The sequence below is a fragment of the Rossellomorea sp. NRS-1567 genome, assembly GCF_050467885.1.
In the GTDB taxonomy this organism is placed as follows: domain Bacteria; phylum Bacillota; class Bacilli; order Bacillales; family Bacillaceae_B; genus Rossellomorea; species Rossellomorea aquimaris_C.
Window position 1 is genome coordinate 170,596 of record NZ_JBITPL010000019.1, and the last position, 57,133, is coordinate 227,728.

General features: G+C 43.7%; 47 protein-coding genes, 1 pseudogene and 3 riboswitches (1 of these 51 cut by a window edge). Of the genes and pseudogenes, 12 read left to right on the plus strand and 36 right to left on the minus strand.

Going from position 1 to position 57,133, the window contains the following annotated elements; all coding sequences use genetic code 11:
* Positions 1-1,595 carry the 5' portion of a beta-glucosidase BglX gene (bglX, locus tag ACIFOD_RS15895; protein WP_430315435.1) on the minus strand. It extends 571 nt beyond the left edge of the window, so only the first 1,595 of its 2,166 coding nucleotides appear in the window; it begins with the start codon at positions 1,593-1,595; its stop codon lies off the left edge, out of view.
* Between the two features lie 374 nt (positions 1,596-1,969).
* Here bglX and ACIFOD_RS15900 point away from each other — a divergent pair, with 374 nt between their 5' ends.
* From ACIFOD_RS15900 to ACIFOD_RS15925, 6 genes are all read left to right on the plus strand, one after another.
* Positions 1,970-3,202, plus strand: a complete 1,233-nt coding sequence (locus tag ACIFOD_RS15900) for an extracellular solute-binding protein (RefSeq protein WP_430315436.1) — start codon at positions 1,970-1,972, stop codon at positions 3,200-3,202.
* A gap of 161 nt (positions 3,203-3,363) precedes the next feature.
* Complete coding sequence (locus ACIFOD_RS15905; RefSeq protein ID WP_113971085.1) at positions 3,364-4,263, plus strand: carbohydrate ABC transporter permease; 900 nt, start codon at positions 3,364-3,366, stop codon at positions 4,261-4,263.
* 33 nt (positions 4,264-4,296) lie between these two features.
* Complete coding sequence (locus ACIFOD_RS15910; RefSeq protein WP_113971086.1) at positions 4,297-5,127, plus strand: carbohydrate ABC transporter permease; 831 nt, start codon at positions 4,297-4,299, stop codon at positions 5,125-5,127.
* A 122-nt stretch (positions 5,128-5,249) separates the two neighbouring features.
* On the plus strand, positions 5,250-6,242 hold the full coding sequence (locus tag ACIFOD_RS15915; protein WP_430315437.1) for a LacI family DNA-binding transcriptional regulator: 993 nt from the start codon (positions 5,250-5,252) through the stop codon (positions 6,240-6,242).
* Positions 6,243-6,491: 249 nt separating this feature from the next.
* A complete protein-coding gene (locus ACIFOD_RS15920; protein ID WP_430315438.1) occupies positions 6,492-7,067 on the plus strand; it encodes a TetR/AcrR family transcriptional regulator in 576 nt (191 codons plus the stop codon).
* A 77-nt stretch (positions 7,068-7,144) separates the two neighbouring features.
* Positions 7,145-10,312, plus strand: a complete 3,168-nt coding sequence (locus ACIFOD_RS15925; protein ID WP_430315439.1) for a bifunctional cytochrome P450/NADPH--P450 reductase — start codon at positions 7,145-7,147, stop codon at positions 10,310-10,312.
* Positions 10,313-10,879: 567 nt separating this feature from the next.
* On the opposite strand, the gene ACIFOD_RS15930 is transcribed toward ACIFOD_RS15925, so the two are convergent.
* The 7 genes from ACIFOD_RS15930 to ACIFOD_RS15960 all read right to left on the minus strand — a co-directional run bounded on the left by ACIFOD_RS15930 (position 10,880) and on the right by ACIFOD_RS15960 (position 20,007).
* On the minus strand, positions 10,880-11,710 hold the full coding sequence (locus ACIFOD_RS15930; protein ID WP_282137132.1) for a carbohydrate ABC transporter permease: 831 nt from the start codon (positions 11,708-11,710) through the stop codon (positions 10,880-10,882).
* Between the two features lie 13 nt (positions 11,711-11,723).
* A complete protein-coding gene (locus tag ACIFOD_RS15935) occupies positions 11,724-12,623 on the minus strand; it encodes a carbohydrate ABC transporter permease (RefSeq protein WP_044339849.1) in 900 nt (299 codons plus the stop codon).
* Between the two features lie 151 nt (positions 12,624-12,774).
* Positions 12,775-14,025: an ABC transporter substrate-binding protein gene (locus ACIFOD_RS15940; protein ID WP_430315440.1), complete on the minus strand. Its 1,251-nt coding sequence runs from the start codon at positions 14,023-14,025 to the stop codon at positions 12,775-12,777.
* A gap of 56 nt (positions 14,026-14,081) precedes the next feature.
* Positions 14,082-16,190, minus strand: a complete 2,109-nt coding sequence (locus tag ACIFOD_RS15945) for an amylo-alpha-1,6-glucosidase (protein WP_430315441.1) — start codon at positions 16,188-16,190, stop codon at positions 14,082-14,084.
* 172 nt (positions 16,191-16,362) lie between these two features.
* Positions 16,363-17,379, minus strand: coding sequence for a LacI family DNA-binding transcriptional regulator (locus ACIFOD_RS15950; protein ID WP_430315442.1), 1,017 nt, complete (start codon positions 17,377-17,379; stop codon positions 16,363-16,365).
* A gap of 547 nt (positions 17,380-17,926) precedes the next feature.
* Positions 17,927-19,372: a DEAD/DEAH box helicase gene (locus tag ACIFOD_RS15955; RefSeq protein WP_430315443.1), complete on the minus strand. Its 1,446-nt coding sequence runs from the start codon at positions 19,370-19,372 to the stop codon at positions 17,927-17,929.
* 434 nt (positions 19,373-19,806) lie between these two features.
* Positions 19,807-20,007, minus strand: coding sequence for a cold-shock protein (locus tag ACIFOD_RS15960; protein WP_064094055.1), 201 nt, complete (start codon positions 20,005-20,007; stop codon positions 19,807-19,809).
* 286 nt (positions 20,008-20,293) lie between these two features.
* On the opposite strand from ACIFOD_RS15960, the gene ACIFOD_RS15965 reads away from it, so the two are divergent.
* Positions 20,294-20,539, plus strand: a complete 246-nt coding sequence (locus tag ACIFOD_RS15965) for a hypothetical protein (RefSeq protein ID WP_430315444.1) — start codon at positions 20,294-20,296, stop codon at positions 20,537-20,539.
* Positions 20,540-20,633: 94 nt separating this feature from the next.
* Here the strand turns inward: ACIFOD_RS15965 and ACIFOD_RS15970 are convergent, their stop codons facing one another.
* The 3 genes from ACIFOD_RS15970 to ACIFOD_RS15980 form a co-directional block, all read right to left on the minus strand.
* Positions 20,634-20,834, minus strand: coding sequence for a cold-shock protein (locus ACIFOD_RS15970; protein ID WP_060671790.1), 201 nt, complete (start codon positions 20,832-20,834; stop codon positions 20,634-20,636).
* A gap of 250 nt (positions 20,835-21,084) precedes the next feature.
* Complete coding sequence (locus ACIFOD_RS15975) at positions 21,085-21,234, minus strand: DUF3934 family protein (protein ID WP_430315445.1); 150 nt, start codon at positions 21,232-21,234, stop codon at positions 21,085-21,087.
* Positions 21,235-21,319: 85 nt separating this feature from the next.
* The gene (locus ACIFOD_RS15980) at positions 21,320-22,093 is read right to left on the minus strand and encodes a MerR family transcriptional regulator (RefSeq protein WP_430315446.1); all 774 of its coding nucleotides are present in this window, start codon (positions 22,091-22,093) and stop codon (positions 21,320-21,322) included.
* Positions 22,094-22,290: 197 nt separating this feature from the next.
* On the opposite strand from ACIFOD_RS15980, the gene rluF reads away from it, so the two are divergent.
* Positions 22,291-22,998, plus strand: a complete 708-nt coding sequence (gene rluF / locus ACIFOD_RS15985) for a 23S rRNA pseudouridine(2604) synthase RluF (RefSeq protein ID WP_430315447.1) — start codon at positions 22,291-22,293, stop codon at positions 22,996-22,998.
* A gap of 60 nt (positions 22,999-23,058) precedes the next feature.
* Here the strand turns inward: rluF and ACIFOD_RS15990 are convergent, their stop codons facing one another.
* From ACIFOD_RS15990 to ACIFOD_RS16020, 7 genes are all read right to left on the minus strand, one after another.
* On the minus strand, positions 23,059-23,475 hold the full coding sequence (locus ACIFOD_RS15990; protein ID WP_430315448.1) for a DUF1761 domain-containing protein: 417 nt from the start codon (positions 23,473-23,475) through the stop codon (positions 23,059-23,061).
* Positions 23,476-23,563: 88 nt separating this feature from the next.
* Complete coding sequence (locus tag ACIFOD_RS15995) at positions 23,564-23,935, minus strand: helix-turn-helix domain-containing protein (RefSeq protein WP_430315449.1); 372 nt, start codon at positions 23,933-23,935, stop codon at positions 23,564-23,566.
* Between the two features lie 38 nt (positions 23,936-23,973).
* The gene (locus ACIFOD_RS16000) at positions 23,974-24,363 is read right to left on the minus strand and encodes a DUF6597 domain-containing transcriptional factor (RefSeq protein WP_430315450.1); all 390 of its coding nucleotides are present in this window, start codon (positions 24,361-24,363) and stop codon (positions 23,974-23,976) included.
* Between the two features lie 195 nt (positions 24,364-24,558).
* Complete coding sequence (locus ACIFOD_RS16005; RefSeq protein ID WP_430315451.1) at positions 24,559-25,050, minus strand: response regulator; 492 nt, start codon at positions 25,048-25,050, stop codon at positions 24,559-24,561.
* A 79-nt stretch (positions 25,051-25,129) separates the two neighbouring features.
* A complete protein-coding gene (locus tag ACIFOD_RS16010; RefSeq protein ID WP_430315452.1) occupies positions 25,130-26,161 on the minus strand; it encodes a fatty acid desaturase in 1,032 nt (343 codons plus the stop codon).
* 304 nt (positions 26,162-26,465) lie between these two features.
* Entirely contained in the window at positions 26,466-27,227 is a 762-nt protein-coding gene (locus ACIFOD_RS16015) for a TRM11 family SAM-dependent methyltransferase (protein ID WP_430315453.1), read from the minus strand.
* Between the two features lie 287 nt (positions 27,228-27,514).
* On the minus strand, positions 27,515-28,384 hold the full coding sequence (locus ACIFOD_RS16020; RefSeq protein WP_430315454.1) for a 5'-methylthioadenosine/S-adenosylhomocysteine nucleosidase: 870 nt from the start codon (positions 28,382-28,384) through the stop codon (positions 27,515-27,517).
* Positions 28,385-28,553: 169 nt separating this feature from the next.
* Positions 28,554-28,657: riboswitch (purine riboswitch) on the minus strand.
* Between the two features lie 194 nt (positions 28,658-28,851).
* Here ACIFOD_RS16020 and ACIFOD_RS16025 point away from each other — a divergent pair.
* Complete coding sequence (locus ACIFOD_RS16025) at positions 28,852-29,751, plus strand: Gfo/Idh/MocA family protein (protein WP_430315455.1); 900 nt, start codon at positions 28,852-28,854, stop codon at positions 29,749-29,751.
* A gap of 56 nt (positions 29,752-29,807) precedes the next feature.
* On the opposite strand, the gene ACIFOD_RS16030 is transcribed toward ACIFOD_RS16025, so the two are convergent.
* Positions 29,808-31,301: an amidase family protein gene (locus ACIFOD_RS16030; RefSeq protein ID WP_430315456.1), complete on the minus strand. Its 1,494-nt coding sequence runs from the start codon at positions 31,299-31,301 to the stop codon at positions 29,808-29,810.
* A 315-nt stretch (positions 31,302-31,616) separates the two neighbouring features.
* Here ACIFOD_RS16030 and ACIFOD_RS16035 point away from each other — a divergent pair, with 315 nt between their 5' ends.
* Positions 31,617-32,969 (plus strand): glucoamylase family protein, encoded by a 1,353-nt coding sequence (locus ACIFOD_RS16035; protein ID WP_430315457.1) that lies wholly within the window; start codon positions 31,617-31,619, stop codon positions 32,967-32,969.
* Positions 32,970-33,038: 69 nt separating this feature from the next.
* Here ACIFOD_RS16035 and mmuM read toward each other — a convergent pair whose 3' ends face one another.
* Entirely contained in the window at positions 33,039-33,989 is a 951-nt protein-coding gene (gene mmuM / locus ACIFOD_RS16040; protein ID WP_430315458.1) for a homocysteine S-methyltransferase, read from the minus strand.
* Entirely contained in the window at positions 33,958-35,370 is a 1,413-nt protein-coding gene (mmuP, locus tag ACIFOD_RS16045) for an S-methylmethionine permease (protein ID WP_430315459.1), read from the minus strand. The genes mmuM and mmuP overlap by 32 nt, the downstream gene beginning before the upstream one ends.
* A gap of 92 nt (positions 35,371-35,462) precedes the next feature.
* A riboswitch (SAM riboswitch) is annotated at positions 35,463-35,569 on the minus strand.
* Between the two features lie 138 nt (positions 35,570-35,707).
* Between mmuP and nei the strand changes: the two genes are divergently transcribed.
* Positions 35,708-36,535: an endonuclease VIII gene (gene nei, locus ACIFOD_RS16050; protein ID WP_430315460.1), complete on the plus strand. Its 828-nt coding sequence runs from the start codon at positions 35,708-35,710 to the stop codon at positions 36,533-36,535.
* 99 nt (positions 36,536-36,634) lie between these two features.
* On the opposite strand, the gene thiE is transcribed toward nei, so the two are convergent.
* From thiE to htpX, 8 genes and pseudogenes are all read right to left on the minus strand, one after another.
* Positions 36,635-37,291 (minus strand): thiamine phosphate synthase, encoded by a 657-nt coding sequence (thiE, locus tag ACIFOD_RS16055; RefSeq protein WP_430315461.1) that lies wholly within the window; start codon positions 37,289-37,291, stop codon positions 36,635-36,637.
* Positions 37,288-38,100: pseudogene (thiD, locus tag ACIFOD_RS16060) on the minus strand (bifunctional hydroxymethylpyrimidine kinase/phosphomethylpyrimidine kinase). Before thiD ends, thiE begins: the two are co-directional and overlap by 4 nt.
* Before the next feature lie 20 nt (positions 38,101-38,120).
* Positions 38,121-38,909, minus strand: coding sequence for a hydroxyethylthiazole kinase (gene thiM, locus ACIFOD_RS16065; RefSeq protein ID WP_430315462.1), 789 nt, complete (start codon positions 38,907-38,909; stop codon positions 38,121-38,123).
* Between the two features lie 166 nt (positions 38,910-39,075).
* Complete coding sequence (locus tag ACIFOD_RS16070) at positions 39,076-39,648, minus strand: isochorismatase family protein (protein ID WP_430315463.1); 573 nt, start codon at positions 39,646-39,648, stop codon at positions 39,076-39,078.
* Between the two features lie 129 nt (positions 39,649-39,777).
* Positions 39,778-41,238 (minus strand): protein adenylyltransferase SelO, encoded by a 1,461-nt coding sequence (locus ACIFOD_RS16075; RefSeq protein ID WP_430315464.1) that lies wholly within the window; start codon positions 41,236-41,238, stop codon positions 39,778-39,780.
* A 202-nt stretch (positions 41,239-41,440) separates the two neighbouring features.
* The gene (gene rlmD / locus ACIFOD_RS16080; RefSeq protein WP_430315481.1) at positions 41,441-42,805 is read right to left on the minus strand and encodes a 23S rRNA (uracil(1939)-C(5))-methyltransferase RlmD; all 1,365 of its coding nucleotides are present in this window, start codon (positions 42,803-42,805) and stop codon (positions 41,441-41,443) included.
* A 195-nt stretch (positions 42,806-43,000) separates the two neighbouring features.
* Entirely contained in the window at positions 43,001-44,167 is a 1,167-nt protein-coding gene (locus ACIFOD_RS16085; protein WP_430315465.1) for an N-acetylmuramoyl-L-alanine amidase family protein, read from the minus strand.
* Positions 44,168-44,428: 261 nt separating this feature from the next.
* Complete coding sequence (gene htpX, locus ACIFOD_RS16090) at positions 44,429-45,310, minus strand: protease HtpX (protein ID WP_430315466.1); 882 nt, start codon at positions 45,308-45,310, stop codon at positions 44,429-44,431.
* A gap of 158 nt (positions 45,311-45,468) precedes the next feature.
* Between htpX and ACIFOD_RS16095 the strand changes: the two genes are divergently transcribed.
* Positions 45,469-46,179: a DUF1836 domain-containing protein gene (locus tag ACIFOD_RS16095; RefSeq protein ID WP_430315467.1), complete on the plus strand. Its 711-nt coding sequence runs from the start codon at positions 45,469-45,471 to the stop codon at positions 46,177-46,179.
* 117 nt (positions 46,180-46,296) lie between these two features.
* Here ACIFOD_RS16095 and ACIFOD_RS16100 read toward each other — a convergent pair whose 3' ends face one another.
* The 7 genes from ACIFOD_RS16100 to ACIFOD_RS16130 form a co-directional block, all read right to left on the minus strand.
* Positions 46,297-46,557 carry a hypothetical protein gene (locus ACIFOD_RS16100; protein WP_430315468.1) on the minus strand — a complete coding sequence of 87 codons (261 nt, stop codon included), beginning with the start codon at positions 46,555-46,557 and terminating at the stop codon, positions 46,297-46,299.
* Positions 46,558-46,933: 376 nt separating this feature from the next.
* On the minus strand, positions 46,934-50,659 hold the full coding sequence (locus tag ACIFOD_RS16105; RefSeq protein ID WP_430315469.1) for a S8 family peptidase: 3,726 nt from the start codon (positions 50,657-50,659) through the stop codon (positions 46,934-46,936).
* Between the two features lie 606 nt (positions 50,660-51,265).
* The gene (locus ACIFOD_RS16110; RefSeq protein WP_430315470.1) at positions 51,266-52,291 is read right to left on the minus strand and encodes an ABC transporter permease subunit; all 1,026 of its coding nucleotides are present in this window, start codon (positions 52,289-52,291) and stop codon (positions 51,266-51,268) included.
* Entirely contained in the window at positions 52,291-53,160 is an 870-nt protein-coding gene (locus tag ACIFOD_RS16115) for an ABC transporter permease subunit (protein ID WP_430315471.1), read from the minus strand. Before ACIFOD_RS16115 ends, ACIFOD_RS16110 begins: the two co-directional genes overlap by 1 nt.
* 98 nt (positions 53,161-53,258) lie before the next feature.
* The gene (gene lysA, locus ACIFOD_RS16120; RefSeq protein WP_430315472.1) at positions 53,259-54,545 is read right to left on the minus strand and encodes a diaminopimelate decarboxylase; all 1,287 of its coding nucleotides are present in this window, start codon (positions 54,543-54,545) and stop codon (positions 53,259-53,261) included.
* A gap of 112 nt (positions 54,546-54,657) precedes the next feature.
* Positions 54,658-54,834, minus strand: a riboswitch (Lysine riboswitch).
* A 104-nt stretch (positions 54,835-54,938) separates the two neighbouring features.
* The gene (locus tag ACIFOD_RS16125) at positions 54,939-56,339 is read right to left on the minus strand and encodes a DUF4179 domain-containing protein (RefSeq protein ID WP_430315473.1); all 1,401 of its coding nucleotides are present in this window, start codon (positions 56,337-56,339) and stop codon (positions 54,939-54,941) included.
* Positions 56,320-56,856 (minus strand): sigma-70 family RNA polymerase sigma factor, encoded by a 537-nt coding sequence (locus ACIFOD_RS16130; protein ID WP_430315474.1) that lies wholly within the window; start codon positions 56,854-56,856, stop codon positions 56,320-56,322. The genes ACIFOD_RS16125 and ACIFOD_RS16130 overlap by 20 nt, the downstream gene beginning before the upstream one ends.
* Between the last annotated feature and the right edge of the window lie 277 nt (positions 56,857-57,133).

Sequence of the window (57,133 nt, forward strand, 5' to 3'; positions counted from 1 at the left end):
CCGCCTTCCGTTCCAGGGTACCAGGCTTCAAGGACCGCATCGGTCTGGTCTATTACCCCATGTAAATCCAGTGGTCTGCCATTAAATAGAATGGCCACCATCGGTTTATTTAATTTCTTCAATCTCGAAACAAGTTCAAGCTGGGCATCCGGCAGTTTGATATTCGCTCTACAGCCTGCCTCCCCGCTCATTTCAGAATCCTCACCAAGTGCAAGAACGATGATATCTCCTTCTTCCGCCACTCTCTCTGCCTCAAGCAATTGCTCTTCAGAAACCGTTTCGATTTCAGATCCTTTAGCAATCGTAAGGTGAGAAGATTCCACTTTCATCTTCATTCCCTCCGTTAATGTCACGGCATCTTCTTTTGATCCTAACCATGACCAAGGCCCCAGGATGTCACCATTTTGAGCAAAAGGTCCAATAAGTGAAATTTTCTGTTTGCGTTTTAAAGGTAAAACGCTCTCATTTTTTAGTAGAACACAAGACTTTGCTGCTAGTTTACGAGCTGCCGTGCGGTGTTCTGAGCTCAACACCACTTCTTGTTCAAGCTTTTCATCTGCACCGCGGTAAGGATTCTCGAATAATCCCAACTTTTGTTTAAGCTCTAATATACGCAGTACACCTTCGTCGATGATGGATTCATCAACTGCTTTTTCTTCCACCAGCGTCTTCAAGTACTTCACATACGTCGAGGTCATCATTTCGATATCAACACCGGCTGTGATCGCTTTAAGGGCGGCTTCTTTTTCATCCTCTGCCACACCATGAGGGATCATCTCTTTCACTGCTCCCCAATCCGATATAAGAATGCCGTCGAATCCCATTTCCTCTCGAAGTATGGATCTCATAAGCTTCTTATTTCCTGTAGCAGGAATCCCAAACACCGTATTAAAGGCGGTCATGACCATTTCACAGCCTTCATCAAGTGCCGCTTTGTATGCTGGTAGATAGGTTTCCCTGAGTTCCCGCTCCGACATATCAACCGTGTTATAATCACGGCCTCCTTCAGCTGCACCATAGGCGGCAAAGTGTTTGACACAAGCTGCCACACGATTATGATCATGAGTTAGATCCTTCCCTTGAAACCCTCTCACAAACGCTCTGCCAAATTGACTGTTTAAAAAGGAATCTTCTCCTGTAGACTCCATTACTCTTCCCCAGCGAGGATCGCGAACGAGATCAACCATCGGGGCAAACGTCACATGGACTCCTGATACTGATGCTTCTTTTGCAGCAATTTCCGCACTCTTTTCCGCTAATTCCAGGTCCCATGAACATCCGATCCCAAGTGGTACCGGGAAGATTGTTTTGAAACCGTGTACAATATCAGACATGACTAATAAAGGAATGCCCAGTCTGTTTTCTTCCATATGAGTGCGTTGAATGTTAATAACGTTCCTTGCACCAGAAGCTCCCAATACGGATCCACTATTTCGGACATCTTCCTCGTCGATCCCCATGTCGACCATCGGGCCGGTAATTTCACCTTGATCGCTTGCCCCTTTGAAAAAAGGCGTAGCAAGCTGGGTAAGCTGTGCAATTTTTTCATCCAACGTCATTTGGTTAAGTAATGCAGTCAGTTTATTTTCATTCATTGGTAGAACCTCCAAATTGTATTTTATTTTGGTTCTTTAATTTATTGAAACGTTTCGATTAACAATTGAAGAAAAGTATAAAGGTAAATGGTTGGTCAGTCAACTATGGAATCCCACTCTACTATACTTCTTGAAACCTTGTTATAACAACAAATAACATAATATATATATAGGTATAATATGGAATGAAACTTAAAATTCTAGTATTTTTCAGAAAAGTATTGAAAGCGGATACACCTTTGATTATAATATAGTTATCGAAACGTTTCAATAACACCTGGTAAGATATTTTCCCTAATATGAAAATAACTCTTACCACCTCTGATTCAATTTTTTTAATAGGGTTTCAAACTAATAGAAATGGAGATGAAGATATGAAAAAGAAAACATGGTCTTTCTTAATGATTTGTGTGCTGGCGCTATCTACTGTATTAGCAGGCTGCGGTGGCAGCGAGTCAGAAGATGGAAAGAAAACGATTACTGTCTGGGCAATGGGTGAAGAAGGTAAGAAGCTTAGTAAACTTGCTGAAGAGTTTGAAAAAGAAAACACAGATATCAAAGTAGAGGTACAAGCGATTCCTTGGGAAACAGCTCATGACAAGCTATTGACAGCAGTTGCTTCAAAAAATGGACCTGATGTTCTTCAACTGGGAACAACCTGGGTTCCGGAGTTTGCAGATGCAGGAGCGTTACTCGATTTAACTCCATATTTAGAAGATTACCCGGATTTCAAACCTGAGAACTATTTCGCGGGTTCTGCTGACTCTATGACCTATGATGATCAAGTTGTTGGGATCCCTTGGTATATCGATACTCGTGTTTTATACTACCGAACTGACCTGTTAAAAGAAGCAGGATACGATCAAGCTCCTGCTACTTGGGATGAAATGAAAGATGCAGCGAAGAAATTAAACGACAGAGGCGATGACGTTTACGGCCTTGATATCGACCGCAACGACCAAATCACACCGTTTATCTTTGCTTGGCAAAATGGGTATGAATTTGAAGGAAAAGATAAGATGAATTTCGATAGTCCGGAATTTAAAGAAGCGATGGAATACTATACAAGCTACTTTAAAGAAGGAATCAGCCCTACTACTGAAGGAATGGATATTGTTCAAGCGTTTAAAGATGGCGTGAAACCGATGTTCTTCAGTGGTCCATGGATGATCAATATCATTAATGACCAAGCTCCGGACCTTAAGGATAAATGGTCAGTGGCTGTTATGCCGAAGAAAGAAAAGAATACATCAAGCATGGGTGGCGCAAACTTCTCTATCTTCCATAATTCAGAGAATGTAGACGAGTCCCTTAAATTCATCTCCTATGTGAATGAAGTGGATACACAAATGGAATGGCTGGAAATGTCCAATACTCTTCCATCAAGAAAAGAAGCATGGGAAGAGCCTAAATTAAAAGACGATCCACTATTATCCGTGTTCGGGGAACAGCTGAAATCGACTAAAGCTTCTCCACAAATCAAAGAGTTTGAAAAGATCGCACAGGAATTCCTTTCAACAATTGAGAGAGTTACCGTTGGCGACGCTGACTTAGACAAAGAATTAGAACAGTTTAATAAAAAAGCAGAAGAAATGGTAGAAGAGTAAATCGAGTCATTTAAGACGAAAATAAATGAAACAAACGCTTCTATTACGAAGTCATAGTAAGGTACATTTGGAGTTACAGGCATATGGATCACACCTTTGCCTGAACTCCATTTTTAGCAAGCTGGCCTTTACGAAGCGTAGTTTTAGTTAGGTGGGATATCATGGGCAATGGATTCAAATTCAGTAAAAACAATAAACATCCATATGTGTTTATAGCTCCTGCGGTTATCATATTGACTGTCTTTAGTATCATTCCGATCATTGTAGCGTTCTTTATTAGCTTTACAGACCTTGACTTAAAAGGCTTAGCCGATTGGTCCAATATCAGTTTCATCGGTCTTGAGAATTATTCCAAATTGATAACGGATGATTTATTTCATAAGTCGATCATTAATACGTTGTTTTATGTTGTCATCGGCGTTCCCCTTGTCATTATATTCTCATTGGGAATCGCCTTATTGCTAAACTACGGAACAAGCTCATTGTTCAAAGTGTTTCGTGGTGTATACTACATGCCATCCATCACAAATATCATTGCCGTCGCAGTAATTTGGGGATTTTTATACAACACTGAGTACGGTTTGTTTAACTACCTATTATCACTATTGGATGTGGATAAAATTCCTTGGTTAGGAGAGCCAACGATTGCGAAACTATCGTTGATTGTTTTAGCCGTATGGAAGGGAATCGGAATCAATATGATCATCTTCCTTGCTGCCTTACAAGGAATACCGAAGTCCTACTACGAAGCTGCTGAGATGGATGGAGCCAATCGATTGCAGGTACTGTTCAATGTCACGATTCCATTATTGAGGTATGCTACGTTCTTCGTGACGATCACCACCCTGATTGGCTGGTTGCAATTCTTCGAAGAACCTTTTGTCATGACTAATGGCGGTCCATTGGATGGTACGATCTCCATGGCATTATTCATCTACAAAAAAGGCTTCCAATTCAGTGAATTTGGTTATGCCGCAGCAGGTTCCTTTATTCTATTTATCTTTATCATCATGATTACGCTATTCCAATTCAAGCTTAGAAAATCTGATACAGAATATTAAGTCTGAAAATTTATTAGTATCGGGGCTGAAACAATGAAAGCAAATACAATGAAACGAAAAACCGAAAAAACGCTGGTAGCCTTACTCATGATTCTTGGTGGAATCCTTGTTTCCATCCCTTTCATTTGGATGATTTCAAGCTCATTCAAACCTGAAAGTGAAGTACTGCAAATTCCACCTACCCTGTTTCCAGAGAATCCTACATTGGAAAACTATCTTAACTTATTTGAAAGCATGAACTTTGGTGTGTACTTAAGAAATACACTTGTCATCGTCTTATTTTCCTTTTTAGGATTATTCTTTAATGCCATGGCTGGTTATGGATTTGCAAAGTTTCATTTTAAAGGGAAAGAAAAAATCTTTTATATAGTCCTTGCAACTATGATGATTCCTGCACAAGTAACGATGATTCCCGTTTACCTAATTTTAAATGAGATGGGCTTGACCAATACGATGGCCGGGATCATCCTCCCCGGTCTTGCAGCAGCATTCAGTATCTTCCTATTTAGACAGTTTATGACGACGATTCCAACTGATTTGCTTGAAGCAGCCCGCCTTGATGGGGCTGGAGAATTCTATATCTTCTTTAAATTAATCGTTCCCATTGCGAAGCCGATATTTGCTGTACAGGGAATTCTGACGTTTATCGGAGCATGGAACAGCTTCCTATGGCCATTAATCATTGCCAATGATGAAAGCCTCTACACCTTGTCAGTAGGACTATCCCTGCTTCAAGGGCAGTATGCGAATAACTTTGGTCTTCAAATGGCTGGCGCAGCATTCATGGTCGTACCGATTATCATCATCTTCTCTTTCTTCCAAAAATATATCGTCGAAGGCTTTACGATGTCGGGGATTAAATAGTAAGGGGAAAACATCACCTCTACTAGTCGAGAGTGTGAATGACTATACTATAAAGGTATAATGGATTTAACAATTTAGATGAAACAACCGCTATTCATATAGCAATCATAGGATGTGAATAAATGGCAACAATCAAAGATGTGGCAAAGCTTTCAGGAGTAGCCGTTTCAACGGCCTCCTACGCTTTAAATAACAGTACCAAGGTAAGCGAAGAAACAAGAAAGAAAGTATTGGATGCAGCAAAACAATTGAACTACCAAAAGAACGGACTGGCATCCGATTTAAAACGGACCAACACGAATACCATCGCCTTGATTCTAAGCGATTTATCAGGTCCTTATTATTCTGAATTAATTAAAGGCGTTCAGGATGTGACATCTACCAATGGGTATGATCTCATAGCCTGCAGTTCAATTGGCGGTGCCCAATCTACAGCCATTAAATTTTTGAAAGAAAAACGAGTCGACGGAGTCATCATTCTAGCCCATAACATCACAGACGAAACGATATTGGAATCCACTCGCGAAGGATTCCCTATCGTCGTGCTGGACCGGGATATTAAACATGACTATGTTCTCCAGGTGGAAGTCGATAATGTCGAAGGTGGATTTCAGGCTACAGAACATCTGATTAAGAAAGGTCACCGGAATATTGCTTATATTAGCGGACCTTATAACTCCCATGACAATGAACTCCGCTTCCAGGGCTTTAAGCAAGCCTTGGAGAAACATGATATTCCTTATCGCTCTAAATGGAAAACATCAGGCGGATTCACACGTGAAGGCGGATATAAAGCAACGAAAATGCTCATTGCCCAACAAGATATCCCCCAGGCAATCTTTTACGCCAACGATGAAATGGCCATTGGCGGATTACAAGCTCTATCCGAGAAAAATATCAGGGTGCCGGAAGATATCTCGATTATCGGATTCGATGATATTCAACTGGCAGAGTACGTATCTCCCCCATTGACCACCATGAGGCAGCCGAAATACGAAGCCGGCGCACTCGCTGTTCACCTTATCTTTCAGAAGCTTGCTAAAGAGGAAGTGGATCCTTATTATAAGTTGACGACTGAATTGGTGGAACGAAAATCGGTGAAGGACAATAAGTAGACTTGAGAGAAGCAAACCCGTGAAGATGGGTTTGCTTTTTTCGTCCCCTTCGTGAAACACCTCTAAAAGCTTACGTATCCCTCTTATTGCAATTAACACTTCCACTCTTACTAGAACCACCCCCACATCCGTTAACAAAACCTTCACAAATATTGGGTACATTGTGTGATTGAGATGGAATTTTACTGGGTATACAATGGATAGGAATGAATATTCATTCCGTATTTAACCATGAAAGGCTGAATCCTTATGGCAACTGCAGTAAATAAACGAGACAGCATTATATCAAGCGCGTTGGTTCTTTTTGCTGAGCGTGGATATGACGCAACTACGATTCCAATGATTGCGACATCGGCAGGAGTTGGAGCCGGTACCATCTATCGTTACTTTGAAAATAAAGAAGTGCTTGGGAACAAACTTTTTCAAGAGTATGTAAGGATATTTACGGAAACTCTTGAAAATGGATTCCCTTATGATGAAACCATTCGCGATCAATTTCATCATATATTTCAAGCCATGATTCTATTCACGACAAAACAAAGCCAGGCACTTTATTTTATAAAAACGCATAGCAGTGCCCACTTTTTAGACAAAGCAAGTCATGATAGCTTTCAAGGACTCCTGGATATTCTAAAAAATTTCTTTGATTCAGGAAAAGAGGAAAAAGAAATTAAGGAGCTTCCATCCTCCGCTTTGATTGCCATCGTTTATGGAGCGTTTCTTGAGCTTCAACGATTGGTACGTATCGGGGAGCTGGACCCGGAAGCAAAACTATTAGAAGATGTAGAAGAAAGTATTTGGGACGCTGTACGGTTACATGCATGAGAAATGATTTGTTTCTCATTCACCAAACGGAATGAACGTTCATTCCGCTATAAATCTTTAAAAAGAGGTGCTACTAAATGACAAATTCAAACCAACTACCGCAGCCAAAGACGTATGGACCCCTTGGCAGTTTACCGGTCATCAATAAAGACAAACCTCTTCAATCCTATATGAAGCTAGCAAGAGAGCTCGGCCCGATCTTTCAGTTTCAATTTCCGGGACGGATCAGTACGTTTGTATCGAGCGCCTCCCTCGCTGAAGAAATTTGCGACGAAACACGATTTGATAAAAGAGTTGGCCCTGCCCTGCAAAAAGTAAGAGCATTTGGCGGCGACGGACTTTTCACGAGCGAAACGACGGAAAACAATTGGAAAAAGGCGCATAATATCCTGCTTCCAAGCTTCAGCCAGCAGGCAATGAAAGGCTATCATGCTAAAATGGTCGATCTCGCCACCCAACTTATTCAGAAGTGGGCTCGTTTAAATCCGGCTGATGAAATCGATGTTCCTGAAGATATGACTCGCTTAACCTTGGATACGATCGGTCTCTGCGGTTTTAATTTCCGCTTTAACAGCTTTTACCGGGAAAACGCACACCCATTTGTCGACAGTATGGTTCGGGCAATGGACGAAGCCATGAGTCAAACCCAGCGACTTGGTGTTCAAGATAAATTGATGGTCAAATCTAAAAAACAATTCAAGGAAGACATTCAATACATGTTCAATCTGGTAGATGAATTGATTGCGGAACGGAAACAAAATGGTGATCAGGGTGAGGATGACCTGCTCTCTCATATGTTAAAAGGGATTGATCCGGAAACGGGTGAAGCGTTGGATGATGAAAACATCCGTTTTCAAATCATTACGTTCTTAATTGCAGGACACGAAACAACGAGTGGTCTACTGTCCTTTGCCATTTACTATCTCATGAATAATCCGGAAAAATTGAAGAAAGCACAGCAAGAAGTGGATGAAGTGCTGGGTGATGACGTTCCAGATTATAAACAGGTCAAGAAATTGAAATATGTTCGTATGGTGCTTAATGAAGCTCTACGTCTATGGCCCACCGCACCGGCATTTTCCGTATACGCAAAGGAAGACACGACACTAAACGCGAAATACAAAGTTAAAAAAGATGATGTATTCACCCTTATCATTCCTGAGCTTCACCGTGATCCATCCGTTTGGGGAGATGACGTGGAATCGTTTAGACCAGAGCGTTTTGAGGACCCGTCTTCGATCCCCTATCACGCATATAAACCTTTCGGAAACGGGCAACGCGCCTGCATCGGACAGCAGTTTTCCCTTCACGAAGCGACTCTTGTTCTTGGCATGGTTTTGCAGCACTTTGACCTGATTGATCATAGTGACTATCAATTGGTTGTTAAAGAAACCTTGACCCTCAAGCCAGATGATTTAAAGATGCGCGTGTCTCCTCGGAAACCGGAAATGTCCTTTACGACTGCATCTTCTGAGGAAGTGAAATCCGAAAAAAAAGCAGCACCAGCTTCTATAGAGTCGTCTCATGGTACACCCCTCTATATTCTGTTTGGTTCAAACATGGGGACAGCTGAAGGAATCGCCCGCGATCTTGCTGAAACAGGTCGTCAACAAGGTTTCATTACCGAGGTTGCTCCTTTAAATGATTATACAGGTGGACTCCCTACAGAAGGGGCGGTTCTCATTGTCTCTGCTTCCTATAACGGAAATCCGCCGGACAATGCGGACGAATTCGTTTCTTGGCTAAAAGAAACCGAGGAAGGAACACTGAACGATGTTCGCTATGCGGTATTTGGATGTGGCGATCACAACTGGGCCACTACGTACCAACGCATCCCTACCTTCATTGATGAGCAGATGGAACAAAAAGGGGCTCAGCGTCTGTCGAAAATCGGGCATGGAGATGCAAGTGAAGATTTTGAAGGAGATTACGAGAAATGGTCGGAAGCACTTTGGCCAAACCTGGCGAAAGAATTGAACATTGAACTTCAACAAAACGGAGAAGAAAGCAGCTCGATGACGATGAAGTTTGTCAGTGATGTCAGTGACACACCACTGGCTCGCACCCACCACGCCTTTACATCGGTGGTAAGTAGAAATATTGAATTGCAGCACGTGGAAAGCGGAAGGAATACAAGACATATTGAGTTGACTCTTCCAGAGGGTGTTGATTATCAGGAAGGAGACCATCTTGGGGTGCTTCCACGGAATCCGAGCGCTCTTGTTGAGCGAGTGCTCAGTCGATTCAACCTGGACGGTGAGGACTATGTACAACTTACTGGAGATACGGGAAAAGCAGTCCACCTTCCCACAGAGAAGCCAGTGAATCTTAAGGAATTACTCTCTAATTATGTGGAATTCCAAGAACCCGCCACCCGTTCGCAAATCCGGGCACTGGCTGCTCACACGGTATGCCCTCCCCATGTAATAGAACTTGAAGAGCTATTGGAGGATGAAACGTATAAGAGGGAAATTCTCGGTAAACGGATTACCATGCTGGACCTGGTCGAAAAGTACCTTGCCTGTGAAATTCCGTTTGAAGGGTTCCTGCTTTTACTCCCGGCACTAAAAGCAAGGTACTATTCTATTTCAAGCTCTCCCCTCTACAAGGAAGGAGAAGCGAGCATCACGGTCAGCATCGTTCGTGGAGCTGCATGGAGCGGAAATGGAGAATACAAAGGAATTGCATCAAACTATCTGGCGGAACGTTCCGAAGGCGATAAGATAGCGTGCTTTATCTCTACACCTCAATCGAACTTCCAGCTTCCGGACGTAACCGAAACACCAATCGTCATGATCGGACCCGGAACAGGAATTGCACCATTCAGAGGATTTATCCAGGCACGCCGCATTCTTAAAGAAAAAGGAGAAACGCTGGGTGCAGCACATCTTTACTTCGGATGCCGCAATCCTGAACATGATTTCTTATATCAAGAGGAATTGGAGAAGGCCGAACAAGATGGAATCGTAACTCTTCACACCGCTTTCTCAAGATGCCCTGGTCAAGAAAAGACGTACGTCCAACACCGATTGGCGGAAAACGCTGAAGACATCCTTCCCTTGCTGAAAGATGGCGGCCGCTTATACATCTGTGGAGACGGTGGTAAAATGGCACCCGATGTGGAACGCACATTAGTAGAATGCTATATGCTTTTCTATCAAACAACGAAAGAAGAAGCTGACGCATGGCTGGGATCACTTGAAGAAGATGGTCGATATGCCAAGGATGTTTGGGCAGGAGCGTAATGAAAAGGAGAGCAGCGGACCTTTAATGGGTTCGCTGCTTTGTTTTGTGAGGCTGCAGGAAATCCCGAGATCATTTAGAGATGCTATTGAATCCTTAGGTGCCTGGCACTAATTTTTTTTAGAACCTAGTACTTCCCCTCTTATACCTCATTCAGTGTCACGTTCGCCGTTATAATTGATATTTCGCCGTTAAATCCTGGATTTCGCCGTTATATTGAAAATTTCGCCGTTATAATCAGAATTTCGCCGATAAATGGATTTCTGCTCCAATAGCGAGGCTGGGACAAGCAACAATTTCCGCTTGGTGCCACCTCTTGACTACTATCATTCGCTGATATATTTGAGATTTCGCTGATAAAATCAATATTTCGCTGATAATTCTATCTCTGACGACAAAATGCCCCCGCACACCCCACCAATCTGACTCGCAACACCATAAACTACAACCAAATCAGCAAAAATTCGCAATAAACCCATAAAGATCCTGCTTCCCCCTCTATTTTCACATCCCCTTCACTACTTTACTCCAAAAAAAGAGAGCTCCCAAAATGAGAAGCCCTCCCTTCACTATTTCCCGCCTGTGAATGAAATTCCTTTAATAAAGTAGCGATTAAAGAATGCATACAGAAGAAGTACCGGCAGAGTAAAGACCATGGATGCCGCCATGATGTAGTTCCAGTAGCTGACGTATTGGCCTTTAAAGGTGTTCAATCCTAATGGCAGTGTATACATTTCTGTATCGGTCATGACAATCAATGGGGTCATGAAGTTGTTCCAGAATCCCATGAAGACAAAGATTGCTTGTGCGGCCAAGGCTGGTTTTGCTAATGGTAAAACCACCTTGAAGAAGATTCCGAAACGGCTTAGACCATCGATTTGAGCAGCCTCTTCCAGCTCCTTCGGGAAGTTGATGAAGAACTGTCTCATCATGAAAATGAAGGTTGCATTGATCATGGCCGGTACGATCATCCCTTGATACGAGTTAAGCCAGCCGATTTCTTTTAAAATTAAATAGTTCGGGATCATCGTGACTTGAGCCGGAATCATCAGGACTGCGAGAATCATGATGAATAATGCCTTTTTCCCTGGAAAGCTTAAGCGCGCCAAGGCATATCCAGACATGGAATTAAAGATGATATTCAATGCTGTCCCGACTACTGCGATGAATAAACTATTGAATAACCATCGTGGAAATAGCTCCTGTTCAATGAAAATCTGTTTATAATTATCCAAAGTGAAATTCTTCGGTATGAAATTCATCGTTCCACTAATGATTTCTTCTAATGTTTTAAAAGAAGAGGAGAGTGCCCATAAGAATGGAATCAGAGTTGTGATCGCATAACCTATCAGGACAATGTATAGAAGACGCTTACTGAACGTCTTTTTCTTCGAATTCATGCTTCCATCCTCCTTAATAGAGTGATTCTTCTTTAGAGAATTTACGTTGAATCAAGGTCGCCACCAGGATGATAAGAGCGAGCGCGAAGGCAAGTGCGGCTGCATATCCCATGGTTCCCAATGATTTAAAGGCATATTGATAGATTAGGAGGACCACTGTTAGCGTTGAGTTATTCGGTCCACCGGATCCACCTGAGAAAATATACGATTGATCAAACAGCTGGAACGTTCCGATAACCCCCATGATCACGACAAATGACGTAACTGGTCGCAGAAACGGAACGGTCACATAGAAGAACTTCTGGATCGCATTCGCTCCGTCCAGTTCAGCCGCTTCGTATAATGAGTCCGGAATATCCTGAAGAGCTGCAAGATAGATGACCATGAAAAACGGTGCCGTTGCCCAGATGTTCATCAACATAATCGCATTCAGGGCAATATCAGGATCACCTAAAAAGTTATAAGTCGGCAAGCCCACTTTTTCTAAAAGGTTGTTGATCAGCCCTTCTTTGTTATACATCCACATAAAGATCAGTGTTAATACGGCTGAAGACGTTAGGGTTGGTAAGAAATAGACAATCCTGAAAAGCTTCTCACCCTTTAATCCTGCGTTTAACGTTGCAGCCAGAACCAATGCCAGAAAGGTCTGTGTCGGCACCACAATCAGTACGTACTTTGCCGTGTTTTTCAATGCGATAATAGCCCGGTTGTCTTCCATGATCCTTGCAAAGTTTTCAAAAGCAACAAATTCAAAACTCATATCTCCCAGGAGTTGAACCTTATGAAAGGATAAAAAGATGGCATAAAGAATCGGTCCAATAATAAACACCGCTAATACAAATAGCGTGGGAGACATAAATAAGTATCCTTGTCCTGCATCCTGTAATCTCTTCTTAGAAGATTGTTTGTTCATTCTCATCCCTACCTTCTATCTGTCTTAAATCTTCAGCTATTACCTGTATTCTTTCCGCCCAGGTCCGCATCGAAGACCTCAAAAGAAAGAATACAGTCAATGGTAAAGCTGTACCTGACACAACCATGAGTGTCAGGTACCATTAATAAGATTATTGAATTTCGCTATTCGCTTGTTCTTCTGCTTCTTTCAGTGCTTCATCCAGAGGTCGGTCACCCAGGAAGGCAGCGATAAATTGGTTGTTAAAGTTGTTCATGATGATCGGCAGGTTCTTTCCTTCTGCCCAAACCGTCGCATATGGTGCTCCGGCTACAAGTGCTCCGCGTAATTCATCCTTGTCATACCCTAATTTTTCAGCTACTGACTTACGTGTCGGAAGGGCAAACCCTTTGGACGTCCATGTTTCCATCCCTTCTTTACCAGTAAGATACGAGATCAGCTCCCATGAAGCTTCCTTCTTTTCCGATGCCGCATTCATCACATATCCAACCGTGTAGGCCATTGTCCCATTTTCTCCATTGATTGTCGGTAATTCAGCCGTTCCGTATTCAACATCCGGGAACGTATCCGCTAAGAATGGAATCGCCCAGTTTCCTTCGATGACCATGGCTGCTTTCCCTTGCCCGAACATTTCCCCTCCCCAGTTCGCTCCAACTTCTGAAGCCTGTGCAGAGGTTTTGTCTTCGTTATGCTGGTCGATAATCGGCTGAAGAGCATTGACCACTTTATCTGAAGCAAAGTTCGCTTGATCATCCTTCACGACTTCCCCACCGGTTGCCTGAGCAATGTGATAAAGACGGGCGAGTTCCGGAGCTACTCCAAATCCATAAACGCCATCTTTCGTCAGAGTTTTTGATACTTCGCGGAGTTCATCCCATGTTTTCGGAACTTCCACTCCTGCTTCTTCAAACATCTTTTTATTGTAAAAGAGAGCCAGAGTCGAATAGTCTTTCGGAAAACCATATGTCTTTCCATCAACTTGGAACGCTTCAAGCATCGGTTTCTCGAAATCTTTCACATCGAAATCTTCTGTTACGTAATCATCCAGCGGCTCAACAACCCCTGTTTCAATCAGGGCAGGAGCTTCCAGAGCATCCAAATAGAAAACGTCAGGACCTTCTCCACCAATCAAACGTGTTTTCAATACATCCATATACTGTTCAGAAATGACTTCGTGCTTTACATCAATATTCGGATGTTTTTCTTCAAAGTCAGCGATCGTTTGGGTCAAAAGCTTCTGTTCAGAAGGATTTCCTCCCCAGCCCGCAAGAGTGATTTCGACTTTCTCACCATCATCCCCATTTGAACTCGTCTTCTCGTCTGATCCACTGCACCCTGCCAGAACCGTCCCCACTAACATCGTCGTAATACCTAGACTCGCGATCCATTTCTTCTTCGCCATTTTCATAACCCCTTTTTTTGATTTATTTAAAATAGGATTGTTATTCCTGGATGTGATTACACTGTCTGTTTTTCTTTCACAATGTCGTAGCCTGTTGTGTTTTCTAAAATGGTGGTTTCTACTTTGTCTCCTTTTCGCGTTAAGGAAACAGACAGCACTCCATCACCAATCGTAATATCGTGAACCGTCAATATGTTCATTTCATCAAGTATAACCGGATTGAGATGTATTACTTTTGTTAAGCTGTTTGGAAACAACCCTAATAGTGATTGAATAAATACAAGTGGTGTCCCCGCTGCCCACGCCTGTGGAGAACAAGCAACCGGATACTTTACAGCCTTCCCAAATGCAGATTCATATCCGCAGAACAACTCCGGCAGTCGATCATATTCGAAGTGGCGGGATGCATCAATCAGTCCACTCATCACCTTCTTCGATTCGTCAGTAAATCCTAATTTACTTAATCCCAGCAAAGTCATGCTGTTATCATGGGGCCAAATGCTTCCATCGTGATAGCTCATCGGGTTATATCCAGCTTCGCCTTTCCCCATGGTACGAATTCCGTACCCTGAAAACATTTTGTCATTCGTTATCGTTTGACTTACTTTTGCAGCGCGGTTCCCTGACATCATTTCCGAATATAAAACATGTCCTGGATTGGAAGTGATCGTACCTACCTTTTCTTTGTTTTGATCAAGGGCGATGGCGTAGAATTCCTGGTCATCCATCCAAAACTCCTGTTCAAATCGTTCTTGCAGGTTTTTCGCTTCTGCTTTTAATCTAGAAGCTTTTTCATTATTCTCAAGTGCTTCATAAACAGCAGCCAATCCCCGTTTCGCCTGGTACACATAACCTTGAACCTCTACTAAGGCAATAGGCGTATCAGCGTATTCCCCGTTTCGATGAACGATGGAGTCCCCGGAATCCTTCCAGCCTTGGTTGGCGATTCCCTTGGATGATTCCTGATGGTACTCTACGAATAAATCTCCATCACGATCTCCATATTGATCGATCCACTCAAGCGCTCTCCTCACATTGCCTTCCAGCTTATGGAATGTATCGAAGTCACCCGTCCATTTCACATACTCTGTTAAAAGAACAAGGAATAACGGTGTTGCATCAATCGTTCCGTAATAAGGCGTGAATGGAATTTGGTTCGTATTCGCAAGCTCTCCGTAGCGAATTTCATGCATGATCTTTCCTGGCTGTTCGTCTCTCCAAGGATCAACCTTTGTCCCTTGCTCACCGGCCATCGTGAACAGGGTGCCTTTTGCAACCTGGGGTTGGAACGCAATCATTTGAAGGGCCGCAATCAGACTGTCTCTTCCGAATGGAACCCCGAACCAAGGCAGGCCAGCTACAGGAAACTTTCCGTATCCAGTGTCAGTCAATAACACTCTAAGATCAGATAACCCTCTGTCCACAAGGCGTTGAAGCGGCTGGTAATCCGTTTCTACTTTCGTTAACTGAGCAGACCATTCTTTATAAGAGACTTTTAATTTTTGAAGAGCCTCTTCGACAGGTAAAATGTCATCTCTGGTTTCTACATTTTCCAGTGGAACGATCATAAATGTAATGGACTGTTCTTCCTCATGCTGAAGCTCTACCTGGAAGGTAATCTCCCCATTTTCCTTAACGTTTTTCGCTTTGGCATCCCACTGAATCTTTGTCGCACGATTGATATCGTCTGCTCCTTCATATTGGAAGGTGAGGGATTGATCCTCAACGTTCTGGCCTGTCCTCTTTCCTACGTTTCCAGTTTGAAATCCGCGTACGATAAACATATCGTTGAAGTCCACGTCTACTTCAACATTCAACTCAAACGATACAGGCTTTGGATAATAGTTTTTCGTCGTAATCGTTTCATATAACACATCATCATAAATAAAGCGCTTACGTTCGATTTCTACTGATTCCCTCCAGAGAATAAGATTTCCATCCTCCTCTTGGTGGGGGTTCGTCGATAGAATCGTAGACATATAGTTTTCGGATCCATCCGAATGTAATAGAATCGGTTTTTCATTATTAATTTTCACATTCAACTTGCTTAGGTACCTCGTATCATTCTTGTATAAACCAAGTCCATAACTATGATCTGAAACGATATCTCCCTGCTCATCTGTAAGAAGAAATAAGTTGTTTTCTTTAATCACTCTGTAGTTCATATTGGTTCCTCCTACTTTCAAAACACTTTTGTTTGTGAATCTCTTTATTGTTTCCCGAAACGTTTTGGAAACAAGGTAAAAAATAATATCCGTTGTCCAAAACGTTTCGGATTACCCCCTAAATAAAAGTTGGCTTTTACTCCTCTTCATTTAAGAAGGCTTTCACCAACATTTATTCATTTCTATGATTCGAACTTTCTCTTTTGATTAACTTTGTCTCCAACACCATTCGGTGGGTCTTAGACTGATTTGATAACAAATCCAGCAATAACCTTGCCCCTTCATACCCGAGCTGAAACTTATTTTGTTGGATGGTTGTAAGCTTGGGACTAACATATGAAGCTAACAAAATATCATCATACCCTACAACCGAAAGTTTTTCCGGCACTTGTAACTTCAACTCTTTCGCTGCACTCATCGCACCGATGGCCATTAAATCACTTGCACAAAATAATGCTGTTATTTCAGGGTGTGAGGTTAATAATGCGTTAGCCGCTTTCTTTCCACTTTCTTCTGTGAACTCTCCATTTACAACGTAATTGGTATTGAGTTCCACCTGTGCTCCTTGTAAAGCATTTTTATACCCTTCCAATCGCTGCTGACTAACAAACGCGAACTCATGTCCATTAATCATCCCAATGTTCTTGTGTCCATTGTCGAGTAAATGCTGAACGGCTTTTTCAGCCCCTAATACATTATCCGTCGTCACATGACTCACATTCCCGGACTCAAGGGGAATATCAATTAATACGCAAGGAATATCACTTTCGACGACTTCATGTAAATAAGGATCATCGGTTCGAATCCCCTGGATAATGACCCCGTCCACTCTTCTTTCTCTGCAAAGTTGAGTATACGTCTTTTCACGTTGCTTCGAAGAATTGGTGTTGAATAAAACAAGATCGTAGTCAGCACCTGAAACAAACTCATTAATCCCCGCCAGCACTTCCACGATGAAATTATCCTTTACACTTTCCTTCGTAAATCCGGAAACGAGTAAACCAATCGTCTTTGACTTCTTCATGACCAGACTTCGGGCAATCGAATTCGGACTATAATTTAACTCCTTCGCAACTTCTGCAATTTTCCTTCTCGTGTCTTCGTTGACATCAGAATATCCATTTAACGCTCTTGAAACAGTCGTTACGGATACCCCTGCTACTCTGGCAATATCTTTAATCGTAGTCACTTGCACATCTCCCAAAACGTTTCGGATTTCCTTTAACTGAATAATACAACAGCTTGAAAACGATTACAACATTATTTTTCTATAACGTTGTTTTGGTGAGACGTGGGGACAGGCACCCTGCTGGTTGGTCCTTGGTACTCGCTCCTCTTTTCAATGCTTCGTTCGCCGTTATATTTTGGATTTCGCCGTTAAATCATGGATTTCGCCGTTATATTGAAAATTCCGCCGTTAAAATCAGAATTTCGCCGTTAAATGGTTTTCTGCTCAAAATGCGAAGCGGAGACAAGCAACAACTTCCGCTTGGTGCCTACTCTTGATTACCATCGTTCGCTGATAAATTTGAGTTTTCGCTGATATAATCCGGATTTCGCTGATATATCAGTCATCCTTAAAAAATGTCCCCCTCTTTTAACACCCAAAGGACTATCCCCTCACCTTTTTTCGCTGATTCACTCATGAATTATGTACCGGAACATAAAAAAAACAGCGAATGTCACTACATTCGCTGTATGTCTTGGCCTCCTCTTTAGAGAAGGAACACCAATATTTATTTTCTCGCTTCATGAACCTTCAGCATCTTACCTTTGACCGTGGTTTTCTTCATCGCATGCAATACCAGTGGCCCTTTACCATTCAAAATCTCCACATACGAAAGGTTTTCCTGAATGGTTATGATGCCGATGTCGTCTGCGGTGACTCCATCGATTTTTGCAATGGTTCCGACGAAATCGACAGCCCTGATTTTCTTTTTCTTTCCGCCATTGAAATAGAGCTTCATGATGTCTCTGTTCAACTGCTCACTCTTGTCTGATTTAAAATCAGGTTCGGTGTCTAATTTTCGTTCAAAATCCGTCTTTGCTTTTGCCACTGTGTCCTGTGACGGCGGCTGCAGCTTTGGAATCGTAAACCCGATATAATCTTCAATCTCGGCAAGGAATTTATCTTCATACGGCGTGCAGAAGGTGATCGCTTTTCCTGCTAGACCAGCGCGGCCTGTTCTCCCCGTACGGTGAACATAGCTTTCTTTCTCCATGGGGATATCATAATTGATGACGTGGGTAATATTTTCGATATCGATTCCACGCGCCGCCACATCGGTAGCGATGAGATACCTGAATTCCCCTCTTTTAAAATCATCCATCACTTCAAAACGGGCTTCCTGAATCATACCGCCATGGATTTTATCCACAGGGTACCCTGAGCGGTCCAACTCTTCACACAATGTATCCACATTTTCTTTTGTTCGGCAAAAAATAATGCAGCTATCTGGATTCTCAACGGTTGTGACGTTTTTCAGAAGAGTTAGCTTATCGTTTTCTTTCACTTCGATCAAAGAGTGATCGATTTTATCTGTCGTAATGCCCTTTGCTTTGATTTCAATATGAACAGGTTTCTTCATATATTTATGGCAGAGTGCTTCGACATCCTCTGGTAATGTAGCAGAGAATGTCAACGTAACCCGGTCTGTTGGCAGCTCCTGAATAATCGATTCCACCTGTTCGATAAACCCCATGTTCAGCATTTCATCGGCTTCGTCGATCACAAGGTACGCAAGCTTTTCCAGTGGGAATGTCCCTTTTTCAATATGATCGAGTACACGACCGGGGGTTCCGACTACGACATGATTTTTCTGCTTAAGCTCAAGCTTTTGTCTATGAAAAGGAGATTTTCCGTACACTGCAGCCGCTTTGATTCGCTTATATCTTCCGATGTTCGTGATGTCTTCTTTTACTTGAACCGCGAGTTCTCGGGTTGGCGTCAACACAAGAGCTTGAGGCTTATTTTCCCCCCATTCTACCATCTCACAAATAGGAATCCCGAAAGAGGCTGTCTTACCGCTTCCTGTTTGGGAACGCACAACAAGATCCTCCTTCTCCAGGGCCAATGGAAGCACCTTGGACTGAACCTCGGTTGGAGCTTGATAGCCTAAATCGGTTAGTGCCCTTACAATATCATCACTAAGCTTATAATCCTTAAATTGTTCTATACTCATTTCAATACCTCATTTATTCCTTCATTTAGTCTTATTCTCATAGGAAATTGCCGATTCTATTCAATGGAAAAATACCCTTTGCAAATTCTTTTCAAATATCTTTAGGTATTCCATCGATAGTGTGTTATGCTTTACCTAACCATTTTTAACTTGTAACATGTTGTCTCCGGGACCGACGAACGCTGTCGGTCCCTTTTTATATTCTAAAGCGGAGGCGGCTCGACCAGAGGCGACAAGCATAAGGCGAACATGCCGGAAAGGCGCTCTTTGCCTTTTTGGCATGTTTGACTTATGACCTCGAGCCTCTAGCCGCCGGAGCTGGATGTCACCAAAAGCCGAGGCGGATCGTTCAGCCTCCCTAATAATCCCCACTAATATCTATTCCCCAACAATAAAAAAAGGACCCTCCGAGAGAGTCCCTTCATAAAAAGCTATTACGCTTTGTTTACGTTAGTCGCTTGAAGTCCACGTTGACCTTGCTCAGTGTCAAATGTAACTTTTTGACCTTCGTCTAAAGATTTAAATCCTTCGCCTTGGATAGCTGAGAAATGTACGAATACATCTTCTCCACCTTCGATTTCGATGAAACCGAAACCTTTTTCTGCGTTAAACCATTTCACTGTACCTTGTTGCATAATTGTTTCCTCCTGTGTGGATTTGAATCCACGATTTATTACTATCGTTGCTCAATTAGATATCAAAGGCGAAAAGTTTAAATACTTTCTTTCCTTACAGACCGAACAAAAATAATTCTTCCTTAGAATAACAGATAATCTGAGAAAAAGCAAATCTATTCCTATATTCTTTACAAACCAATATCATCTCCCCTTGATTCATCTATTAACTCAGGCGGCTCATTTTGAAATAACCTTTGAATATTTACATTTAAACTCTCTATCAGTAAAGGAGAAACCCATCCTTGTGTCGAAAGTAAAAGATAAAGGGGATGACCCAATGAATAAAATTGGATTATTAAAAAGTTTAAATCAAGCCAGCCGTGGAAACTTCTTTTCAATTGACATTCCTATGACGTCAAAAGAAGAAGCGCAAACCATTGAAAATCTGGCACATGAGTTAGAAAAAGAAGGAAAAATCAAAATCAGGGAATGTGATCAGAATGAAACATCTGTTTACATTCAAGGAATCATCAAGTATGCGTTAACATAATTGTGAAGGGTTGCCTGCAACTTGTACGACAGGCACCTCTTTTTTTTGACAAATAAAAAAGGACTCTACGAGAGAGTCCTTTATCATAAAGCTATTACGCTTTGTTTACGTTAGTCGCTTGAAGTCCACGTTGACCTTGCTCAGTGTCAAATGTAACTTTTTGACCTTCGTCTAAAGATTTAAATCCTTCGCCTTGGATAGCTGAGAAATGTACGAATACATCTTCTCCACCTTCGATTTCGATGAAACCGAAACCTTTTTCTGCGTTAAACCATTTTACTGTACCTTCTTGCATGTGTGTATCCTCCTGTGTGGACTTTGCATCCACGATTTATTACTATTATTGCTCAATTAGATATCAAAGGCGAAAAGTTTAAATACTTTCATTCCTTACAGACCGAACAAAAATAATTCTTCCTTAGAATAACAGGAAATCGTAAAAAAAGCAAATGCTTTTTATAAGTTTCTTTAAGATGCACTATGAAATCCTTTAACTTCCTATATAAAAAGTCCACTTCCCCGAAAGGAAATGGACTTTCATATAACTACTTATCTTCCTGCTTACTCCCATGCTTCACGCCTTTACTTGTATAAGGCTTGTTGCTCTTCTTCTTATTGGCCCCGGACTGCCAGCGATTCCAGCCTTTCTTTCCTGTGCCTTGGCCAGTTCCGCTCTTTTTCTTTGGTTTACTCATTTTTTCACTCCGTTATGATAAGGTTCGTTCTTTCACGTTCATCTCCATATCATAACACTTATTGGGGTTGTAGAGTACTTCTTGTTTATTCCACTTCTTTTTTCTGTCCTGTATAGATGTGAATCGCATCCCGCAAAAACTCGGCCATTCCCTCTTGTTCAGCGTCATAATAAGCCTTGAACCGTTCATCGTCCACATACATTTGAGCAAGGCCGGCATGGGCTTCCTTGCTGTAATGCCCCCAATAGAACGAAATCCATTGCTTATGGAGGTCAGCCGCTTTCTGGGCAGCATCGCTTGCAGGATCACCGGTTTGAAATGCTTCCCCTAAGGATTGTTTAATTTCCTTTTCCAGTTGTGTGACCTTTTCATGGTCTTCCTGAGACATGTTCATGACTCTCGCGTTGGATTCGTCCACTGCTTTGTCACCGTATTTTCCCCTCACTTCTTTTCCGTACTTTTTCTCATTATCTTCCACCATTTTCTCCTTGAATCCTTCAAACTTTTCTTTATCCGACATGGTGATTCTCCCTTCCTTTACCCGTAATGTTTTATCTACATTCGCAATCAGTCGATCAAGCTGCTCTCGTCTGGCCAACAATTCCCCTCGATGTTCCATCAAGGCATGTGTTGCGTCAAAGCCAGGATCATCCAGAATATCCTTGATCTCATCCAGTCCAACACCCAGTTCTTTGTAAAAGAGGATCTGCTGCAGGCGGTCGACTTCCTTCTGCCCGTATATACGGTATCCTGACGAATTGGTCCTGGCCGGCTTCAGAAGCTCAATTTCATCATAATAGCGCAGGGTCCTCGTGCTCACACCAGCAATCTCTCCAAGTTTTTTGACGGTATATTCCATGATGTCACCTCCTGACAATTCTTACTTTACAGGTTGACGCTGCGTAAATGTAAAGGGGGTATTGGAAAAAAGTTCGCGTTTTTTTCTTTCATAGGATAGCCCGACTGCACGGGGTCTATTTAGGGGAATCCCTTGAAAATAAAGTGCCAGTCCGATATTCTTAGATTATTAATTATCAGTTTAAGGTTGTGTTGAGCATGCGTATCAATAAGTATATAAGCGAAGCTGGAAAGGCATCCAGACGCGGTGCAGATAAATTGATTACGGAAGGAAGGGTGACCATCAACGGGAAGATCGCGAAGATTGGCGATCAAGTGAATCCCGGCGATGATGTGAAGGTTAGCGGAGCTCCTGTCAGGGTAGCAAGAAATAATGTGTATATTGCATTAAATAAACCTGTTGGGATTACGAGTACAACTGAAAAGGGCGTCAAGGGGAATATTGTGGATCTCGTCAATCATCCGCTACGAATTTTCAATATTGGACGACTGGACAAAGATTCAGATGGCTTGATTCTTCTGACGAACGATGGGGATATCGTCAATGAAATCCTCCGTGCGGAAAATCAGCATGAGAAAGAATATATCGTCACTGTTGACCGCCCGATTTCAGAGGATTTCTTAAAGCAGATGTCAGAGGGCGTTAAGATTCTTGGAACGAAAACCCTGCCTTGTAAAGTGGAGCAGGTGTCAAAATACGTGTTCCAAATCACGCTGACCCAAGGATTGAACCGACAGATCCGCCGCATGTGTGAAGCCCTTGGATATGAGGTCTACAGACTGCAGCGCACGCGCATCATGAATATTCAACTGGGGAATCTGCCTGTTGGACAATGGCGCGACCTTTCTAAGAAAGAGAAGGCGCGACTGTTTCAAGATTTGGATTACGAACCGAAGGAATGGTAATCATTCAACCGGACCCACCATACGTTACGTATGGTGGGTCCGGTTTTTACTTGTGTAAACCTATCTCCATACCCCTAATATGAAACCCATCAACGTAAAGGTCACAACATTATACCCGGCATTAATGAAGAAAAGTTTAATTGATTTCCTTTCAAATAAATACGTGATACCCATCGCGGTCGCCACCCAGAAAAGCCCTGCTGTGAACCCTGCAGAAGCTCCGATCATCCCGTTTCTGTCAGGACCTAAAAACAGTACCAATACAATCGAAATAATAAGTGAAAGGGTAAATGCACCGCCGAAGATTTTCCCCATGTGACCGTTCTTCAGGTCTTCTTCGTCAATATTGTTTTCCACCATCCAAGCTTTCCCGAATAGAAGGGAATACCATAAGCCTCCTATTACAAAAGAAGATAGTGCTGCCACAATTACCGCTAAGTAATTAATGGATACAGCTGATTGAGCTATCATATTCATTTTCCTCTTCCTTCCTGCACATTATGTATGATCTTCATCCATTATAAGTACATGACAAGGAAAGGTATTGTAAAAAATGGACATGCTTTTATGAAAGAAAATTATCAGATCCGGATGCCCTTCTCTTATATTCTCCAGGAGACATTCCCGAGAACCGTTTAAACTCTTTATTGAAATGAGACTGATCATAATATCCCAACTGGGAACTCAAATCTGCCAAATCGTTATGAGACTGGGAATAGAGAGATGAATAGGCTTTTTCAAACCTGAACACTTGAGCAAGCCGCTTCGGATTCACACCTGTGTGATCATGAAAGATCCTCGTAAGGTGTCTTTGAGTAAAACCTAAGGAAGCTGCCAATGTTGGAATCGATTGATTGGGATTCAATTTCAGCAGATTTACTATACCTGTGATGACTTTATATTGTTTTGTTTTCTTTTCGGATATTTTTCTAATCAAGAACTGATCTAAAAGGGGATATATCTCTGCGTTTTCTTTTACCATGCAAAGGGCTTCATACATTTCCTCCTGAAAAACTCCCCAAATGGAATGGGGGGATCTACCTGGTTGACCGTTTCACCAATGGGGATCTCTAAAAAAGGAAAAATCCCGTGTGGATAAAAACGTATGCCAATTAAGTTTGATTTCCCCCGGTAATTGATTTCTAAAGGTTCATAGTGACACCCCGACAACCAAGATTGGTTTACGCTGCGGGTTCTCCGATTCATCACTTTATAGTTTCCTTCAAGTGCAAAAATCATTTCAATCTTTCCGTTGGGCAGGATTAATTCAGTCTTGTCTTCCGTCCCCGTGTTCAACTCTACATTCCAGTAGCATTCAACCCACGGTCTCAAATCCATATCAGGCTTTCTAACCTCAAATTTCATAACGTATCTCACCTTTATATGTACAGGATTACCTCTTGCTTTAGTAAAAACGTATGGCTCTCCTTTCCTTTAACAAAAAGAGCCCTATTGCTCACACCAATTATTTCAAAAGCTGTGATTTAACTCAAGTATGAAAATCGAAAAAGGGGTCTGCCCCCCGATGCATTAACTGCATGGGAGGCAGACCCCTCAAATTCACCCTGCCGGTGACTTCATCTTATTCATGATCATTGTAAAATAGTTCTTCACCTGGCCTGGTGGGTGGGAAATGTGGAATGAACCAGACTCCTGAGACTCCTTATCCTCTTCGATTAATTTCGGAGAATAGACCCGTGTCCCTTCCACTATGCTGCGAATCGAGGAAGTCAGCTCTTCACTTGGACTGTCCTTTAGTAAATACCCACCTGCATCGAATTGTTGAGCCCGCTCTAAATATCCCTTCTTCGGGAATGTCGTCAATACAAGCAGATGACAACCGACTGTCTTCACAGATTCCAGAGGTCCGTCCCTCTCAAGCATTTCAATATCCATGATAAAGAGGTCTGGTTTCAATTGGTGGACAAGGGCGAGTGCTTCTTGCCCATCCTTTACCTGGCCGACTACTTCCATGTCTTCTTCCAGGTTGAGGATGGAGGTCAGGGTTCCACGCAATAATTCCTGATCCTCTGCAATGACGATTCGAATCATGTAGGTTCACTCCTTTTAAAGGCCTTATCAAGTAAAGACTCCCCTTATATGAAACGTTCATAAGGAGAGTCGGTCAGGATTATAATTCAGGTTTGGCTTCAGTTGAAATTCTTGATTTTGACTTATCCAGAGACTTAACACCTCTAAAACTTACAAATGTTTTGTTTTCTTCATCCCAAAGCTTGAAACGTAGTGATTTTAAGCTTGTTAAAAGTGAGATGGTTGGTACTTTTTGTAATGGCTCTGAATTTTTATGTGCTTCTTCGAGTTTGTAGTTCGGTACTCTCGGACTTAGATGGTGAATATGGTGATAGCCGATGTTACCTGTAAGGAACTGCATGAATTTTGGAAGCTTGTAGAAGGAGCTTCCTTCAACAGCTGCCAACACATATTGCCATTCTTTGTCTTCTTCGAAATACGAGTCTTCAAACGTATGCTGAACGTAGAACAACCAAATACCGATCGACCCTGAAACCATAAAGATGGATCCTTGTACAAGGAGGAATTCCTGCCAGCCCAGTGTTACACATAGGAGTGCGATAAGGGCAACGATGATTACGTTCACTAAATACGTGTTGTTACGTTCTTTCTTACGTGCATTTTTACGGTTAAATCTATTTTTCAGAAGGAATACATAAATCGGTCCTAATACAAACATAACGAACGGATTGCGATAAAAGCGATACGCTAAACGAATCTTAAGAGGTGCTGCTAAATACTCATCAATCGTCAGCGTCCAGATATCACCTGTTCCACGCTTATCCAGATTCCCGCTTGTCGCGTGATGGACAGCATGCTCATGTCCCCACTGATCGAACGGGAATAGCGTCAATACACCCATAGCGGTTCCGACGATTCGATTTACGCGACGGCTTTTAAAGAAAGAGAAATGGGTACAATCATGAAAGATGATGAAGATTCGTGTCAGGAACCCTGCAGCGATCACGATTGGAACGAGTGCCAGCCAGTACGATACTGAAAGGCTTTGATACGCAAGAAACCATAATAGAAAGAATGGCCCCAGCGTGTTGATGATCTGCCATACACTTTCCTTTGTTGTTGACTTTTCATAAGGAGCAACTTCTTTTTTCAACGTTTTTATATTTGTCATGTCATAATTCCCTTCATTTAAGGCGTTGAATTCATTATAAGATAAGCGATATCATCGTGTTAGTAGTAGGTGTCATATGCTGGGCATGACAAATGTCATAAGGGAGAAATTGTCATAAGCCCATCTAAGCTCTTTCCCTTGATATTACTGGATTCCCCACGATAGCAGGACGTTTCCAATTGGTTATATTATTTTTTGAGATTAGAAAAATATTCTTGTTTGGGTGATTTTTTATAGAGGTTTTATAAAAAAGAGCTTCAAAATAACAGAAAGAGCCTGGATTCATCCAGACTCTCTTTCCTGATCATTCGCAAACCAGCACCTGCCGGACAAATCTTCCTTTACTCACTTCACAGCGATCGACGATCTTAAAGCCCGCTTTTTCAATATTCGCGTCCACATCTTCCAAGGTAACAATCACGACCTTCTCTGCAAATCGTCTCGCACTGCGGAGCATGTCAAGCTGCTCGTCATTTGTAATCACTGAACAAAGATTGTAAGGTAGATCGATCACAGCTACATCATAATTGTCGGTTACGTCGTTAATATCCTTTAAAGAGACATCCCCTTTGTATCCAAAATGAGCGATATTCTCTTTCACTCCATCGAGGATCAAAGGATTACGGTCACTCCCGACGATATCTATCCCCATGGATAGTGCCTCCACAAGGACCGTCCCTATTCCGCAGCACGGGTCGATCATTTTGATTCCTTCAGGGTTCGGTGCTGCGATATTCACGACGGCCCTTGCCACACGAGTGCTGAGTGCCGTCGAATAGCTGTGCGGCTTTTTCACATGGTGTAGCCAAACCGCTTCGTTTCTCACATACTTTCCGAACACCCAGCGCTCATTGGTCTTCATCACCCCGAACCAAATGTCTGGATCGACTAACTCCGCTTCACCTTTTAGATGCATTCCTACTTCTTTTTCAATCTTGCGAAGCTTTTTGAAGCCTACTCTTTCCGCATCAAGATTTTGAACAAAAACGACTTTGAACCCATCAAGTGCTTCTAATTCTTCTATTTCTTCAAGTAGTTCTCCAAACTCATTACCCTCGCAGATCATTTCGATTCTCTCCCGAATAAAAGGACTTCTACTGGGATCTATTTTCACTGAACTTTCCAGAACGCTAGATTTAGGGCTCTTTCCAAATAACACTCTTCTTTCCAAGGCACATAGGGATTCCTCGTTCGGCTCCCATGAATAATGATAGATATATTTTTTCGTTTCTATTATGATCAACTCCGTGTGATGATAAAAATGTTGTGTTGCATTAGACCATTGTAACATAAAAAAAGACCCGACCCCGGGCATGCTTAGCATTCATGCACCGTGGGTCAGGACCCGTAACATTATCTATTTTCCATCATTGAAATATATTCTTTCACCACTTCATAGACATACTCCTGATTCGCCGATGCGGTTTCCGGGTTGTATGCTCCACCATTTGTCTTGTTATTGGACAGTACACGGATGCCCAGGAACGCTACATCATAAGCACCTGCAATCTGTGCTGCTGCAGCCCCTTCCATTTCCTCTACAGAAGTACCGTATTTCTCATGGAACCATTGAATGCGGTCCACTTCATTATTCCACACGTCGGCAGAACCGATGGTACCTTCGACGATCTTTCCATCGGTGTATGTATCCTTTACTGCTTTGGCAGCTTGGAGTAAGTCCTCGTCTCCATCGTAATAACGAATCTTTTCAGCATTTGGATCTTCACCTGCACTGCCTTCAGAAGCCATTAAGTCCATCGGCTTCCAGACGGTTGGATCAATTCCTTCGTTATCAGCTTTGTCAGCTGTTTTCAATGAACCCAGGTTAACGGTTCTTTCTCCTAATACGATATCAAATACATGCAGTTCAGGGTCATGTCCACCTGATGTTCCTTGGTTGATGATGGCGATCGGATCGTATTTCTCAACCGCTACCGCAGTAGCCGCTGCCGTGTTTTCCATCCCTTTACCGGTTTTGGCAACGATGACAGGATAATCATCAAGCGTCCCTATGTAAAAAACAAATGATCCCGATTTTTCTTCTTTCACATTTTCTAATTTCCCTGCAAACTTTTCAGCTTCAATCGGCATTGGACCTTGAATCATAATCGGTCTCTCTGCCTCTTCTTCCTTAGCTGCAGTCTGTGAAGTGGAACTGCATCCAGTAAATAAGGATAATGCGAGTACGGATAATGATACAAATAAAGCCAGTTTCTTTTTCATCAAATCTCTCCTTTTTCGTTTTTTCTTGATGGTGATATCTCGCTGTTCTGCCCAAAAGAAAAAGATCTAGAACATGTAGAGTGGTTTCTACTTTCCAGACCTTCGAAGTTAAAGTATACGTGATATGACGTGAATGCCCATCACAAAATGGCAACGGCAAAAAACCGCAAAACCGAATACTTCAACTCGTAGTCCAGTTCTTATAATGGGAACCAGGTAGAAACACTCAGACCATATTACCGAGGATATACGAGTAACGATATGTAATTAGTACAGTGTTAATATAACAAACTCCCCTTCAACAATCAACAAAAATACGAATTTTATTTAAATTTTACATTTTAATGTTCGTGTTTTAGTGAAACTATCCCAACTCACCCGCATCTTGATCACTCTTAGATTTGATATATAAATAGAGAATAATATAATGAAAGAATGATACACAAAAAAACAACGGGGTGAAAAACATGAAAATCGGACTTATTGGACTGGGAGACATCGCCAAGAAAGCCTACCTGCCAGTTCTCTCTGAAAAAGAAGGCATCGAGCTGGTGCTTTGTACAAGAAATGCTGAAACTCTAAATGTTCTGGCACATAAATATCGCATCCAGGAAAAGGTTCAGAATGTGGAAGAACTGATGGCAACCAACATTGACGCGGCATTTGTGAGTACCGCTACCGAAGCCCACTTTGAAATAACGGAGAAACTACTACAGAACGGCATCAACGTATACATAGACAAGCCGATTTCCTTGAACTTTCACGAAACCGAAAGAATCGTTCAGCTTGCAAAAGAAAGTGGAAAAATCGCCATGGTCGGTTTCAACAGACGATTCATTCCAAAAGTGAGAGAGCTAAGGGAGCATGGCAACCCGAGCTTCCTTCTTATGCAAAAAAACAGATACGCCCTACCTGATTACACCAGAAGGTTCGTTGTAGAAGATTTCATCCATGTCGTCGATACTCTGCGATTCTTAATGGATACAGAGGTCCAGGATGTAAAGGTTCAGTATCTAAAAAAGGATGACATGCTCCACCACTTAGTCGTCCAGCTTATCGGCGAGGAATGCACCGCAATCGGGATCATGAACCGTGACGGCGGTGTGACGGAAGAAATCATCGAGTACTCGGCAGGCCATCATAAATATGTTGTCAACAGTCTCGTTGAAACGACTCATTATCATAATAAAGAAGTCAGCCTTTCTTCATTTGGAGATTGGGAGCCTACTTTGTATAAGCGAGGGTTTTATGATTTAGTGGATCATTTCTTAGACTGTGTGGAAAATGGGACAACCCCTGACCCATCGATTGAGGATTCGCTGGTTACCCATGAGATTTGTGAGAGGATCGTCGGGATGATTGAATAGGAGGACAGACAGAAGGGGGGGAGGGGACATGGGATGCCCCTCTCCCCCTCCCCCTTTTAAAACAAAGGGTTTTTCTCTATTTGCAACCAATGCTCAGAGTTCTCAATCTCTCCAGCCAACTGCAACAGCAGATCCTCTCTGCCTTTTGCTGCCATCACCTGAACTCCGATGGGCAGCCCTTCAGAAGTTTGATGTATCGGAAGTGACATGGCTGGCTGTCCTGTTAAGTTGGCCAACTGGGTAAAAGGGGTACGCATCAGATTCTTCTGTGCGATTTGATCAACGATCCCAATCTTTTTCAATAGTCTTCTGAGTCCCAATTTCCCTACTGAACTGATCAAGAATTTCTCTGATTGGGTCGGCTCCAGCTCTCCTATCTTGGCTGGAGGAAAAGCTGTTGTAGGAGTAAGGTAGAAATCATACGTTTCATGAAATATTTCCATTTGATAGGCTGCTTTGTCCCACTCCCTAATACTCAGGATGAATTCTTCAGCAGGGGTGGCCTTTCCGATCAAACCCAGGAGCCAGGTGGAAGGTTCCACATCAGCGTAAGTAGCTTTTCTTCCCAGCACTTCTTCCAACGAAGTTAACAATGCAGCGGTTTCCCCAAAATACATGGTTAAGAAACTTCTCGCAATCTTATGTCCATCCACAGGCACCTCCTTTTCTTCCACATCATGACCCATGGACTCTAGTACTTTAGCAGCTTTCACAACAGCCTTTTCGCATTCGGGATGTACTTCAGTTCCTATGGGAGAAGCTGTGGAATAGGCAATCTTTAATTTCTTGACTAATGGGGTTTGTGATGCTTCCAAGTACCTCCCTTCAAATGGTGGAGCATAAAAAGCAGCAGACTTTTCATACGTTCGTAATTCATCCAGCATGGCAGCACTATCCCTGACTGATCGTGTTAAAACATGCTCAACAGAGGCACCTTGCCACGTTCTTCCGTAGGTGGGACCAACAGGTGTTCTTCCCCTGGTTGGCTTCAAACCAAATAACCCGCAATAGGCGGCAGGGATTCTGATAGATCCCCCACCATCGTTGGCACCCGCGATCGGAACAATGCCGGATGCTACCGCTGCTGCTGAACCTCCACTAGAACCTCCGGGTGTATAATCCAGGTTCCACGGATTTCTTGTCGCACCGTAATGTGAAGGCTCGGTAACAGCCACTAAAGCAAATTCAGGTACATTCGTCTGCCCCAGAATGACCACGCCGGCTTCCCGCAATCTCCTGGTATACTCTGAATCTGTCTTTGCACGGTAGCTTCGAAGAGATCTTGAACCTGCTGTCATGGGCTCCCCTTCCATCTCTTGAGTGATATTTTTCAATAGCATCGGTACACCGGCGAAGGCCCCAGTAAGCTTTTTGTCTGCAACCTCCCTCGCCTGTTCATACATTTTATGAATCACTGCGTTCAACTTCGGGTTGTGGGCTTCTGTTATTTTAATGGCCTCTTCAACCAATTCTCTAGGATGAACTTCTTTTTTCTTCACTAATTCTGCGAGCCCTAAACCGTCGTAGTTTTTATAATGAAAACCCTGCATCCTGCTCACCCCTATTGACTATGTATCTATGACTTTCTACATAATAGGAGAATTTCCTTTTTTTAATAGAAATCAATCACACTGTAGCCTAAAAAAGATGGTAGTCCCCCAATATAGTAGCACCTATGATTGAGGGCAGTGTCTGGATCCAGCGGTTACTTTCCGGTGGATACTGGTATAAAAGACTCAAAAAAGAGGTCATATACCTACAGTTTATTTTCAGATAATTGTTACTATTGAGTGATATACGTCCTTTGATCACTCTTGTATACTTTTAATCGAAACGTTTCACCAAATTGAAAGGAAGTGTCCTATTTGAAGAAATATTTTTCATTGCTGTTAGTTTTATTGCTAATCGTCAGCGCTACGCTCCCAGCTGCGGCTTCTGCAAAGCACACAAACAAAGGAAAAGAGATCGCTTTATCCAAACAATTGAAAGCGATTTCAAAAAATACCTATCGATACTTCGAAGATTTTACAGATAAGAAAACGGGACTCACTTTTGATGCCGTCCGAATGGATAACGGGGAGATCAATGCCCAGAAATTCACTTCTCCTACGAACATTGCCATGTATATGATGAGTACGATTTCAGCGGAGGAAGTCGGCCTGATCTCACGTGAAGAAGCCGTGACCAACATCGAAAAAACGTTGAATTCATTAAAAGATATGGAAAAATGGAACGGATTATTTTACAACTGGTACTATACAGAAGATGCAACGCTCATGACGGATTGGGGTCAATTCATCTCAACTGTAGATAATGGATGGCTGTCTGCAGGACTCGTTGTAGTGGGACAAGCGTATCCGGAACTCTATGAAGAGACCCACGCATTAGTTGAGGACATGGATTATTCCACTCTTTACACACCTGAAGTAGGACAAATGCGGGGCGGATATGATGTAGCAACCGAGAGCTATACTTCTCACCATTACGGTGCCTTCTATACGGAACCACGCGTAGCAAGCTACATCGCAATCGGGAAAGAAGATGTACCGGAAGAACATTGGTGGAGAATGTTCCGCACCATGCCTGAAAGCTGGGATTGGCAGGCTCAAATTCCAGAAGGATATACAGAAACTTATGATGGTGTAGATGTCTTCGAAGGACATTACAGTTACAAGGGCACTAAATATGTACCAAGCTGGGGAGGAAGCATGTTTGAAGCATTGATGCCACAGCTTGTACTAAAGGAAAAAGAACTTGGGAAGAACGCACTTGGCTTGAACAATAAGCGTCATGTAGACATCCAGATTCAATATGCTAAAGAGCAAGGATATTCAGCCTGGGGCATGTCACCAGCAGCCACACCAGATAATTATTCAGAATTTGCCGCTACACCTCTGGGTATGGACGGCTATAAGTCAGACGGTACTGTTACTCCACATGCCACTTTCCTGGCACTGGAATATGCACCAATGGAAGCGTTCAATAACATCCAGGCGTTGAAACGTTTCGATATGTACGGGAAATACGGGTTCCTTGATTCAGTCAATGTAGAGACAGGAGAAGTGACTCAAGCCTACCTCGCTTTAGATCAAGGTATGACAATGGTCTCAATCGTCAACTATTTAAAAGATGGAGTCATCAGAGATTACTTCCATCAAGATCAAATCGGGAAATCTCCAGAGGACCTACTGATAAAAGAGACGTTTTCTATTAAATAATAGAAGCGATAATGATGTAAGAGCCCAAGTGGTTGTATCACTTGGGCTTTTGCATTTAAGTGTCATTGCCTATCTCCACCTCTTCGCCAAGGCTTCTATATGACCAGGATCCGTCCGGCAGCAACCACCAATGATACGGGCACCTGCCTCGTACCAAATTCCTGATTGTTCATCAAACGCCGAACACGCTTCCTCCCCATGCCACGTTTTAGTCTCAGCATTGTAAGTCTCACCTGAGTTCGGGTACACGATGATTGGTTTGTCAGTGTTTCTGCTTAATACGCTTATCGCCTCCTTGGCCGCAATAATCGGTGCACAATTCACACCAATCGCAGCGATTTGTTCATCGTTATTGAACACACGCGTGCACTCTTCAATCCCCGTTCCATCACTTATCGTCTCTCCATCCTTTAAAGAAAAAGACAGCCAGGCACAGGTATCCGGAAATTCTTTCAAAAGTGACGCGAGTACTCTTGCTTCCTGCAAGGACGGGATGGTCTCAAACGCCAACAAATCAGCACCCGCCTCCACTAGTGCCTGGATTCGGGGAAAATGGAAATCTGCTAAATGTTGATCGCTTACTCCATAGTTCCCAACGTATTCAGAGCCGTCAGCAAGGTATGCCCCGTATGGTCCTACAGAACCTGCAACGATTGGTTTCGGCCGATTCGAATTTCCCTTATCTTCCTTCCAAAATTCATCCCGAGCCTGTTTGGCAAGAGTAACCGTTTTTTTGATTAATTCCAGCGTTTCTGGTTTCTCTATTCCGCGCTTTCGAAAACCATCCACCGTTGCCTGGTAGCTGGCTGTAATCGCACAATCGGCTCCTGCACGGAAATAATCAGCATGAACTTTCTCAATCGCTTCCGGTTTTTCAAGGAGTACACGGGCAGACCAAAGGGGATCGTTTAAATCACAGCCATGGGTTTCCAGCTCTGTGGCTAACGCTCCATCTAAAATAAGTGGGGAATGTTTTTGTAAAATAGCATCAATGGGATTCAGCTTCAGTTGATTCGACATAACCTGTTCCTCTTTTCTTTACGTATTGTGTTAGATGATAGCTTCCATAGCAAAGGGCGATAAACGGGATTCCGCAATAAAGGGCTATCCTCTGAGTGGGATCAAAGGCAATGCCGATACAGGAAGCGAGACAAAGCAGAAATGCCGCAATGGGAACGAGTGGATAGAGCGGCGTCCGATAAGCCAGGTCTTTCACATCGTTTCCTTCCCTTATGTACTGTCTTCGAAATAGAAACTGGGCAGCACTAATGCTCATCCACACGATCACCACCGCAAGACCTGAGACCGAAACCAATACGATGTAGACCGTCCCCGGTGCAATGATGCTTGAAAGCAAGGCTAGCCCCCCTCCAAGCATGCTGCATACAATCGCATTGAGAGGGACTCCCTTTTCAGTCAATTTGGCGAAAATCGGTGAGATCGTTTGCTTATCTGAAAGCGACCATAGCATTCTGGAAGAAGCATACAGACCTGAGTTTGCCGCTGATAAAATGGCCGTTATGATCACAAAATTCATAATATCGGCGGCATACGGGATTCCAATCCGACCAAGTACCGCTACGAAAGGACTTTCCAATACACCGGCTGACTGGCTCGGTATTAGAGCAGATAATACGACAATCGTCCCTACATAAAAGATGATCAATCTCACAAGCGTGGTACGGATGGCTTTAGGAATCGATTTTGATGGATTCTCTGTTTCTCCCGCCGCAACCCCGATCAATTCTGTACCTGAAAAGGCAAAATTCACGGCAAGCATGGTCATCAAGATGGCAAATGCCCCGTTCGGAAACAATCCAAAACTTGTGATATTCGTGAAAAGCGGAGCGGGCTCTGAATGACTGAGGGGGATGAAACCGACGATCGCCCCTGTCCCAATCACAATAAACGCAACAATCGCAATCACTTTTACTAAAGAAAACCAAAATTCAGATTCAGCAAAAAACCGCACTGACAACGCATTAAGGACAAAAATCAACGCAGCAAAGACCGCGCTCCAAATCCATACACTAATCGAAGGAAACCAGCGCTGCATCATCAAGCCAGCCGCCGTAAACTCCGACCCCAATGCCACTGTCCATGTCAGCCAATATAACCAGCCCACCGTATAACCGGTCCCAGGACCAATGAATTTTGTAGCATAACTATGAAAGGATCCCGTCTCCGGCATATGGACAGAAAGCTCGCCTAAACAAAGCATCACAAGATACACCACCAGCGCCCCAATCAAATAAGCAAGGATCGTCCCAAACGGTCCAGCCTGATGGATCGTGTACCCCGAACTCAAGAAAAGCCCGGTTCCGATCACCCCTCCAAGAGACAGCATCACCAAATGCCGCGTCTTCATCTTCCTTTTAAAACTCTGTCCTGCCTTTTCCATACAAACACCCTTCCTTCTAAATGTATTGAAGAATGGGTGAACAAACAAAAAACGCACCCTAAACGAGTGCGTCACCGACAAATAAAAGATTGCTCCTATCTATCAGGGTTTGAATCACCCGCTGGAATTAGCACAGTATCTTCACAGACCTGTTGCTGAGGCTTCAAAGGGCCAGTCCCTCCACCTCTCTGGATAAGAAAATATTTAGATTTTTTAAAACTTTATCAATATATTGGAATAATGTCAAGACCATGAAATAGATTAGTAGCCCAGCCTATCCGAATGTTACATTAAGGATTAAAAAGGGAATAACTATACTAAAAAAGGAGAAACCGCCATGCCAGAAGGTCCGGAAATCAGAAGAGCGGCTGATGGAGTCGAGCGCGCTCTTAAGAATAAAACCGTACAAGATGTATACTTTGCCTTCCCTCATTTGGAAGATTACGAAGACCTATTAAAAGGATCGATCGTGAAGAGAGTGGACACGAAAGGAAAAGCCATGCTCATCCGCTTTGACAACGGATACACCATTTACTCTCACAATCAACTTTACGGAAAATGGTATATCAGAAACACATATAACTACCCGAAAACCAACCGACAGCTCAGGTTGGCTCTACATAATGAGAAAAAGTCGGCACTTCTCTATAGTGCATCGGATATCGAGGTTCTTCGTGACGAAGAAGTGCCCGGGCACCCATTCGTCTCAAAAGTAGGACCGGATCTTTTAAGCGAAGAGGTATCAGTAGATGAGCTGATGGAACGGATGAAGGACAAACGATTCCGAAACCGCAAATGGTCGATTCTATTGCTGGATCAAGGTTTCGTAGCCGGAATCGGAAATTATTTGCGATCTGAAATCATGTTTGTTGCTGGCATTCATCCTTCCCTAAGGCCAGTCGATTGTACAGAAAATCAATTAAACAAAGCAGCTCATGCTGTCATGGGTTTAGTAAAGCAGTCGTATGAGACTGGTGGGATCACCAATGATCCCGACCTTGCGCAGAAGCTGAAAAGTCAAGGAGTGAAGCGCTCCCGTTATCGTCACTGGGTCTTTAACCGGGAAGGTGCGTCTTGCTTCATCTGTGGAAGTGAAATCGAGAAGACGGTGGCAGCTTCAAGAAGGCTGTACTATTGTCCGGTTTGTCAGGGAATCGAAGGATAACGCAATATTTGTCAATCCATTTGTTACTTGAATCGTCAAATAAGGCCTGCCCCAACACGTTAATGGAGTTAACGTGTTGGGGCAGGCCTGGTTTCATATTTATCGGGCGGGACAAACGGCTCTCTTCAGTTCTCTCGCCGCTTCTGTGATGTTTTCGGCACCTGATATAGCTGAGATTACCGAGATTCCGTCGGCACCAGCATCAATAACTTCTTTGGCATTCATTGAACTGATGCCTCCAATCCCCACAATCGGGATAGGAATATCGTTTATTCGAAAGCTTTTGATGATGTCCAAGCCGTGAATTTTGACTGTGTCGTCTTTTGAAAGGGTGGGATAGATGGGACCAGATCCTAAATAATCCGACCCATCGGCAATCGCCTGCTGCGCTTCGGCAAGTGTATGAGTGGAAACCCCAAGCCATTTGTCACCGATTTTATCCCGTACGATACTTGCCCTTTCGTCTTCCTGACCGATATGAATGCCATCAGCATCGATGGCTAAAGCCAATTCCACATCGTCATTTACGATGAAAGGGATCCCGGCGTCCTTGCATACCTTCTGAAGTTTTTCAGCAAGTTTCATCTTTTTCTGTCCTTCTAAGGCACCGAGCCCTTTTTCCCGGAATTGAAAGAGGGTTATGCCACCTTCTATTGCCTGTTCTAACACATAAACCGGATCCTTCATGCAGTTTGTGCTTCCCATAATAAAATAAAGAGTAAGAGAATCCTTTAATTGCTCCCGCTTATCGATCATTTACGTTCACCTGATGCCTTCTTATTATAAGCCCAATGATTCGTCGGGCCATGACCATTCCCAATTCCAAGTAGGTCTTCAATGGCTGCCCGGATAAACCCTTTCCCCGTCTTGACCGCTTCCTTGATGTCCATTCCTTGAGCTAATTGAGCAGTAATCGCAGCCGAGAAGGTGCATCCAGTTCCATGCGTATGAGGTGTCTCGATTCTGGGTGAGACCATTTCCACAAATTCCTCCCCATCATAAAAGAGGTCGATTACCTGCTCGCCATCGGCATGTCCGCCTTTTATAACGACTGATCCGGCACCCATTTCAATCAGGATCTTTGAGGCGTCTTTTCGATCGTCCAATGTTTCAATCTTTATACCGGTGATGACTTCTGCTTCAGGTAAATTGGGTGTAATGACAGCAGAAAGAGGTATTAATTGTTCCTTTAACGCACGAACGGCTTCATCTTGTAAAAGCTTGGCTCCGCCTTTTGCAATCATGACAGGATCCACCACAAGATTCGTCCAGCCATAATGACGGACTCGTTCACTTACTGCCTCAATGACTTCACCGGAATGCAGCATGCCCGTTTATAACGCATGTGGCCCCAGGTCTTGGCCAATAGAATCCATTTGCTGAACGATTCCTTCCATGGAAACGGGATACACGCCTTGAACGCCTAATGTGTTTTGAGCGGTTACGGCAGTGATGACCGACATCCCATAGGAACCAAGCTCCTGGAATGTTTTTATATCTGCCTGAACGCCGGCTCCCCCGCCACTGTCTGAACCTGCTATCGTCAATGCCTTATATACAGACATGTTTGTACCACCCTTCCTCTTTAGATTCTCTCTACTTTTGCAAGTGCAGCATCTTCTTCACAAATGGAGGAAAGTTGATCGATGAATTCAATTTGAAAACTTCCCGGACCCTTTTCAGATGTCACACCGGCTGCTTTTTCTGCTGCTATTCCATAAACGGCAACTGCCGTTACAGCAGCTTTTAATAGATCTTTTTCAATGGCTGCAAAGGCACCGATGACCGAAGATAATAAACAGCCCGTCCCCGTGACCTTCGTTAAAATAGGATGACCATTCGCCACTGAATAGGTTCCTTGCGGGTTTGAGATGATATCGGTTTTCCCTGTTATGACAATGGTACATTCCAATTGCGCTGCCGCCTTTTGAGCTAATTCCAACGTGTCTCCCCCATTCGAACCGGCGTCAACACCTTTGATCGCCCATTGTTCTCCTGCAACATGAGCCACTTCCGCTGCGTTCCCTCTTAAGATGGAGACGTTTACTTCATTCAGGATTTCCCTTGCCATTTCCGTGCGGAAGAAAGTCGCCCCTGCTCCAACCGGATCCAATACAACAGGTATCCCTTTTTCATTGGCCGCTTTTCCAGCGATGATCATGCTATCGATGATGTCTGTCGATAAGGTTCCAATATTAAGGACAAGTGCCCCTGCCAACTTCGCCATATCCCCTACTTCTTCTTTCGCATAGGCCATCACAGGAGATGCCCCGATAGCCAGCAAGCCATTGGCCGTAAAATTCGTGACCACTACGTTCGTTATATTATGTACTAATGGATTTTCTTCTCGAACTTTCTGAACTAAATCATACATTCTCCTTGTTCCTCCTTTGTCAATATGAAAGAAAGACCGGACCTGCCCTGATATGCTACTACTATAGCATATCACTGTAGAATCCAAATGAGAAAACACTTCAAAATGGGAACAAAAAAAGCCCATTCCATCTGCTTTCTGTCAGAGAAAATGAGCTTTTCCTATTCTACATTCCGTATTTCTCACGATAAAAATCATGCTTGGGCTGAAACAACTCTTCATCAGATTGTCTGACGTCGGAGAAATGATCCACATTATAATGGCCATACAAAGCCTTGTTGTGGTGCTGGATAATTTGTTCAGCCTTTAACACGGATGAATCCTTTGTCGAGTGACCATCTGCTACCAGGGTTACGTCCAATCCATTAACGGTTGCATAACGAACGGCCGTGTCGATACAATATTCCGTTTGGCATCCCATGATTACGACATGTTCAACCTCTTTGTCTTTTAAAAAGCTTAGTAAGGGCGTACCATAAAACGAATTGGTGGCTAATTTATCATACACAACCGCATTGTCCGTAACATGGATATCCTTGTGAACCTGGAATCCATCACCTTCCCCGCCTCCGACATCTTTATCTCGAATAAACACGATGTGAGTACCTGTTTCGGCTGCCTTCTGGATGACCCGATTGATGTTTTCAATCAGTCTCTCCTTTTGAAATACCGCTTGTTCCCCTTCATTTCCTTCGATTAATTCCTGCTGGGCATCAATCACGAGCAATGCTTGGTTCAATAGAAAAACTCCTTTATCTCCATTTTCTCCTCAGCTATCTTTGAATAATTTCGACTTATCAGTGAGAAAGTCCTCTAACACTCAAAAAAAGCAGGAAACCTTTTGGACTTCCTGCTTTGCGCTCATTCTTCATGTACCGCAATACGTTCGGTAAGGGCGGTTGGATGGATCAGGTGGTGTCGCGTACTTGCACTGTTCTGTCAATAACTGATAAGGATCTTTAAGAACCTCAAGCAAACGCTCCATTACGCTGTAATCACCACTTTCCACTGCAGCTTCCAACGCTTCCTCCACACGGTGATTCCGGGGAATCACAGATGGATTACTTTTTCGCATTAACTGATGAGTTGCTTCTTTCGACTCTTCCTGCCTGTTAAGTCTCTCTTCCCAGCGTTCTTTCCATTGAACAAATTCCGGGTTATTAAACCAATCGATTTGTTCTTCATTTGTTAATGCACGGAATGTGTTGGTATAGTCGGCACGATTCTCTTTCATTAAACCGAGAAGGTCTTTTGCAAGGGATTCGTCCCCATCTTCTTCATTGAAAATACCGAGTTTCCCTCTCATTCCGTCGAGCCAGTGAGCTTCATACAGTTTAGGAAATTCCATTACAGCATCCTGGGCAATCTTCAGCGATTCTTCTTGTTCGTCATGAAGAATCGGCAACAGACTTTCGGCAAATCGGGCAAGGTTCCATCCGGCAATTTGAGGCTGATTTCCATAGGCATAACGTCCTCCGGTATCAATGGAGCTGAATACCGTTGCCGGGTCATACGTATCCATAAAGGCACATGGTCCATAATCAATGGTTTCTCCACTGATCGTCATGTTATCCGTGTTCATCACGCCATGAATGAACCCATCCATTTGCCACTTGGAAGTGAGTGCAGCCTGGCGCTTGATGACTTCTTCCAGCAAGTAAAGATAACGGTTCGGTGCATTCAAACCTTCCGGGTAGTGACGCTCCACTGCATAATCAGCCAGTGCGCGGAGATCTTCCACCGTTCCAAATTTAGAAGCAAACTGAAAAGTACCGACGCGAAGATGACTAGCCGCTACGCGGGTCAGGATCGCTCCCTGCTGTTCCGTTTCCCGGAAAATCGGCTCACCTGTAGTCACCACCGCCAAGCTTCGGGTAGTCGGAATCCCAAGTCCGTGCATGGCTTCACTGATGATGTGCTCCCGGAGCATCGGTCCAAGTCCCGCGCGACCGTCCCCACCTCGGGAATAAGGGGTTCTTCCTCCACCTTTGAGCTGAATATCAAAACGCTCACCTGATGGGGTGATCTGTTCGCCGATCAGGACAGCGCGACCGTCTCCCAGCATATTAAAATAGCCAAACTGATGCCCGGCATAGCTTTGAGCAAGGGGTTCGGCACCTTCGGGTATTTGATTGCCCGCAAACACCTCTGTTCCCTCTTCACGATGCAATTCTTCCAGGTTGAGTCCCAGCGATTGTGCTACAGAATCATTAAGGACGATTAATACAGGTTTGCTAACCGGAGTCGGATCTTGCTTAGTGAAAAATGAGTCGGGCAGGCGTGCATAACTATTTTCTATGTTCCATCCTGTTTCGTTTCCCTTTGTCATGGTATCTCCTTCTTTTGGTTTTGGCTTATTTTCATAAAACAAAAAATCATAGAGATTCTATGATTTTCTTCAAGTCCAGTTCTATATATTATATTTTACACATGAAAGGGAATGTACACCACTATTACAAAAAAAGTGCCCGACCCTTATAAGGATCAAGCACCATTTCCAGTGGGACAACGAACCTGTCCCTCCGTCCCATTTATTTATTTAATGTCAAGGTCGCTACGCACTCAACATGCACCGTTTGAGGGAATAAGTCAACAGGTTGAACAGCATCAAGGGTGTATCCGAATGGTTCCAGCTCCTTGATATCCGTCGCGAATGTATCGGGGTTACAGGATACATACACGATGCGTTCCGGCTTGGCACGTCCGATTCGTCTCATGACTTTCCCGCCTGCACCTGATCGAGGCGGATCAAGCATTAATAGTTGTGGATGGCCAAAGCTCTCCAGCATTTGGTCAATTCCTTTTCGAGCATCCTTAGCGAGGAAAGTCGTGTTTGAGATGCCGTTATCTTCAGCATTGCGTTTCGCTGACTCGATCGAACTTTCAACAATTTCAATGCCCGCAAGTTCTCCTACTCTGCTTGCGAATGGCAGAGAAAATGTACCTACCCCACAGAAAAGGTCGATCATTTTTTCTGTTTTCTTCGGTTGTCCCATTTCAATCGCTAAGTCAACGAGCTTTTGAGCTTGAGTCGGATTCGTCTGGAAGAACGTATCAAACCAAAGACGGAAGCGGTATCCATCCATTTCATCATAGATAAAGTCACGACCAGCTAAGAGATGGATCTCTTCTGCTTGCGTTCGATCCGCCCATGCCGTATTTTCAAGCCATAACAAGCTTTTGACTTGAGGGAATTTTTCACCTATGCGGGTAACCAAGTTGTCCACTGCCTCCTGATGATTTTCAGGCGCCTCCGTCGCAAACAGACCAAGCATCAGTTCACCCGTTACAAACGATTGACGGACCATTAAATGACGAAGTAACCCTTCGTGCTCGTCCTTGTTATATCCTTTTAAGCCATGGCCCTTCACCCAATCGGCGACTTCCATCGTTGCTTCCACCATTTCTTCACTTGCGATCAAGCAGGTTTCAAGGGAAATGACCTTACGGAAATTCCCTTGCTCATGCAGTCCAAGGGCACCTTCAGGAGAAAACGTAAATTCCATTTTATTGCGGTAACGCCACGGATTATCCATCCCCATCGTGTCCCGTACCAGGTCAGGATCAAAGCCTTGCTCTTCCAGGGCATGCTTCACATGATTCGTCTTCTGCTTTAACTGACCGTTATAATCCCAATGCTGCCACACACATCCGCCGCAGCGTTCAAAGTGCGGACAAGGTGCAGGGATTCTCTCAGGGTGGGCTTCGAGGATTTCATCAGGCATAGCCTTGCGTCTACGGCGATCAGGCTGATCCACCGTCACTTCCACCTTTTCCCCCGGCAGGGTCTGAGGGATCGTGAGTCTCAGCTTCTTCGGATTCCCAAGCTCATTCTCCCGCCAGACCACAGCCTGCCCTGAACCTTTTTGGTCCAAATCTTCTATTGTCACAACCATTGTTTCTGGTTTGATATTCGTCAATTTCTGGTCCTCCTTGAAAACTTCTGTCTAACTTTATACTTTATTAAAAAAAGTGGAGGAATGCAACAGGGATATAGGCTCCTCACCTCCCTGCATCACCAAAGGCAAATGAAGGTCCGTCCTTTAGAGTGTTAACGCTCTAAAGGACGGACCTTATTATTGCGGACATTGCTAATAGGCTTTGTAATGTCCGCATTCTCCGGTTATATAAGCTCTCCTGCTGTTGTAGATGACTTCCCAGTATCCCGAGCTGCTATTTTTCCCTTTAAGGGATCCTGTGACGGGAATCGTCCTGCCCTTTGCGATGATACCCAAGCCCTTTGATGTCAAACGGTCGGGGCGATCCTGTATGATAGCGGCATTCGCCACCCCCACGATACTGATTTCCCCGATCGCGACCGGTCCCGATGAAGGCGGCGGTGATGATGATCCCCCGGAAGATTGACCGTTTCCTTCCACCTTCACAAATTTCGGGGCTGCTGTTACATAATACACGTGTCCCCTTGAGTTCTTGACTTCATACATATAAGCACCTTCCACCTTAAGCTTCCGTATAATCTCCGGAAACCCATATCCGTACTTCAAAGTGCCGGCACGGTAGGTATCCCGGAAGGTCGGCTTACAGTAAAAGTCCAGTCCTTCAGCACCTCTATATATGCTCTCCACCCGTTTTCCGATAACATCCCTGCTTGTCCACACACCTTTGACCTCCGTTTCAGGAGGGACCACAACGTTTCCTGCAGCCACATACGGAACGCCGAAAAAATCACAGACCCCACGAGCCTGCTCTCTTGCTGATTCCCTTTGAAATTCCTCATTGATCATGAGCAAGGCTTCTCTCTCATCATCCATAAATCCATTCTCCACAAGCACCGCTGGCCCATTGAAATCCCTTGTCATATGAAGATTCTGCTCAATGATCCCGCGATATACCTGCTTCGTACCCTGTTTCAAGTACTTTGCAATGCTTTCAGCAAGTCTTCTATCCTGTACATCATTGAAATAGATATGAAGGGAGTGCCCTTCAGCATCTTTTCCCGGACCATCGAATTTTCCATCAAAGGCATTAAAGTGGTTGGAAACCAGGGCATTGGCTCTCTTAGAATTGGCTAGATCTGTACGTGACTTTAATGGTGTATCCTCATCAGTCGGCGCTGTCAGTATAGTCCTGAACCCACATCTCTCCAATTCAACTTTCAAAAAGAATGTCACTTTCTCATTAAACTCATTTTCACGGATTTCCCTGCCAAGGGACTGGATATAAGGCGTACGTTTCCCGGCTGTCCCGATCCCATGACCATCGTCTAAAGCGATCAAATAATCACTAGCTTTTACCATTTAATCTATCACCCCTTCTACTAGTAAAATATTCATAGCTTGTACAAATGGTCACGGCCGGATAAAAAAAGCCCCAGTTCCTGCCTGTAGAAGGTAACTTGTGGATATTCATATAATCGAAAGGGTGATTTATTAGCAACCCTTAGCTGTTTAGTCCATCTTTCCAGATACAACAAAAAAGGTGCGCTGACTCCACTGATGGAATCAGGCACCTTTTTTTATTTACAACGAACGGGACATCTAAACTGTCCCCCGTTCCACTTACTTCGCTTCCAAACGACTGATCCGATCATCCAGATCAGGGTGAGTCGAGAAGATCGCTGACTTTCGTCTTCCATTGATTTTCAATGTAGAGATGGCTGTGTCATCTTCACCCTTCATACGACTCGAGTATGCTTTTAGCATTTGCAGAGCATGGACCATTTTGTCCTTACCTGCAAGATCCGCTCCACCACGGTCAGCGTGGAACTCACGGTGACGGGAGTAAGCGAAGACGACTAAACTTCCCAAGATTGAGAAAACGATCTGGAATACAATCACGGCAATGAAATGCACGATTGGTGCCATTTCTTCCCTTGCAAATCGTGACGCAATCCATGCGGCGACTCGTGCCAAGAAAACGACAAAGGTGTTGACCACACCTTGCAGTAAGGTCATCGTCACCATATCACCGTTCGCAACGTGGGCCACCTCATGGGCAATGACACCTTCAACCGCGTCATCATCCATCTCACGGAGTAATCCTGTCGAAACAGCAACCAATGAGCGTTTCTTAGAAGGACCCGTTGCAAAAGCATTCACTTCAGGAGAATGGTAGATTCCCACCTCGGGCATGTGCACTAAACCAGCCGCTCTTGATAAACGATGGACTTTCTCCACAACTGCCCGTTCCTCAGAAGACAAGGCTCCATTTGGATCCAACACTTGGACACCCATCATTCTCTTCGCCATCCAACGTGACATGGCCAATGAAATGAATGATCCGGAAAAACCGATGATCGCACTGAATACTAGTAATGCGCCGAAATCAATTCCGCCTGAGGCATTAATGTAGTTCCCTGCTCCGGTGACGGAAAAAATGATACTAATCGTCAATAATACTAAAACGTTCGTTAAAAGGAAATAAAATATACGTTTCCCCATCTTGTCTCCTCACTCTCATTTCAAGTTCATATGAACCTGTATCTGGAATTTATTATACGTCCTTTTCAGGCAAAATACAAGTAAAAGGTGAAATTGACGAGACCCCACCGAACCAGTAGTATAGAAGAAGATAATGTAAAAGAGACGGGGGAATCATGATGAAAACGTTTATACTGACACGTAAAAATATGGCCGACCTGCTGCTTTCACTGAACGGCACAAACAGCAGGTCCCCGATCAAGGTGCTTCAGGATGCGTGGATGAATCTACATAAAGAAAACGACCTCCCTCCCATCATTCAAAAAATCCTCAAACCAGCAAAAGGAGAAACCGGTTTTTCACTCAATGAAATCGTCTCCCTGGGAAATCACATCGAATTCACCAACTTCCCCCAAAGTACTGTCCAGAACTGGGTGAAGCGGGATGTGAAAGGGCTGATCGGTTCCCCGCAGCTGGGAAAAAAATATACCATCGAACAAGCCGCCATGCTGTTCATCGTGGAAGACCTCAAAGCTACCTTGGATTTCGAATCCATCCGGAAGATCTTGACCCTGGTGTTCAACAACATAGAAGACCGTACGGATGACATCGTCAATCCCACAGATCTTTACCTTGCCTATGCGTCGGTCTTTGACCAGATCCACCATCAATCACTCCCGACGATGAAGTCTTCCGCTTCAGGCTCTGTCAATGATCTAATCGATCAATTCATTCATCAAGAATGCAGAACCATACTATCCTCCTTAAATGGAATCAAGGAAGAAAATCTCAGCATTGTTCTCAATGTCCTGATCGTATCGGTGCTGACGGTTCAGGCAGGGTTCTATCAGGCAGCTACGAAGAAATATGTGACGGATGCATTATCTTAACATTATAGAGGGACGGACCTTCATTTTTACAAATGAATGCCCGTCCCTCTTGATTCTTTTATCAAAATGTTAGGTCCGTCCCTCTCTTGATTGAGATAAAGAGAGTTCACTCTTCAGTTAGGTTTTCTGCTCTGAACTCTTCCAGTAAATAAAAAACACATATAACATTCCTAACAAAAGATATGTATTGAAAAAGGAAAACATTTGATTAATGAACCATACTTCTATCCCATTCGTGAAGATGAATAGAAATGTCGTAACAATGAAGTAGATGACCACGTAACTGATTACCCCTTTTACTCCTTGTCCAATCCTTTTCTCAATCCATGCTCCAATCCAAATGGACAGGAAGAAAATGCTTTCTAGTTCACTGTTCATTTATTGCTCCTTCTTTTTGTACAGTATCATAACTCCGTAATCAAATATGGTCATTGAAAATTTAACATCTATTATTTCAATGGTCTGATCTTCCAAGAAGTCATTCACTTTTTTATGCAAACTTGATTCTGTCATGCTTCTAAATGTCCTTATTTTCAAAGAAACACCCCCTGTGTTACGAATTACATCAAAATCTATCAATATACTATACGTATAGATGCTCAAAAAGTTTCAATGACCTTGAGGGACCCTCTTTTCCTCTGCCTTCCGCGAGTTCCTCTAAATCGATGAGGGTTGCTTTTTCATTGACTATTCCTCTCCTATTGCGACATAAAAAAAGATGCCTCCACTATATCGAGGCATCTTTCCTTCTTAATTATCTCAGTCCATAAGCCTTAATAATTTCCTGTGTGATCTTATTCCCCTCATCATCCCAAGCACTCGCCTTCAATGAAACATTCGTTGCGTTCTTAGGATTCTGAATGGTGACTTTAAACGTATCGCCATCCTGGTTCAGCTTTACTTTTTTCCATGACTTTCCTTCGTTAAAGGACACTTCTAAAGTTGCTCCTTCCACATTTCCGTATCCTACTCCATTTTCCACCTTGCCGACGGATAACTCAAGGTTCGTCGGGCGGTTGGCTAATGCATCCCCATTCACATCTGTATCCACCGTGTAATCCAGAGTCAGGAATGGCAGGTCATATTGCCAATCATCTGTTTCCTCCGTCCAGAATGTCCACTCCGAATGGGTCCGGGTGGATGTATTCCAGCGGTTTTCATCCCGTTTGGCGTCTGTGACGAATCGGTATTGGGTACGTTCTTGTGGTAAGATATCCCAAACATTCAGTGCCTGTCCCTTTCCTTCTTTCAGTAACGTGTCCCCTTTGTATAACTGAGAAGTCTGGTTTTGGAAAGACACATCCCATTCTGTCCCCCCTGTGTTCCCTTTACCGGCGTCAGCCCATGCAGGGACATTGATTTGAAGGGAATTCCCCTGTCTTCTCGGTGGCCAGTAACCATCTCCCAGACTTGGACGTACGACAGGTGAAAACCAGTTTTCTGTAAGCTTTTGTCCCTTCGAATACGTGTTCAGCGGTTGTCGGATCTGCCATCCCTCATCGAGCACATTGGCCTGATGATACCAGCCGGTGCCTTCTGTTGCCGAAACATACTCAGTGCGGGCACTTGGCAGTGAAACCTTTTGAAGGAAGCCCACCGCTCCTCTTGTGTGTGGACGAAGGTCATAACGGAATTCCCCCCCATCCGTCTCAACAGGTGAATTGTAGTTTGTTTCGACTTTTGCCAGTTCTTTCCCTTTTGGTGCATAGGTCAGATCTTTCGGGATGGATCCTTCATGGACATCCATTAAATCATAGAGGTATGGAGAATCGACCGTTCCTTCAACCTTCAGCTTTACGTTTCCAGAGCGAACCGCTTTGACGAGCTTGTCCCCTTCGCTTTTACTGATACCTGCAACGGCAACAGGATTATCCGTATAGTCAGGAGTTCCCGCATATACACTGAATTCTTTGTCTTCATTGTTCACAATAACCACAAGTTCCGCTCCTGCTTCGGCAGCATTCGTAGCTTGTTGGGACACACTCACTTCTGCATTTCGATCAACTACGACCGCTTTTCCTTTTGCCTTCAATCGTTCAAAGTCAGCTGTACTCCCTTTCCCTGCATACACAGTGGACAGATTATACTTTCCATCCAATAGGGTACTACCCGCTAACGGGATATCATCCAATTCTTTTCCTTTAAAATCGATCGTCAATAGTGGCTTGGTCAGGCGCCAGCGAGTCAGCTGCTCGAAGTATCCACTTTTCACTTCCTTGGTCGGTACGGCATATAGTTTATCGATCCAAACCGGCATTAAATATAAACTTGTCATTGGCATATCACCAATGGTTTGATGGTACTCCATACGTCGATAATTCGCTTCTGCTTTCTTCGTTACTTCTACTTTGATTTCCTTCGCTTTTCGTGCATCGAGCTCGACTGTTTTAGGTCCATCAAGATTCACTTCCGGATTTCCGACAAGAGCAACCCCGGCGTGATCCGTGTCTACATCGACATCCATGAGTGACATAGCGGAATACGTGCCAGGTGGCAGGCGAAGCTCGAGTGTTCCATCGACGCCCACTACTTCAGGCTCCATTTTTTCACTGAATAGCACAACATATGCCTGTCCTTTCGATCCGTCACGGTCAGTTGCATTCAATGTAAGAGGGTATCTCTCCTCTTCCTTGACCATCGCCATCGTCGTGCGTACGAGTTCTGTTCCGTCCTTTTTGGCTGTCAGGAATCCTTGGTAACGGGAGCCGGTTTCACCGAGTGTTGAATCGAGTGTAACATTCACGTCTACCGTCCCACCTGCCGGAACCGTAATGGTTTGATCGGAGAGTGTCAGCATGCCGTTTGGTGCCTCTTCACCCTCCGCATTAGTAAAGGTTGGTTCCAGATCAAGCGTTACATCTTCCTCACTATCATTTGTATAGGTAACTACTTTTTCAACCGGAGCTGCTTGATCATGAGGCCACTTGAAGAAGCCGAATGAAACGGATCCGGTTGCTCTAACCTGTGAATCCAAAGCGGCTGCAACATCCACCCGTCCTGTTCCAACATGATAAGGCTGGTAACCATCAAGCTTCTTGGTCGTATTCATCAGAGCTTGTTTCAATGTCGTTCCATCCCATTCAGGATGCTTTTCTGCTAAAATGGCTGCTGCACCGGCAACATGAGGAGTCGCCATCGATGTACCATTCAAACTTTTGTAATCTCCGGTCCCGCTGGAATATTGAGAACGAGCCGCCATGATTCCCACACCGGGAGCTGAAAGATCCGGTTTGAGCCCCATATCCCCAAAGCGTGGACCTTTGGAAGAGAAATAGGCAAGTTCATCCGCTTTATCTACTGCTCCAACTGTTAGAGCGGAATCAGCTGCACCCGGAGAACCGATCGTACCTTCCCCGCCTCTGTTACCGGCAGCAATGACGAATAAGGTTCCATTCTCATCTGTCAATCTATTCACCGCTTCTGCCATTGGGTCTGTTCCATCACTTGGCATATCGCTTCCAAGACTCATATTGACGATTTTGGCATTTTCTGAGGCCCACTCCATTCCGTCGATGATCCAGGAATCCAGCCCGTATCCTTGATCGCTTAACACTTTCCCTACCAATAATCGGGCATCAGGTGCGACACCTTTATGTTTACCGTCACCCGCACCCGTTCCAAGCACGGTGGAGGCAACATGGGTTCCGTGACCATTGACATCCTTTACTTCTTCACCAGGTACAAAGCTTACAGCTTTATCAATTTGACCCGTGATATCCGGGTGCTCAGAGTCGATTCCAGTATCAAGGACCGCCACCTTGACTCCTTCTCCTGTAAAACCTTGTTCCCAAGCGGTATCCGCTTCAATTTGCGGCACACTTTGATCGAGGGCTGCTTCTACGCGGCCATCCAGCCAGATTTTATCGACTCCGTATTCAAATAGGGGTGCTTTCTCCGTTTCTTTCTTTTCACTTTGAGCGGTGACGTCTTTCCAGAATGTTACTGCCTGCTTTTTCTCGGCAGAAAGAGCCGCTCCATTAATGCTTTCCAAGTCTCTCACTTTCTTCGATCCTTTTGGGGCATGAGCTGCTGAGGAAGTCTTTGCCTTGGTTTCCTTGTATTCTACGATGACAGGTACAGACGCTTGATTCTTATCATCATACCCGTACTCAATCAATTTCGTAATATTAAATAAGTCTTCATCCATTTTTCCTGCTGCCATATAAGGCATGGCAGAGTTCGGGAATACGAATGTGTCGTCTTTGATGGTCATGACCCGGACACCTTCCCCATTCTTTTCAGCAGGCTCCACATTGATGATTTGTTTGCCATTTTGGAGGATCGACACCTTTACCACATCCCCAGTGATGAGGGTGATCGTATGTTCCCCTTTGATTGCTTCATTCTTATCAACCTTTGACTCCTCGAGTTCCTTCCCGTTGGAAGAGATACCGAGTGCATCTACCTGGAACATCGAACCTGAAATCATCGTCGCGGCAATCGATCCGATCAGAAGGGGTTTCACGTTAAGCTTTTTCATGAACATTCTCCTATTCTATTAAGGTCTTGATACAGTCATAGGGTAGAATCTGGATGAGGTAAAAGGAATAAAGTATGTAGCCACAATACCGATTACATGATTGATAGACTACTGGCAGAACATTAAACCAACGCCTCCTTGATTGTATTTGAAAGATATGTTCTGGAAGTCGAGTGAACCTCATGTCGTTAATTAAATTGTAAGGGCGTGAACATGGAATTCTCAATTGGGGTTATTTTTCGGGACGAGGGTACTAGAGAGTCCTCGCTCCCGGGAAAGCAGGAAGTTATTCTATGAAAATAGGTACAGAAATTTATGGTTGTTCCAGGTCACAAAATGGAGAATAACGTAAAAACATCTCATTTATCTATTACAAACCAATTTCAGGTCGACTAAAGTCCCCTTTAATAATCGTTTGGATGATCCGAAAGAAAATTCCGTGATTTTGACGTTTAAATCATCAATTTCACCCTGTGATCAGGCTTTCAGGGTAGTTAATGGAGTTAAGCCATAACACAAAAAGAGAGAAGGCAGCGCCCTAATAGGTCGCTGCCTTCTCTCAGATTACACTTTTCAGGCTATAATTATGGGTTGGGATGCCCTTTCTCACTTCGCCTCTTTCACAAGTTGAAACGTTTCTTTGTCTTTTAGGCATCGGGTTTCAAATCCTTCAGCCGATACTTTATCTGTTGAAGATTTCACCAGAGTTTCCACCTCTTGTGTCGCCCCGATCAGCATCAGCTTTGCCGACAGGATCGTCAAGGTAAAGAAAACGACAGGGATGAAAGAAATCCACGGATAGGTCGTCCACAGGAATTGCCACCAGCCGCCAAGAAGACCAGACCATTCATGAGAAAGGGAAGCCAAGAACGGATTGTCAAAAAGATCTACCTCCAAAGATGATCCCCCGATATAAATGTTTAAAACCCCAAGATGCGCAATCAACAGCATGATGATCATAAATTCCCTAATCGACACTAGAAGAATCTGAGGAAGAATAAAAGGACGAATATGATTCCTGATGTAATGACGCTTCGTTGCACCCAGTACTTTCGCACTATCAATAAACTCCTGGCTCATAATCCGGTCATTTTCATTCGCAAATAGCAGAGTCAGACTCGGAAGTGAAAGAACGATAAGAATAATCAGATAAAAAATCGTTTTATCCGTAAAATCATAAGGGAACCCCTCTGGATTATATAATGGACCCTCCAGCATCATCCAATTCAATAATAAAAAAGATAATAAAGTCGGCGGAAAATAGTTTGCGGCATCCACAATGTTATCGATGATCCTTCTGAATGGTTTCAAATAAAAATGAAGCACTATTCCGAGCAAAACCGAAGGCAATACCCTGCATAGCGTGATGACCAGCGCTGCCCCTATTGTATATTTCGCCCCAACGATGATAAGAAGGAAGATATTCCGGTTAAAATTGTCGGTGCCAAGGGGTGGATACTCTACCGGTGAATATGGAGGGCTGAGAATATTCCCTTCTTCATTTTTCAAAAGGTCAAGCTTCGGCACCTCATCGCCCCACCCAACATAGTAAACAAGACTTGAGGCAAACATACCGAACAGAAAAATAAACCCCATTATAAAAGAAGGATTCTTCATTAATTTTTTCAGCATCATATCACCACCTTCTGCCCGGTTTTCCGATCAACGATGAGCCTGATGAGGATGAGCAGCACAAAAACAGGTAGATAAAACATGATCAGACTGAAACAGATTACATCCATTTGAGAGAATGACAGGATGAAATGGGTGATGCCATAAATATTAAATAATCTTTCAAACACGATTAATGAAGATAAGAGAAAAAGAATGATGGATTTGGAATGATTCAATAAGCTGAACGCGATATTTCTCAGGACATGGATGAAGAAAATAGAGTGCTTCGACATCCCCCTGCTCTTAATCAGATCAACATACGTCTTCCCGTATTCATCATTCACCAGTAGATAGATGATCCTGAACAACATGATCGTCGGTAAAATGGACAGGGTCACAACCGGCACGAAATACACCTTCTCCTGCGAGCCTACGATGGGAAACAATAGCACCTCCGTTTCTTTCAGGATGAAGATGATGCTGTATTGGATGACGATCAAGATGAAGATATCCGGTGTGGACTCCAGAAGATTGGTTGCCCTTAGAATGAACTTCGACCATTTAGAGGGCAGCAAATGTGTGAGGTACGCAAGGAAGATGCCCATTAGGACGGATAAAAGAAAGGCAGACAAAAAAATCGATACTGAATAGAAATACGGCTCCCAGAAGGCCGGGAACATCGGATACGAGTTGTTCGATTCATTCGTGATGGTCATCGATTCAGAATGGACGAGGGAGGTTGAAATCTCCACAATGTTGAGCATATATTGTTTCAGGCTGAGGTCCACTCCTTCATTGAATAGACCAATGAGTCCTGTTAAGAGAATGATTCCAAACAGAACAAAAACAAATTTCAACGCCATGGAACCAATAGATTTAAGATTCATAGATTGATCCTCCAAACAATAAGGGTACATGCCACCTCTCCATATTACCATATTTACCCACAAAAAAGTAGAACCCCTTAGGATTCCACCTTGATTTACTATCGGTCTTTTCGTACGAGGTCCGCATACGATTCACGTTCAATCACGACCCGTGATTCCCCATCCTTTACAAACACAACGGCCGGGCGGGGGATACGGTTATAATTGCTCGCCATGGAATACCCGTAGGCTCCTGTACTGAACACCGCCAGTATATCTCCGTAATTCGTAGGCGGAAGCATCAGATCCCAAATCAGCATGTCACCGGATTCGCAGCATTTCCCGGCGATGCTCACAAGCTCCGTGCATTCCTCTTGTGGACGGTTGGCCAGGACCGCATGGTATTTTGCCTGGTAGAGGGCGGGGCGGATATTATCCGTCATTCCCCCGTCAATCGCTACATATGTGCGCACATCAGGAATGATTTTCTTTGAACCAACCTTATACAAGGTAGTTCCCGCTTCTGCCACCATACTTCGACCCGGCTCCACCCATACTTCAGGGAGTGGATATTCATTTTTGACAAAATAGTTTTTTACACTATCCGTTATCCCTTTGACATAGGTCGGAATCGGCAAAGGCTGGTCTTCTTCGGTGTACCGGACACCAAATCCACCACCGATATTCAGCACCGGCATCGTTACGTCCAAATCAATCCGGATCCGCTGCATGAAATCAGCCAATACCTGGATCGCCTGATCAAAGCCTTCCCGTTCAAAAATTTGGGATCCGATATGGGAATGGAGGCCGAGCAATGAGAAGTATGGCTTTCTGATTGCAAGCTGAATCGCAGTGGCCGCCTGTCCGTTTGAAATGCTGAATCCGAATTTCGAATCCTCCTGTCCCGTCGTGATGTATTCATGGGTATGGGCTTCCACGCCCGGTGTGACCCTGATCAGGATCTGAACCTCTTGCTCCCGCTCTTTTGCCAGGTCATGCAGCAGTTCAAGTTCGAGGAAACTATCGACGACAAAGCATCCAATTTCAGCTTCAAGAGCCATTAGCAGCTCCTCTTCGGACTTGTTGTTCCCGTGAAAATGGATGCGTGCTGCCGGGAAGCCTGCCTCCAATGCCGTATACAATTCCCCGCCTGAGACAACATCCAGGGATAGGTTTTCTTGTTCCGCCAGGCGCACCATTTCTTTACAAAGAAACGCTTTACTCGCATAGGCCACCTGGTACTGCAATCCACTTTCCTTAAATGCCTCCCGGAACAATTTCGCATTTCCGCGGATCATTCCTTCATCGTATACCATTAAAGGCGTCCCATAGGTTTCGACCAACTCACCCGTACTCATACCACCGATTTCAAGATCCCCACTTACATTCACATCAACTGTACTCATATCCTAAACTCCTTTAGACTCTCTAAAAAACACAAAAAACCGTATGAAGCAGATGCTCATACGGTTATTCATCAAAGTTTACGGAAACAAGATGAAGACAATGTATTAACATCTCTTCAATAGTGCTCCACAACTTTTGCATTGTGACAGTCCAACATTTCTTCAATGCTGGCCCAACAAAAAATAGAATTGGCTATTTTCTGCTTCGGCGATCTGCCTTTCCCAACTTATCCCGGAATCCATTATTCTCAAAGAAGGTACTCATCATGCTCGCGCCTCTATTATCAGAGAGTGACGTATTATTTTGTTTGAATTACTATACCATTCTCTTGAAAAGGTTGTCAATTGGTTTTTGGGAGAAATCCCTGGGTACAAGGGGATTTCTTGTACCCTTTATTTCAGCTTGATTTCGAACGGTTTCATCTCAATCGGCTTATCATTACTACTTAAGGTCGCGAATGGGACGATCAGTGAGTAATCCTCGAGGCTTGCATCCTTAGGTAATGTAAAAGTGGATCGAAAACGCAGGCCATCCCTATCCACTGTCTTCGTATGAGCACTTCTGATCATATGCTCCAACATCTCATTATAATCCAGTTCATCCTTGGCACTTCGTTTAATATCTTCGGATGGGATCACCTGAACGAATTGAGCAAAATTCTCCAAAATGTCAAATCGGAACTGTTCTTCTTTGATGTTATCGATGGTGAAATCCACGGTCACTTCCCCTTTAACTTTTTGAATATCTTTCACCATGACCTGATAACCGAAACGTGGACTCTTCACTTGAAATGGAATCGATGTTTTCAATGAATGGAGGGCATCTTCATCCATGCGCTCCATGTCTGCCTGTACTTTCAGCGAATGCGCCTTGTCATTGAGTTTACTCGTAAAGAGCTCTCTTACCGTCTTTTGTATTTTCCCATCTATCTCTTTGATATGGAGTACCTCTTCACTGGACTTTGACAGCCTGTTCCCAAGATTATCAAACACGATCAGGTCTACCGTATCCTTCCGTGACTCCACCGTATACGTATACTCCAGAGTGGTCGTGGCTTTCCCATTCGTGACTGAGATCATTTGCAGCTCAAATTCCCCATCCGGAGTTTCTGTCCTCGCCGCTGTTTGGATCGTTTCAAATGGAATCCTCTTCACCGGTACATCAAATGACCAAGTTCCGTTTACATCTGCCATATGGGTGAAGGTTAACGGAAGGGTAAAGTTTTCCGGCAGTTCTTTCCCATCCCGGTAAAATTCGATCGAGCCTATGAACTCATCCCCGTCTTTTTTAAGACCCGAACTTCCCGATCCCCATTGTTTCTGATCCTTCCCGTCGAAGAGGTGATAGCTATAGCCACTCACCGGACGGTTTCCTTCATCCATATGTTCAATCGATAAGTTATCACCTTTCGCTTTAAAGGTGACCCCGATTATGTTCCCGTCATAATATGTGCTTGTAATCGTCACATCCACATCATTGGTAGTGGCAGCCTGATTGACTTCTGTGACTTTATCGCTTAAATAGAGTTCTTTTCCGACCTGGGACCCGACTTTTTCATAAATCCCGCCGAGCACGGGCAGCTTGGCCAGTGCGTTGTTAACAGGCGCGAATAGGAAGCCTGATACGAGAACCATGGAGGCTGCTGCCGTAGTGAAGGCAGCACTTACCTTAACCGTTTTTTTTCGTACCTTCTGTTTTCTTCCCTTTTCAATTCCAGTTGAAATCGCCTGAAGAACCTCATCTTTCGGTACTTCGATGTTATCCATTTCTCCCTCAAACCATTTTCTGTCCATACTGATTCACTCCTTCCAACAGCTTCCTCAATTCCAATTTCGCACGGTGAAGATACGTCTTAACCGTCCCTTCAGGCGTATCCATTGTTTCTGAAATCATCTTGATTGACTGACCCTGAAAGTAAAATAAGATAATGACTGTTTGATAGTGCTGATTCAAGGACGCCATTGCCGTGATTAAATCGATCCGCCCCTCTACATCCGTTTCATCTGTAGTGAGGGCATTGTCGAGAAAATCATCCCCCGTCAGGACAAGCCTGCTTTGCTTTTTCAAAAAACTGTATGCCGTATGTATCAGGATCTTGATCAGCCAGGTACTGAAGTACTCCGGATTCTTTAACCGGGATATCGACGTAAACGCCTTGCAAACCGTCTCCTGCATAACGTCCAATGCATCTTCTTTATTTCTCACATACAGGAATGCAGTCCGGTACAGCTTCTCGCTTTCTGAGTGGATCAGCCTTTCAAATGCCTGTTCATTCCCTTTAATTGCTTTTTTTACGAGTTTCACATCCATTGATTAACCTCCTGTCATTCATTAGAGTCGGGTGGGGTGGGAAAAGTTTCAAGGGATTTTTATGGGGTGTCTTGCTATGTAGAGTGAGGTAGTTTACCATTTATTTCAAAAAGATGCATAAACTATGAAAAATGACGCAATTACTTTGAAATCGACGCAATAAATTTAATAATGACGCAATTCACCCCGAAAACGACGCAATCATGGACGATTTCGACGCAATTAAGTAGAATGGATGGGGTCAGCCGTCCCCAAGATAGTCAAGTCCTATATATTG

Excerpts from the sequence above, each read along its gene's own strand:
- ACIFOD_RS15945 (WP_430315441.1), bottom strand. The coding sequence starts at position 16,190 with ATGAACTACAGAGTGATTAAAGAAAACAACTTATTTCTTCTTACAGAT.
- mmuM (WP_430315458.1), bottom strand. The coding sequence starts at position 33,989 with ATGTCGAATCAACTGAAGCTGAATCCCATTGATGCTATTTTACAAAAA.
- ACIFOD_RS16085 (WP_430315465.1), bottom strand. The coding sequence starts at position 44,167 with ATGGTAAAAGCTAGTGATTATTTGATCGCTTTAGACGATGGTCATGGG.
- ACIFOD_RS16095 (WP_430315467.1), top strand. The coding sequence starts at position 45,469 with ATGAAAACGTTTATACTGACACGTAAAAATATGGCCGACCTGCTGCTT.
- ACIFOD_RS16105 (WP_430315469.1), bottom strand. The coding sequence starts at position 50,659 with ATGAAAAAGCTTAACGTGAAACCCCTTCTGATCGGATCGATTGCCGCG.
- ACIFOD_RS16130 (WP_430315474.1), bottom strand. The coding sequence starts at position 56,856 with ATGGATGTGAAACTCGTAAAAAAAGCAATTAAAGGGAATGAACAGGCA.
- rlmD (WP_430315481.1), bottom strand. The coding sequence starts at position 42,805 with ATGGTTGTGACAATAGAAGATTTGGACCAAAAAGGTTCAGGGCAGGCT.
- htpX (WP_430315466.1), bottom strand. The coding sequence starts at position 45,310 with ATGGGGAAACGTATATTTTATTTCCTTTTAACGAACGTTTTAGTATTA.
- thiE (WP_430315461.1), bottom strand. The coding sequence starts at position 37,291 with ATGATCGATAAGCGGGAGCAATTAAAGGATTCTCTTACTCTTTATTTT.
- ACIFOD_RS16015 (WP_430315453.1), bottom strand. The coding sequence starts at position 27,227 with ATGATCTGCGAGGGTAATGAGTTTGGAGAACTACTTGAAGAAATAGAA.
- ACIFOD_RS15920 (WP_430315438.1), top strand. The coding sequence starts at position 6,492 with ATGGCAACTGCAGTAAATAAACGAGACAGCATTATATCAAGCGCGTTG.
- nei (WP_430315460.1), top strand. The coding sequence starts at position 35,708 with ATGCCAGAAGGTCCGGAAATCAGAAGAGCGGCTGATGGAGTCGAGCGC.
- ACIFOD_RS16005 (WP_430315451.1), bottom strand. The coding sequence starts at position 25,050 with ATGATTCGAATCGTCATTGCAGAGGATCAGGAATTATTGCGTGGAACC.
- lysA (WP_430315472.1), bottom strand. The coding sequence starts at position 54,545 with ATGAGTACAGTTGATGTGAATGTAAGTGGGGATCTTGAAATCGGTGGT.
- ACIFOD_RS15935 (WP_044339849.1), bottom strand. The coding sequence starts at position 12,623 with ATGAACAAACAATCTTCTAAGAAGAGATTACAGGATGCAGGACAAGGA.
- ACIFOD_RS15955 (WP_430315443.1), bottom strand. The coding sequence starts at position 19,372 with ATGAGTATAGAACAATTTAAGGATTATAAGCTTAGTGATGATATTGTA.
- ACIFOD_RS16030 (WP_430315456.1), bottom strand. The coding sequence starts at position 31,301 with ATGCAGGGTTTTCATTATAAAAACTACGACGGTTTAGGGCTCGCAGAA.
- ACIFOD_RS16075 (WP_430315464.1), bottom strand. The coding sequence starts at position 41,238 with ATGACAAAGGGAAACGAAACAGGATGGAACATAGAAAATAGTTATGCA.
- ACIFOD_RS15940 (WP_430315440.1), bottom strand. The coding sequence starts at position 14,025 with ATGGCGAAGAAGAAATGGATCGCGAGTCTAGGTATTACGACGATGTTA.
- thiM (WP_430315462.1), bottom strand. The coding sequence starts at position 38,909 with ATGTATGATTTAGTTCAGAAAGTTCGAGAAGAAAATCCATTAGTACAT.
- ACIFOD_RS15990 (WP_430315448.1), bottom strand. The coding sequence starts at position 23,475 with ATGAATATGATAGCTCAATCAGCTGTATCCATTAATTACTTAGCGGTA.
- ACIFOD_RS16100 (WP_430315468.1), bottom strand. The coding sequence starts at position 46,557 with ATGAACAGTGAACTAGAAAGCATTTTCTTCCTGTCCATTTGGATTGGA.
- ACIFOD_RS16125 (WP_430315473.1), bottom strand. The coding sequence starts at position 56,339 with ATGGACAGAAAATGGTTTGAGGGAGAAATGGATAACATCGAAGTACCG.
- ACIFOD_RS15910 (WP_113971086.1), top strand. The coding sequence starts at position 4,297 with ATGAAAGCAAATACAATGAAACGAAAAACCGAAAAAACGCTGGTAGCC.
- mmuP (WP_430315459.1), bottom strand. The coding sequence starts at position 35,370 with ATGGAAAAGGCAGGACAGAGTTTTAAAAGGAAGATGAAGACGCGGCAT.
- ACIFOD_RS15980 (WP_430315446.1), bottom strand. The coding sequence starts at position 22,093 with ATGGAATATACCGTCAAAAAACTTGGAGAGATTGCTGGTGTGAGCACG.
- ACIFOD_RS16020 (WP_430315454.1), bottom strand. The coding sequence starts at position 28,384 with ATGAAAAAGAAACTGGCTTTATTTGTATCATTATCCGTACTCGCATTA.
- rluF (WP_430315447.1), top strand. The coding sequence starts at position 22,291 with ATGCGTATCAATAAGTATATAAGCGAAGCTGGAAAGGCATCCAGACGC.
- ACIFOD_RS15975 (WP_430315445.1), bottom strand. The coding sequence starts at position 21,234 with ATGAGTAAACCAAAGAAAAAGAGCGGAACTGGCCAAGGCACAGGAAAG.
- ACIFOD_RS15900 (WP_430315436.1), top strand. The coding sequence starts at position 1,970 with ATGAAAAAGAAAACATGGTCTTTCTTAATGATTTGTGTGCTGGCGCTA.
- ACIFOD_RS15930 (WP_282137132.1), bottom strand. The coding sequence starts at position 11,710 with ATGAATTCGAAGAAAAAGACGTTCAGTAAGCGTCTTCTATACATTGTC.
- ACIFOD_RS16025 (WP_430315455.1), top strand. The coding sequence starts at position 28,852 with ATGAAAATCGGACTTATTGGACTGGGAGACATCGCCAAGAAAGCCTAC.
- ACIFOD_RS15925 (WP_430315439.1), top strand. The coding sequence starts at position 7,145 with ATGACAAATTCAAACCAACTACCGCAGCCAAAGACGTATGGACCCCTT.
- ACIFOD_RS15915 (WP_430315437.1), top strand. The coding sequence starts at position 5,250 with ATGGCAACAATCAAAGATGTGGCAAAGCTTTCAGGAGTAGCCGTTTCA.
- ACIFOD_RS16010 (WP_430315452.1), bottom strand. The coding sequence starts at position 26,161 with ATGACAAATATAAAAACGTTGAAAAAAGAAGTTGCTCCTTATGAAAAG.
- ACIFOD_RS16110 (WP_430315470.1), bottom strand. The coding sequence starts at position 52,291 with ATGCTGAAAAAATTAATGAAGAATCCTTCTTTTATAATGGGGTTTATT.
- ACIFOD_RS15905 (WP_113971085.1), top strand. The coding sequence starts at position 3,364 with ATGGGCAATGGATTCAAATTCAGTAAAAACAATAAACATCCATATGTG.
- ACIFOD_RS15970 (WP_060671790.1), bottom strand. The coding sequence starts at position 20,834 with ATGCAAGAAGGTACAGTAAAATGGTTTAACGCAGAAAAAGGTTTCGGT.
- ACIFOD_RS15960 (WP_064094055.1), bottom strand. The coding sequence starts at position 20,007 with ATGCAACAAGGTACAGTGAAATGGTTTAACGCAGAAAAAGGTTTCGGT.
- ACIFOD_RS16115 (WP_430315471.1), bottom strand. The coding sequence starts at position 53,160 with ATGAATCTTAAATCTATTGGTTCCATGGCGTTGAAATTTGTTTTTGTT.
- ACIFOD_RS16000 (WP_430315450.1), bottom strand. The coding sequence starts at position 24,363 with ATGAAATTTGAGGTTAGAAAGCCTGATATGGATTTGAGACCGTGGGTT.